General features: G+C 60.0%; 34 protein-coding genes, 2 tRNA genes and 1 pseudogene. 9 read left to right on the top strand and 28 right to left on the bottom strand.

The window, feature by feature from the left end; translation table 11 throughout:
• Window positions 1-80: 80 nt before the first annotated feature.
• Window positions 81-530: a hypothetical protein gene (locus Q0687_RS22485; protein ID WP_298881494.1), complete on the bottom strand. Its 450-nt coding sequence runs from the start codon at window positions 528-530 to the stop codon at window positions 81-83.
• A 270-nt stretch (window positions 531-800) separates the two neighbouring features.
• Here Q0687_RS22485 and Q0687_RS22480 point away from each other — a divergent pair, with 270 nt between their 5' ends.
• Both Q0687_RS22480 and Q0687_RS22475 read left to right on the top strand, forming a co-directional pair.
• A complete protein-coding gene (locus Q0687_RS22480) occupies window positions 801-1,277 on the top strand; it encodes a hypothetical protein (protein WP_298881491.1) in 477 nt (158 codons plus the stop codon).
• 41 nt (window positions 1,278-1,318) lie between these two features.
• The gene (locus Q0687_RS22475; protein ID WP_298881487.1) at window positions 1,319-1,825 is read left to right on the top strand and encodes a hypothetical protein; all 507 of its coding nucleotides are present in this window, start codon (window positions 1,319-1,321) and stop codon (window positions 1,823-1,825) included.
• 61 nt (window positions 1,826-1,886) lie between these two features.
• Here the strand turns inward: Q0687_RS22475 and rlmB are convergent, their stop codons facing one another.
• On the bottom strand, window positions 1,887-2,717 hold the full coding sequence (gene rlmB, locus Q0687_RS22470; protein WP_298881485.1) for a 23S rRNA (guanosine(2251)-2'-O)-methyltransferase RlmB: 831 nt from the start codon (window positions 2,715-2,717) through the stop codon (window positions 1,887-1,889).
• A 207-nt stretch (window positions 2,718-2,924) separates the two neighbouring features.
• Here rlmB and Q0687_RS22465 point away from each other — a divergent pair.
• A tRNA-Tyr gene (locus Q0687_RS22465) sits at window positions 2,925-3,010 on the top strand.
• A 119-nt stretch (window positions 3,011-3,129) separates the two neighbouring features.
• On the opposite strand, the pseudogene Q0687_RS22460 reads toward Q0687_RS22465, so the two are convergent.
• A pseudogene (locus tag Q0687_RS22460) lies at window positions 3,130-3,435 on the bottom strand (GNAT family N-acetyltransferase); the annotation flags it as partial.
• A gap of 107 nt (window positions 3,436-3,542) precedes the next feature.
• Between Q0687_RS22460 and Q0687_RS22455 the strand changes: the two are divergent.
• On the top strand, window positions 3,543-4,325 hold the full coding sequence (locus Q0687_RS22455; protein ID WP_298881484.1) for an efflux RND transporter periplasmic adaptor subunit: 783 nt from the start codon (window positions 3,543-3,545) through the stop codon (window positions 4,323-4,325).
• Between the two features lie 68 nt (window positions 4,326-4,393).
• Here the strand turns inward: Q0687_RS22455 and ppk2 are convergent, their stop codons facing one another.
• From ppk2 to Q0687_RS22430, 5 genes are all read right to left on the bottom strand, one after another.
• Window positions 4,394-5,527, bottom strand: coding sequence for a polyphosphate kinase 2 (gene ppk2 / locus Q0687_RS22450; RefSeq protein WP_298881481.1), 1,134 nt, complete (start codon window positions 5,525-5,527; stop codon window positions 4,394-4,396).
• A gap of 95 nt (window positions 5,528-5,622) precedes the next feature.
• Window positions 5,623-6,654, bottom strand: coding sequence for an LLM class flavin-dependent oxidoreductase (locus tag Q0687_RS22445; protein ID WP_298881477.1), 1,032 nt, complete (start codon window positions 6,652-6,654; stop codon window positions 5,623-5,625).
• Window positions 6,655-6,749: 95 nt separating this feature from the next.
• Window positions 6,750-7,730 (bottom strand): NADPH:quinone oxidoreductase family protein, encoded by a 981-nt coding sequence (locus Q0687_RS22440; RefSeq protein ID WP_298881474.1) that lies wholly within the window; start codon window positions 7,728-7,730, stop codon window positions 6,750-6,752.
• Between the two features lie 56 nt (window positions 7,731-7,786).
• Window positions 7,787-9,844: an ATP-dependent helicase gene (locus Q0687_RS22435; protein WP_298881471.1), complete on the bottom strand. Its 2,058-nt coding sequence runs from the start codon at window positions 9,842-9,844 to the stop codon at window positions 7,787-7,789.
• 155 nt (window positions 9,845-9,999) lie between these two features.
• Complete coding sequence (locus tag Q0687_RS22430; protein ID WP_298881468.1) at window positions 10,000-10,386, bottom strand: YciI family protein; 387 nt, start codon at window positions 10,384-10,386, stop codon at window positions 10,000-10,002.
• Window positions 10,387-10,592: 206 nt separating this feature from the next.
• On the opposite strand from Q0687_RS22430, the gene Q0687_RS22425 reads away from it, so the two are divergent.
• Window positions 10,593-10,772 carry a hypothetical protein gene (locus Q0687_RS22425; protein WP_298881465.1) on the top strand — a complete coding sequence of 60 codons (180 nt, stop codon included), beginning with the start codon at window positions 10,593-10,595 and terminating at the stop codon, window positions 10,770-10,772.
• Window positions 10,773-10,794: 22 nt separating this feature from the next.
• Here Q0687_RS22425 and Q0687_RS22420 read toward each other — a convergent pair whose 3' ends face one another.
• Window positions 10,795-11,508, bottom strand: a complete 714-nt coding sequence (locus Q0687_RS22420; RefSeq protein WP_298881462.1) for a transporter substrate-binding domain-containing protein — start codon at window positions 11,506-11,508, stop codon at window positions 10,795-10,797.
• Window positions 11,509-11,840: 332 nt separating this feature from the next.
• On the opposite strand from Q0687_RS22420, the gene Q0687_RS22415 reads away from it, so the two are divergent.
• Together Q0687_RS22415 and Q0687_RS22410 are read left to right on the top strand one after the other, a co-directional pair.
• Entirely contained in the window at window positions 11,841-14,243 is a 2,403-nt protein-coding gene (locus Q0687_RS22415; RefSeq protein ID WP_298881459.1) for an ATP-binding protein, read from the top strand.
• Between the two features lie 354 nt (window positions 14,244-14,597).
• Window positions 14,598-14,671 (top strand) — tRNA-Gly (locus Q0687_RS22410).
• A 751-nt stretch (window positions 14,672-15,422) separates the two neighbouring features.
• On the opposite strand, the gene Q0687_RS22405 is transcribed toward Q0687_RS22410, so the two are convergent.
• From Q0687_RS22405 to Q0687_RS22385, 5 genes are all read right to left on the bottom strand, one after another.
• The gene (locus tag Q0687_RS22405; RefSeq protein ID WP_298881457.1) at window positions 15,423-16,259 is read right to left on the bottom strand and encodes an RES domain-containing protein; all 837 of its coding nucleotides are present in this window, start codon (window positions 16,257-16,259) and stop codon (window positions 15,423-15,425) included.
• A gap of 104 nt (window positions 16,260-16,363) precedes the next feature.
• Complete coding sequence (locus Q0687_RS22400) at window positions 16,364-16,528, bottom strand: hypothetical protein (RefSeq protein WP_298881454.1); 165 nt, start codon at window positions 16,526-16,528, stop codon at window positions 16,364-16,366.
• 2 nt (window positions 16,529-16,530) lie between these two features.
• Window positions 16,531-20,592 carry a helix-turn-helix domain-containing protein gene (locus tag Q0687_RS22395; protein WP_298881452.1) on the bottom strand — a complete coding sequence of 1,354 codons (4,062 nt, stop codon included), beginning with the start codon at window positions 20,590-20,592 and terminating at the stop codon, window positions 16,531-16,533.
• An 835-nt stretch (window positions 20,593-21,427) separates the two neighbouring features.
• Window positions 21,428-21,967, bottom strand: coding sequence for a hypothetical protein (locus Q0687_RS22390; protein WP_298881450.1), 540 nt, complete (start codon window positions 21,965-21,967; stop codon window positions 21,428-21,430).
• A 404-nt stretch (window positions 21,968-22,371) separates the two neighbouring features.
• Entirely contained in the window at window positions 22,372-23,187 is an 816-nt protein-coding gene (locus Q0687_RS22385) for a hypothetical protein (RefSeq protein WP_298881448.1), read from the bottom strand.
• A gap of 569 nt (window positions 23,188-23,756) precedes the next feature.
• On the opposite strand from Q0687_RS22385, the gene Q0687_RS22380 reads away from it, so the two are divergent.
• A complete protein-coding gene (locus Q0687_RS22380) occupies window positions 23,757-24,434 on the top strand; it encodes a hypothetical protein (RefSeq protein ID WP_298881446.1) in 678 nt (225 codons plus the stop codon).
• Between the two features lie 402 nt (window positions 24,435-24,836).
• On the opposite strand, the gene Q0687_RS22375 is transcribed toward Q0687_RS22380, so the two are convergent.
• From Q0687_RS22375 to Q0687_RS22315, 13 genes are all read right to left on the bottom strand, one after another.
• Window positions 24,837-25,556, bottom strand: a complete 720-nt coding sequence (locus Q0687_RS22375; RefSeq protein ID WP_298881444.1) for an NAD(P)H-dependent oxidoreductase — start codon at window positions 25,554-25,556, stop codon at window positions 24,837-24,839.
• Window positions 25,557-25,600: 44 nt separating this feature from the next.
• On the bottom strand, window positions 25,601-26,146 hold the full coding sequence (locus tag Q0687_RS22370; RefSeq protein WP_298881441.1) for a peroxidase-related enzyme: 546 nt from the start codon (window positions 26,144-26,146) through the stop codon (window positions 25,601-25,603).
• Window positions 26,147-26,180: 34 nt separating this feature from the next.
• Window positions 26,181-26,924: a nitroreductase family protein gene (locus tag Q0687_RS22365; protein ID WP_298881438.1), complete on the bottom strand. Its 744-nt coding sequence runs from the start codon at window positions 26,922-26,924 to the stop codon at window positions 26,181-26,183.
• Window positions 26,925-27,053: 129 nt separating this feature from the next.
• Window positions 27,054-28,010, bottom strand: coding sequence for an AraC family transcriptional regulator (locus tag Q0687_RS22360; protein ID WP_298881435.1), 957 nt, complete (start codon window positions 28,008-28,010; stop codon window positions 27,054-27,056).
• Between the two features lie 73 nt (window positions 28,011-28,083).
• Window positions 28,084-28,548 carry a hypothetical protein gene (locus tag Q0687_RS22355; protein WP_298881432.1) on the bottom strand — a complete coding sequence of 155 codons (465 nt, stop codon included), beginning with the start codon at window positions 28,546-28,548 and terminating at the stop codon, window positions 28,084-28,086.
• Window positions 28,549-28,989: 441 nt separating this feature from the next.
• The gene (locus Q0687_RS22350; protein WP_298881429.1) at window positions 28,990-29,616 is read right to left on the bottom strand and encodes a molecular chaperone TorD family protein; all 627 of its coding nucleotides are present in this window, start codon (window positions 29,614-29,616) and stop codon (window positions 28,990-28,992) included.
• 67 nt (window positions 29,617-29,683) lie between these two features.
• Window positions 29,684-30,298 carry a DUF3306 domain-containing protein gene (locus tag Q0687_RS22345; protein ID WP_298881426.1) on the bottom strand — a complete coding sequence of 205 codons (615 nt, stop codon included), beginning with the start codon at window positions 30,296-30,298 and terminating at the stop codon, window positions 29,684-29,686.
• The gene (locus Q0687_RS22340; RefSeq protein ID WP_298881423.1) at window positions 30,295-30,768 is read right to left on the bottom strand and encodes a DUF3305 domain-containing protein; all 474 of its coding nucleotides are present in this window, start codon (window positions 30,766-30,768) and stop codon (window positions 30,295-30,297) included. Before Q0687_RS22340 ends, Q0687_RS22345 begins: the two co-directional genes overlap by 4 nt.
• Before the next feature lie 11 nt (window positions 30,769-30,779).
• On the bottom strand, window positions 30,780-32,777 hold the full coding sequence (locus Q0687_RS22335; protein ID WP_298881499.1) for a 4Fe-4S dicluster domain-containing protein: 1,998 nt from the start codon (window positions 32,775-32,777) through the stop codon (window positions 30,780-30,782).
• Window positions 32,778-32,917: 140 nt separating this feature from the next.
• Window positions 32,918-33,910, bottom strand: coding sequence for a formate dehydrogenase subunit gamma (locus tag Q0687_RS22330; protein ID WP_298881420.1), 993 nt, complete (start codon window positions 33,908-33,910; stop codon window positions 32,918-32,920).
• Window positions 33,911-33,965: 55 nt separating this feature from the next.
• Window positions 33,966-34,568, bottom strand: coding sequence for a formate dehydrogenase FDH3 subunit beta (fdh3B, locus tag Q0687_RS22325; RefSeq protein WP_298881418.1), 603 nt, complete (start codon window positions 34,566-34,568; stop codon window positions 33,966-33,968).
• Between the two features lie 11 nt (window positions 34,569-34,579).
• Window positions 34,580-37,522, bottom strand: coding sequence for a molybdopterin-dependent oxidoreductase (locus Q0687_RS22320; protein WP_298881498.1), 2,943 nt, complete (start codon window positions 37,520-37,522; stop codon window positions 34,580-34,582).
• Window positions 37,523-37,540: 18 nt separating this feature from the next.
• Window positions 37,541-37,750: a formate dehydrogenase gene (locus tag Q0687_RS22315; RefSeq protein ID WP_298881417.1), complete on the bottom strand. Its 210-nt coding sequence runs from the start codon at window positions 37,748-37,750 to the stop codon at window positions 37,541-37,543.
• Between the two features lie 543 nt (window positions 37,751-38,293).
• Here Q0687_RS22315 and Q0687_RS22310 point away from each other — a divergent pair.
• Entirely contained in the window at window positions 38,294-38,839 is a 546-nt protein-coding gene (locus Q0687_RS22310; protein ID WP_298881497.1) for a carboxymuconolactone decarboxylase family protein, read from the top strand.
• A gap of 70 nt (window positions 38,840-38,909) precedes the next feature.
• On the opposite strand, the gene Q0687_RS22305 is transcribed toward Q0687_RS22310, so the two are convergent.
• Window positions 38,910-39,053 carry a hypothetical protein gene (locus Q0687_RS22305; RefSeq protein WP_298881415.1) on the bottom strand — a complete coding sequence of 48 codons (144 nt, stop codon included), beginning with the start codon at window positions 39,051-39,053 and terminating at the stop codon, window positions 38,910-38,912.
• Window positions 39,054-41,043: the final 1,990 nt, after the last annotated feature.

The raw sequence follows: 41,043 nt of genomic DNA, 5'->3' as shown, positions 1-41,043 counted from the left end.
TTGCCGGTGAACGCGGTGACCCGCAGCCAGCTACACCACGCGACGGGGCACGATCCCGCCTGTCCGCTGCCTCATCAGGATTACTGGCAGATATGCCGACGGCCGTCTTCGCCCTTGAACCAGGTGCCGGGCGTGCAGACGAAGCCGTTGCGCTGGGCATAGGTGCGGTTGTCCCAACCGCGATTGTCCCAGCCACGGTTGTCGTAGGCGTAGCTGTTGTCCATGGCACGGAACGGGGCGGTTGCGATCGCGCCCGCCGTGCCGATCGCGGCGCCCGCGACATCGCCTGCGACGTCGGTCGGCCAGAACCCGGTGTGAGTCCTGTTCCAGTCGTTATTCCAGTCGCCATTGCTCTGTCGGTAACTCACCCGGTGATGACGATATCCGTGGCGTCCGAGATTCTGGCAGGAAGGATCGGTGGATGGCATCGCGCAGCGCTCGGGATTGGTTATGACCGACTGCGCCATCGCGGAGCCGGTCATCATGGTCGCTGCAATCGCCGTCGCGCCGAGGAGTTTTGTGATTGTCATGAGTGGTCTCCCTTCGAATTGACGGGGAGCTAATTGTCGTGCCGCGACGGTCGTTCCGCGGGACAGGCCAATTTTCCACAACCTGCGGTCAAACGGGCGTGAGCGAATGGAACAAGGGCGGCTGCCGTTAACATTTCGCTAGTAGCCGTCGCGGCATTTGAGCGGCGCGAGATCCTTACGCGTTAGGCTTACCTGAATTTGGTCAGCTGTCCTTAACCCTCTCTGCGTCGCGATCGGATAGTTTGCGGGCCGGATCACCGGGGTTCTTCCATGCGCGCATCCGCGCTCGCGATCTTTCTGATCGGACTGCCCGCGACGGCCTTTGCCGGCGGCGGCTTCGATATCGTCGTGCCCGGCCGTCCCGGCGTGCCCATCATCATCAACAATATCGATGCGTCCTACGCCGTGGTCGAAGGTGTCTGGGGCCTCGGCAAGAACGTCCAGGTGCAGCCCACGATCTATGGCGGGACATACGTCCCCGAACGGCAGCCCTCCGATGTCGGCCATTATTATCCGAGCCTGGGCTTGCAGCCCGGCTATGGCCGCCTCGAGGTCGAGCCGCCCACGAACCGCAAATTGCCGAAGCCGGCGGAGACCTACCATCAGAGCTGGGGCGCATCGTCCGCGCTGCTGCCGCCGCAAATGGATGTGCCGGTCAACCCGCCACCGGTGATCCTGGCGCCAGAGATCAACGACCATCCGCGGCCACGGCCGCGTACAGGACTGCCCGGCAAGCCGCCGGGTTAAGAAACGTCAGACAACAAGACGGAAATCAACAGGAGAGAGTAATGCGTCAGATGATTTCGGGACTGGTCGCGGCGGCTGCCGTGATGTTTGTGGGGGCTGCGCCCGCCATGGCCTGCGGCTTCAACCCGTGCCAGCCGGTCGCTCCGGTCTATTCCGGCTGCAACACCGGTTGTGGTGGCTATGGCTACGGTGCCGGCTACGGCTATGGCTATGAGCGTCTCGCCGAGCCGACCTCGCAGTACTACTACGTCAACCAGGGCCCGACCTACACCGGCCCGGGCGCCTTCGCGCCGACCCCGACCTATCAGGAAGACGCGGTCGTCGCGCCCGCCAATTACGGCTACGGCTATGGCTATCGCGCTGCTGCCGTCGCGCCGTACGCCTATCATCACCGCCCGTACTATCGTCCGTATCGCTACGGCTACGGCCCGCGCTACGGCTATCTGCCGCGCACCCATTACGGCTATGGCCCGCGCTACGGCTATGCCCATCGCTACGCGCCGGCGCCGTATTACGGCGGCCGTCGCGTGCTGCGCCGCTATTACTGATCTCTGATCGGTTGAGTTGACGAGACGCCGGTCCGCGTGATGCGGGCCGGCGTTTTGCTGTTTAGCGCTTCATCAGCCCAAGTCGGCTCGCGCCGACGTAAAGCGAGAGCACCGCAGCATTCGAGACGTTGAGGCTCTTGATCTCGCCGGGCATGTCGAGCCGCGCCACAACACTGCAGGTCTCGCGCGTCAATTGCCGCAGACCCTTGCCTTCGGCACCCAGCACCAGCGCGAGCGGCTCGCGCAACGTGACGTCGGAAAGGTCCTCGCTGCCTTCGCTGTCGAGGCCGACGGTCTGGAAGCCAAGATCGTTCAGCTCGTTCAGTGCGCGGGCGAGGTTTTGCACTGATATCATCGGCACCAGCTCCAGCGCGCCGGAGGCGGCCTTGGCGAGCACGCCCGTCGCTTCCGGACTGTGGCGTGCGGTGGTCACGATCGCCTTCACCGCGAACGCCGCGGCCGAGCGCAGGATGGCGCCGACATTGTGCGGATCGGTGATCTGGTCGAGCACCAGCACCATGCCTTCCTGCTTCAAGGTCTCGATGTCGGGCGAGGGCAGGGGATCGGCCTCGGCGAGCAGGCCCTGATGGACGGCGTCCGGCGAGAGCAGGCGGTCGATCTCCTGCGGACGGACGATCTCGGGCGCAATCGGGATTGCGATGTTTTCCTCCTGCAGGCGCCGTGCGGCGTTCTCGGTCAGCGTCAGCTTGCGGATCCGCCGCTGCGGATTGGCGAGCGCCATGGTGACGGTGTGCCAGCCATAGAGGATGACGGGGCCGTCGGGATGCGAATCGCGCTCGCGCCAGGCCGGCCGGCCAGCCGATTTACCTGTTCTGTTGAAGGGCTTAGCCCCGCCGCGGGGGCCCCTCGGGGCGAATTTTTTGTCCTTCATGGGCTCGCTTGTGTCACGGGTGCCCGATTATGGCAATTTGGGCGCCTTGGAGGGCGATTTTAGCTGTTCGCCTCGGTTGACTTTGCCCCACCGCTTCGCCCATAAACGCGCCCGGTCGCGCCCCCATCCGGGCTGTTGCGGCCTTCACGTTCCATGGCCGTCTTCGGTCCGCCGGCAAGGTCCGGCCCGATTGTGCTGCCGTCGAGCGGGGGAGTGTCCCGAGTGGCAAAGGGAGCTGACTGTAAATCAGCCGCCTCATGGCTTCGCAGGTTCGAGTCCTGCCTCCCCCACCAGCCTTCGCTCGCTTCGCGAGCTACGGCTCGGCGAGCCAGCCAAGATCTTGATCGCGCGAAGCTAGCGAAGGCTGCCACGCCGTAGCCCGGAAGGGCGTAGGCGGGCTTGTGTAACCGACTCATTCCGTTGTTTGTTGTGATCCGTCGACGTTCCATGCGAGCTCGGTGTGGAGCGAAGGCACCCCCACGGGCGTGAAGCCGAGACGCAGATACAGCCGCAGCGCCGCTTCGTTGCCGGATGCGACCTTGAGGCGGAGCTCGCGCCTGGTCTGGCGCGCTTCCTTCATGACGGACTGCATGATCGCCGTGCTGATCCCGCGCCCGCGCAGCTCGGGCACGATCGCCCAATCGACGATCGCGATATGAGGGCCGGCACGATCGGTGACCAGCCGTCCGATCGCACATCCTTCGCGTTCGATGATGTCGAAGCGGGCGCCGGAAGACCAGCGTCAATTGAGCAGGGGCGATGCCGGCGCATGAGCAGAGAGACGGGGCAGATCGAGCAGCTGGCCTGTCCGCGCGCCCCCGCGGCGTGAAGCGCCGCTTCGCCCGGCTCGCAGCACTGGTAGTCTTCCTCGGCGTTTCAGCAACTGATGCGCGCGCCCAAGTTCTGCCGGGCGGGCCCGACGCCGCTCTGCCGGATTCGGGGCAGGAAATCCGCGCCCAGCTCACGCCTCGCCAATACACCACGCTATCGAGCGAGATGGCGGCGCGGATCGATCGCATCGCGACCCGGGTCGGCGAGCGCTTCAGGAAGGGCGATGTTCTGGTTGCCTTTGACTGTGCCCTTCAGAAGGCGCAACTGGCACATGCCCAGGCCGTGTTGACCCAGGCCGAGAAAACCTTCGTCATCAACCAGCGCCTGATGCAGCTGAAGTCAACCGGTCAGCTCGAGCTTGATGTCGCGGCCGCGGAGGTCGAGAAGGCCAAGGCCGATCGGTCCGCCGCCGAGGCTGCGGTGGCCAAGTGCACCATCATCGCACCCTTCGACGGCATCGTCGTGGACCAGAAGGCGCGCGAATTCCAATACACCAATGCCGGTCAACCTCTGCTCGACATCCTCGATGACCACGGCCTCGAGGTCGAGCTGATCGCGCCCTCGCGCTGGCTCGCCTGGCTCAAGCCCGGCATGGCTTTCAAGGTCGACATCCACGAGACCGAGAAATCCTATGCCGCTCGGGTGACGCGGCTGAGCGGTCGGGTCGATCCGGTCAGCCAGACCATCAAGGTGATCGGCGAGATCACGCAGGCCGCGCCCGAGCTGATGGCCGGTATGAGCGGCCGTGCGGTGATCACGCCACCGAGCGGGCAATGAGGCGCCGAAAATCACTTTGCCGGTACATACGCAAGTGGTCGCGGTCGGTCGATATCGGTGTCTAGATCCTATCGCGCGTGCTCTTCGCGCTCGTGGATTACGTTGGCGCGCCCAACCAATAGATCGTCGACCATGCCGATGCGCTTGGTATCCTTGCCGGCATAGGGCATCGCATGGAGCACGTAACGCATGGCATTGAGCCGAGCGCGCTTCTTGTCGTCGGACTTGATGACGATCCAGGGGCAGTCCGCCGTATCGGTATGGAAGAACATGCCTTCCTTCGCCCGTGTGTACTCGTCCCACTTGTCGAGCGAAGCAAGGTCGATCGGTGACAGCTTCCACTGCTTCAGCGGATGGCCCTCGCGTTCCTTAAACCGCCGTCGCTGCTCCTCACGGCTCACCGAGAACCAGAACTTGATGAGGTGCAGGCCGCTGCGGACGAGGTTGCGCTCGAATTCCGGGACTTGGCGAAGAAACTCATCGTACTCCGAAGGCGAGCAGAAGCTCATGACGCGTTCGACTCCGGCGCGATTGTACCAGCTGCGGTCGAACAGCACGATCTCGCCGGCGGTTGGAAGGTGTTGTACGTAGCGCTGGAAATACCACTGGCCGCGCTCGACGTCGCTCGGCTTTTCCAGCGCCACGACCCGGGCGCCGCGTGGATTGAGATGCTCCATGAAGCGCTTGATGGCGCCGCCTTTGCCGGCGGCATCGCGGCCCTCGAACAGCAGGACGAGGCGTTGCCGGGTTTCTTTCATCCAGTTTTGAAGCTTCAGCAGCTCGGTCTGAAGAACGAACTTCTGCTCTTCATAGTCGCGCCGAAACATCCGTGACTTATAGGGATAGCCGCCGAAGCGCCAATCGTCGGCGAGTTCGTCGCTGGTGGTCCGCTTGGCGCGTTTGGCTTGCTTGCCGATCAGAAGTGCCTGCAGGCGTTTTGCATCGTCCGGCGCAGCGCCCGTGAGAATGGCCTGCACCGGCTCGCTATCCGGTGCGAAGCCCGGCGGACCCTTCAGAACGCTGTCGAGCGCGGCCATCTCGGCCTGTAACGCGCCCGCGGACGATTGCTCAGCGAAGGAGCGTTCGACCGGCGTGAGCCTGATCGGCTGCGTTCGGGCAGCTGTTGATCTTGCTCGTCTGGCTGGTTTCGCGTCGTTTTCTCGAGTTTTAGCCTGCTTCGACTTCCGGGAAACAGATGCCATTCGCCTGCCTGTTCTGACATACGCGGGAATCCGCTTCTACCCGAGAATCACCTGCATTCGGCTTGACGTGGATCAAACGGCGCCATGAAGGGAGATCAGCCCAGCATCTCCCTGACCATCGGCACCACCTTGCGCCCGTACAGCTCGATGCTCTTCATCAGCTTCTCGTGCGGCAGCGGACCCGCCGAATATTTCAGCTGAAACCGCGCAATGCCGAGCGCCTTGGCCGTCTTCGCAATCTTGCGCGCCACCGTTTCCGGTGAGCCGACATAGAGCGAGCCGTGCTCGGCCTCGCGGCCGAATTCGTCGCGGCCCATCGGCGGCCAGCCGCGCTCACGGCCGATGCGGTCGCGCATCGCCTTGTAGTCGGGCCAGAGTTCTTCGCGCGCCTGCTCGTCCGTTTCCGCGACATAGCCAGGCGAATGCACGCCGATCGGCTGCGCAGGCCGGCCGAACTCCTTGAAGGCCCGGTGATAGAGATCGACGTAAGGCGCAAAGCGCTCGGGATCGCCGCCGATGATGGCGAGCATCAGGGGCAGATCGTAATGCGCGGCGCGCACCACCGATTGCGGACTGCCGCCGACGCCGATCCAGGTCTTGAGCTGGCCGTTCTCGACTGGCGGATAGACCAGCTGCTCCTTCAGGGAGGAGCGCAGCTTTCCCTGCCACGTCACCGGCTTCTGCGACAGCAACGCGGCAAACAGGTCGAGCTTCTCTTCGAACAGCTCTTCGTATTGGCGCAGGTCGAAGCCGAACAGCGGAAAGGACTCGGTGAACGAGCCGCGGCCGAGGATGACCTCGGCGCGTCCGTTCGAAAGTGCATCAAGCGTCGCAAAGCGCTGGAATACGCGGATGGGATCGTCCGAGCCCAGCACCGTCACGGCTGAGCCGAGATGGATGCGTTTGGTGCGCGAGGCGACGGCGGCGAGCACGGTTTCGGGCGATGAGATCGCGAAATCGGCGCGATGGTGTTCGCCGAGGCCGATGAAGTCGAGGCCGAGTTCGTCGGCCAACACCGCCTCGTCGACGACGTTGAGGATCACCTGTGCATGGGGGAGCATGGCGCCTGCGGCATCCTTGGTGACGTCGCCAAAGGTATCCAGTCCGAATTCGAGCGGTGCGATCATCGATAAGTCTCTATGGGGAGGATCGGCCAGAATTAATGGACCGCAGCCAAGCCACAAGACGGCTTTCGGAAATGCTCGGTTTCCGTTTGTGCGCCTTATTTCGAAATGCGTACGACCATCTTGCCGAGCGCGGCGCGCGTTTGCATCGTCTTGAAGGCTTCGCGAAAGTCTTCGAGGGCGAAGACGCAGCCGACCGCGGGCTCCAGCTTGCCTTCGGCGAGCCAGTCGATCAGCTCCGCCATCAGGCGCTTCTGAACATCGGGCTCGCGTGTAGGGATCTGCGCGAGGTCGACACCGAGCAGGGCGCCGCCTTTCAGCAGCGGCAGATTGAACGGCAGTGCAGGGATCGCGCCGCTGGCAAAGCCGACCACGAGATGGCGTCCGCGCCAGGCGATCGAGCGAAAGGCCTGCACCGAGATGTCGCCGCCGACGGGGTCGAAGATCACGTCGGCACCATGTCCGTTCGTCAATTCCTTGAGCCTGTCGCGCCAGTTAGCCTGCGTGTAGTCGATGACCGCGTCGGCACCATGCGCCATCGCGAATTCGCGCTTCGCCGGCGTTGATGCGGCTGCGATCACACGGGCGCCGAGCAGCTTGCCGATCTGGGTGGCCGCGGTCCCGGTGCCGCCGGCCGCGCCCAGCACGAGAAGCTGCTCGCCTGCAGTGATCATGGCGCGTGCGCTGAGCGCATAGAGCGCGGTCAAATAATTGGCCCGAAACGATGCCGCGACCTCGGCGGCGACGCTATCAGGCAGAGGGTGGAGCGCCTCAGGCTTGACGACGATCTCCTCGGCAAGCGCGCCCGACCGTGTCATGCCCATGACACGCATGCCGGGCTGAAAGCCTCCCGGCTTGCCTGGGGCCTCCTCGACGACGCCGGCGAATTCAGTTCCTGGGATGAAGGGCAGGGGATCCTTGGTCTGGTAGCGTCCCTCGATCTTCAGGCCGTCGACAAAGCCGATGCCCGCCGCTTCCACGCGGATGCGCACCTGCCCGGGCTCGATGCGCGGAGACGGAACATCTTTCAGCTCGATCTGATCGATGGGGGCGTATTGCGCGACGACGACGGCTTTCATCCCAGACCTCTGTTGCTCCAGCCATCCTGGCAGGTCTCGAGACTACCCTCTTGCGTCTACCGCCACATCCCCCGCATCCGCGCGCCGATGTCGATCTTCGGCCCTTGCGCCGCCGTGCGCGCCGCGCCTGCGGCGGCCTTCGGCCAGGCGGCGCGCTCGAACAGGTAGACCAGCTGCTCCGGGATGAAGCGGGTGCGCGAGGCATAGACGTGGCGATCGCCCTTGGCGGCCTGGCCGTGCACGAAGAAGCGCTGCGGCACGACGAGGTGCAGATCGTCCTTGGCTCGCGTCATCGCGACATAGAGCAGGCGGCGTTCCTCCTCGAGCTCGGCCGAGGTGCCGGAGCCGAGATCGGAGGGCATGCAGCCGTCGACGACGTTGAGCACGAACACCGATTTCCATTCTTGGCCCTTCGCTGAATGGATCGTGGAGAGGATCAGATAGTCCTCGTCGCGGAGCGGAGGTCCTGACTTGTCGCTGGTCGCGTCGGGCGGATCGAGCGTGAGCTCGGTTAGGAATTTTTCGCGTGAGGCATAGCCGCTCGCGATCTGCTCGAGCTGCATCAGATCGGCGCGGCGTGTCTCGGAATCCTCATGGATGCGATCGAGATGCGGCTCGTACCACAGGCGCACGCGTTCGAGATCCACGGGCCATTCCGAATAGCGCAAGTTTCCGACCGTACGGACAAAGTTGGTCCAGTCGGCGCCGGTGCGTGGCGGCACCGGCAACTGACCGAGCACGTGCAGCGGGTTGGGGCTCTCCGCCATCTGGTCGAGCACGCGCTGAGCGGTGGCGGGACCGATCCCCGGCAACAGATGGAGAATGCGAAAACCGGCGACGCGATCGCGCGGGTTCTCGGCAAAGCGCAGCAGTGCCAGCACGTCCTTCACATGCGCGGCGTCGAGGAATTTCAGCCCGCCGAATTTCACAAACGGGATGTTGCGGCGGGTGAGCTCGATTTCCAGCGGGCCGGAATGCGAGGAGGTGCGGAACAGCACCGCCTGGTGCTTGAGCAGCGCGCCTTGCTCGCGATTGGCCAGCACCTGCTCGACGATATACCGCGCCTGGTTGGCCTCGTCATGGACGGTGACGAGCTGCGGCTTTTGCGCGGAGGCGCGGTCGGTCCAGAGATTCTTGGTGAAGCGTTCGCGGGCGAGGCCGATGACGCCATTCGCCGCCGCCAGAACCGGTTGTGTCGAGCGGTAATTGCGGTCGAGCGTGATCATTTCCGCCCGCGGCGAGAAGCTCTGCGGAAAGTCTAGGATGTTGCGCACGGTGGCGGCGCGGAACGAGTAGATCGACTGCGCATCGTCGCCGACCACGGTGAGCCCGCGTCCATCGGGCTTCAATGCCAGCAGGATCGAGGATTGCAGGCGGTTGGTGTCCTGATATTCGTCGACCAGCACATGGTCGAAGCGGCCGCCGATCTCGTCCGCGATCAGGGCGTCGCTCATCATCTGCGACCAGTAGAGCAGCAGGTCGTCGTAATCGAGCACGTGCTGCGCCTGCTTGGCCTCGACGTAAGCTGCAAACAGCCCCTTCAGCTCGGCGGCCCAGCCCGCGCACCAGGGATAGTGCTGGCCGAGCACCTTCTCGATCTCCATCTCGGCATTGACGCAGCGCGAGTAGATCGACAGACACGTGCCCTTGGCCGGGAAACGGGTCTCGGTCTTCGACAAGCCGCGCTCGTGCCGGATCAGGTTCATCAGGTCGGCGGAGTCCTCGCGGTCGTGGATGGTGAAGGCGGGATCGACGCCGATGCGCTCGGCATATTCGCGCAGGAGCCGCGCGCCGATGCCATGGAACGTGCCGGCCCAGGTCAGTGCGTCGCGCATGATCGCGGCATTGTTCTCGCCCAGCACTTTTCGGGCGATGCGTTCGACGCGTCCGGCCATCTCGGCGGCGGCGCGGCGCGAGAATGTCATCAGCAGGATGCGGCGCGGATCGGCGCCGGCGACGATCAGGTGCGCAACGCGATGGGCGAGGGTGTTGGTCTTGCCGGAACCGGCGCCGGCAATGACGAGCAGGGGCGCGCCCGCGGTCGCGCCATCGGCCACGCCATGCTCTACGGCGCGGCGCTGCTCCGCATTGAGCGTGTCCAGATAGCTTGCCACGAATCGCCCCGATGAAGCGGTCAGAATCAACGATCCCCGGCCGAACCGCAATGCAGCTAGACGTGGGTGGCCTGAGGATTTAGGGGAAAGCGCCTGGGCTCCGCCGCGGCATGGAGAGGGTGACGGCCAGCAAGGCATGACGGCGCGGCTGTCCGTCATCCCTCGGTCGTCGTCGCACCGAACCCGTCGGCCGGCACGTAAAGCTTGACCGGTCGGATTTCGTAGACCGCACTCGGGTTGACCTCGCGCAGCTTCCGCGCCGCCGCGATCGCCTCTTCGTCCGTGTCGTAGTTGACGAGGTGGAAGCCGAGAAGCTGCTCCTTGGTCTCTGCAAACGGGCCATCCAGCACGATGCCGGCGCCTGGGCCGCGCAAGGTGCGGGCCTTTCTTGTGTCATCCAGACGGGCAGCCGGCCCAAGATGTCCGCTGGCCCTCAAGGGTGCCTGCACCTCGATGACCTTGGCCACGACAGCGGCGTCCTCTTGCGGGGTCAACGCCAGAAGCTGGTCTTCCACGTGATAGGCCAGGATCGCGTAAAGCATTGTTACCTCGTTTGTTTTTGGTCGCGCGGCCGGAAAGATGTCTGATGCCGTCGATGCCGGCAATGGGCAGTTGCGCAAAATATTGCATCACGGCGATGCCGGCGAAACCATTCTGAAACCCGATTGCGGCCCGGCGGCGTGAACGCCGGGCCAGAGCGGGGCGACTGATGGCCACCAAGAGCAACCAAGGACTATCGGAGGCGGCCATGTCGACCATCAAGATCATCTGCGACGCGCGGCGGGCAGGGAAGTCGGAGCCGGCTGATCTGCATGACCAGCCAGGCCATCACCGCTACTACGGCAGTTCGGTCGAGAATGGCGGCGAGCGCATCGTCGAAACGCGCCGCGGCAAGCGCTCGTCGGTGCTCGCCATCTTCGGATTCTGAAACGCACGCCGAGGCGGCTTTGTCAGGGCATGCTCAGCACCTGCTTGACGAGGGCCTCGCGCAGCCCCGCCAACTCGCCGCTGGCCTCCATCTGCGCGATGACCTGTCCAACCTTCGGCACGAGGTCGCGGTGGCTCTCGTGCAGGTAGTGGAAGATGCGGATGCGCTCGAGTGGCGGCGAGAGCGGATAGATTCTGGCTTGCAAGTTGAGCTTGCGGACTTCGACCAGCCCGCTGAAGAGATCGGTGACCATCACGTCGAAACGATCAGCGTCGAGCATCTGGATCATGTTCTCGATGTCGGTGGCCGCCGTGACGCGGTCCATGCCGCGCGTGCCGGCTTCGGACGAGCCGACGCCGCGGACGATGCCGATGCGGTAGTCCCTGATCGAATTCCAGCCGTTCACGTCGAAATGGAGTTTGGTGGTGAACACCGCCGGCTCGATGTAGTTGATCGACGGCGTCACCTGCAGCAGCGTCGGGTATTCGCGCGACAGCGTTCCGATGCGCTGGATTTCGCCGTCGACCTCGCCCCCGCTTGACAGTGCAAGCGCCCGCTTGCCGGGAACGTCCACGAATTCGAGCTTGATGTTCAGCTTGGCATAGACGGCGCGCAGAATTTCGCCGCCGACATATTGATCCGGAATGTTGGCGATCCGCGCCAGCCGGATCACCGACTGCGCCTGGCAGGAGCCGGCTGTAAACAGCGACAGGCAGACGACGATGATCCGCCACATGAGCGCTTCCCGGTCGTTCCTTGCTACCTTGAGTTCTGATGCGAGCGCAATCTACCGGAGATGGCGGTTGCGCGGAGCCACAACGCTTGCCGCTGCCGCCACGCAGGCGAATCCCTGATATGATTAATGTCATTCTAGCACGCAAAGTGATAGTTTGTGCGAACATCCTGCTGCTGGGCGCAAGATATGACCCCACCGACCTCAGATCGCCCAAGGGCCGACAGGATTGCTGCGCGCGTCGCGCGCTGAGGGAGAATCAAAGCCGTCGAATCGCGTGCGGCTGCGACAGGCAGGCCGAAGAGGACTGTCGCCATTTTTCCGGGACGGGGTGCATGGGCAACGCTGGTGACGAGAGTTCAGATCGTAGCCGCGCTGTCGCGCCGGCGGCGACCAAGCCGGATTTGAGCGGCATCGGACCTGTGTTCACGTCCCCGATGCTCACGACCTTGTTGTCGCGGACGTTCAACTGGTCGCGCAGTGGTATCGGGCCACGCCTGCTTGCGGCCGTGCTCCTGTTCTCCTCACTCGTGACGCTGACCCTGACCGCGCTCCAACTCTATCTGGACTACGATCGCGAAGTCGGCATGATCGAGACGAGGCTCGAGGAAGTTGGTCGCAGCACGACGGGCAGCCTCGGCGAGAGCCTGTGGAGTCTCGACCAGAACCAGCTCAAGCTTCAGCTCGAGGGAATCCTGCGGCTGCCCGGCCTGCGTGCCGCCGAGGTCCGCGAGATCGCCGATCGCCCCAATCCTATCAGTGTCGTCGTCGGCGAACGAGGTCGCCGCTCGGTCGTGACGCGGGACTATCCCCTGACCTACACCATTCAAGGGACAGCGCGCCCGATCGGCGTGCTTCATGTCGAGGCGACGCTCAACGACGTCTATCGGCAATTGCTGAACCGGGCCCTCGTCATCCTGGCAAGTCAGGCGGCAAAGACGTTCCTCGTCTCGCTGTTCATCATCTACATGTTCCACGTTCTGGTGACGCGACACCTGGTCGCCATTGCCGAGTTCGTCGGCAAGTACAGCCTGGCGCGGCCGCCTCCGCCATTGCATCTGGATCGCAGGCCTCCTTCCGAACCTGACGAGCTGGACAAGGTGATCGACGCGTTCAAGACCATGTGCACGAACCTCGAGCATGCCTATGGCGAGCTGCGCGAGGCCAATGCGAATCTCGATCGTGATCTAAAGATCCGCCGACGCGCCGAAGAGGATGCCCGCGCGAGCGAGCAGCGTTTTCGCGACTATGCCGAGACCGCCTCCGACTGGTTCTGGGAAACCGGACCGGATCACGTCTTTACCTACATCTCGGATCGGGCCGGTGCTTTCGGCATGGACCGCGACGCCCTGATCGGCAAGCGACGGCCGGATGCCGCCTTCGATCAAAACGCCGAAACGCAGAAATGGCGCGACCACATGGCGACGCTGGATCGCCACGAGCCGTTCCGGAAGTTCGAATATCGCGGCCGCGATGGCGCCGGGCGTCTGCATTATTTCAGCGTCAACGGCCAGCCGGTGTTTGGCGACGACGGGCGTTTCCTGGGCTATCGCGGCTCCTCCACCGATCTCACCTCGCAGCACGAGACCGAGGAGCGGCTTCGCCAGTCACAGAAGATGGATGCGATCGGTCAGCTCACGGGCGGCGTCGCACACGACTTCAACAACGTGCTGACCGTCATCACCGGGACCATCGAAATCATCCAGGAGGGGCTCGCGGACAAGCCCGAGCTCGCATCGATCGCCGGGCTGATCGACGATGCGGCTTCGCGCGGCGCAGAGATCACCTCGCAGCTCCTGACCTTCGCCCGGCGCCAGCCGCTGGAGCCGCGCGAGATCGATGTCAATGCGCTCGTCGCCGAGACGGCAAAGCTGTTGCGGCCGATCCTCGGCGAGCATGTCGAGATCGTGACGCGTCTGACTGACGATGCGTGGCCCGCCATGGCGGATCCGTCGCAGCTATCGTCGGCGATCGTCAATCTCGCGGTCAACGCACGCGATGCGATGCCTGAAGGCGGCAGGCTCACGCTCGAGACCGCAAGCCGGGAGCTCGACGGTGCCGATATTGGCGACTGCGTAGCCGGATCCTACGTCATGCTCGCGGTGACCGACACCGGTCACGGCATTCCTGCCGAGATTCGCGATCGCGTGTTCGAGCCGTTCTTCACCACCAAGGGGGTCGGTCGTGGCACCGGACTTGGGCTGAGCATGGTCTACGGCTTTGCCAAGCAGACCGGTGGGACCGTCGCGATCGAGAGCGAGGAGGGGCGCGGCACGGTGGTGAGTTTGTTCCTGCCGCGATCGGCCGGCAATGCGACGGCGGCGACCGGGCCGGTGCCGGCAGCTGCGTTGGCGCGTGGACACGAGACCATCCTCGTGGTCGAGGACGATCCGCTGGTGCAAGGCTACGTCATCGCCCAGCTCGGAAGCCTCGGCTATCGCACGCTGACGGCCAGCGATGGCGCGAGCGCGCTGGCGTTGGTCGACCGGGGAGCGAGCTTTGATCTGCTGTTTACCGACATCATCATGCCGGGCGGCATGAACGGGCGGGAATTGGCGGACGCGGTCCTGCTGCGTCGGCCGGATGTGCGCGTGCTCTACACCTCCGGCTATACCGACAACACGATCGTTCACGAGGGGCAGCTCGATCCAGGCGTGGCGCTGCTCCGCAAGCCGTACAGGAAAGCTGACCTGTCGCGGAAGATCCGGGAAGTGCTCGGGGGCAAGAGGACGCTCTAGGCTAGGCGACGCGCGATTGCCGGCGAAATCGTTCGACCAAAGAAAAGGCGCGGCGGGGAAAACCCCGTCGCGCCCGATTTCTTGCTCGCTGGTCCAGGGCTGAGAGCGCCCCGATGCCAAGCCCTAGCTAGAGCCTAGCGGGCGATCCCAGCGAGGTGACAGCGCTTGGTAAAAGACACTGGATCACCTCCTTTCGTTGATTACGGAAGTCTTCAATATAGGCCGGAAGGCCGTACCTGTTAAGGGGGGCGGAGGTGCGGAGCCGGCCCCTGTGCGCAAGGGGGGGAAAGCCGGCAAAAAGCGGTCGTGGGGGCAGTTGAGACCGCCGCCCGGCCGTGTTAGGGAGCCCCTGTCGCGGGTGTAGCTCAATGGTAGAGCAGCAGCCTTCCAAGCTGAATACGAGGGTTCGATTCCCTTCACCCGCTCCAGAGCACTTTCGTTATTAGAAACAGGCATTTGCGGGCTCGTGGTACGCTGATTGAGCCGGTCCTTCTCGATTTTCATACAACCCCCATACAACCGAGCTCCAATCGGCCCATCCATCGCTATCGAATCCTTGGTGCAGCGATGACTATTCATCGGCAGTCGAATGCTTGGGCGAGCCGGGAAACGCGCGGCTTGGGTGCCCGCTACGCGCCGGAATCACGGCCGGCTCTGCCCCGATCGGATCAGTGCATTTTCCGACACTGGGATGTTCGATCATGGCGACGGTGAGAGCAGGCGCGCCGCTTATGATGCGAGGCTGATCGTACGGGCGCGTATGGTCGATCCACGCGGCAGAAGCGAAAAATGCAGTGGGTTGAACTGAAGATTGCCGTTCGGCTTGGATGGCGCCGCGATGTCCAAGATCAAAAAGCCGGCCTCACGAGGTTCAGCCAGGCTATCCGGTCCGATCAGTCGGCTTGATGCGGCGAGCTTTCGCGGAGCGGTCGGTGTAGCGGAAATAGAAAAGGTGTCACGTCACGACTGATAAGGTTTTGAGAGATTTCTTATCAGTTTTGAGCTGGAGGATCTCGAGGCATGCATACTGTTCTTCATATGCAAGCTGCCGGTGCCGCTAGTGCGATGATTGAGTATCTTGTAAAACAGAAGCCAGTAATTCGTATGCACCGCCTATGAACAGACGGGTTCTGGAGTGAACGGCGGCCGCAATTCCGCTCGCTCGTTCTCGGCTAGCCTTTAATCACTCCATCGCAGCTTGCCATCGGTGAATATCCCGTCCACCCAAGTGGCCTCTCGAAGTTTATACATGCCGCACGCAAGATGTTGGGCTTGAACGTGACGGACGGCCACCAGGCACCAATTCTTCCAGAAATCGTCCACCTTCACCACGAAGCAAAGTGCTCCGGCGTGTTGACGACTGCTGTACGCGATCGTCGACACCTGCGGGTTCTTTTCAAACACGCACAAGGCCACGTGGGACGAGATCTCATAGTCATCATGCGAGGTGAGACATTCGTGCAAGAATGCATCTGTGATAATGAGCGACTTTGCTTCGTTTGGATCGCACGCGTTCAACTTTGAGCTTACCACTTCGGAATAATCTCCCGAGAGGAAGCCCCGGCCGGTGCGCTGAACTTGCATGAGCTCGCCTATGGGCGCGATGCGCATGGTGCGGCCTTGCTGGATCGAGAACTCGGAGATAACAGCCGGGTCGTCCGTTACGTGCGTTTCCAGAAGTGCCGTATCGATACGATCCGCGACATAGAGAACCTGAAATCCGGCCGGGTTCGCTCGGCCAAGTGCAGCGGGAACATCTTTGCGCCAAATCAATCCGTCCACGTGGTCGGGACGCTCATCCGCACGAAGCTTTCTGGCACGCCTAAAACGCCAGCCGGGTCCCCATTCGAGGTTAAGCGTCGGATGGACATCGACAAGTCTGGAGATGATCGCCTTTTTGCCCGAAACGCCGCAATTGGGATAGCTCCGGATCAGAGCAACTAGCTCATCAAGGGGCAGCGGCGGGAACCGTTGAGTGATGCTCGGGGGCACAGGCGGCGGTTTGGCTTCAGACATGGGTAGGCTGTTGCCTTATCTTTTGGAGGGTAATGAACTTGAAGCGCGATATGACCGCGGCAGATCGGGTCTCGTGATTTGGAGTGAGGTGGAGAGCAGGCGCACTAGCGACGTTTCTTGCGCGCTTCGGGATGTCCCTGCCAAAGCTTTGCCACTGCAACCGACGCCGCGACGGCGATGATGGTAGTGCAGATGAGCGCGACGACGAGGACAGCCACCCAAACGGATTGCGAACTTTGAGCAACGACCGTGAGCTCGAAGCGCTCCATCGCTAATCCTCGAATTCTTCGCGCTCGCGCAAGGAACGAGCGATCTCGCCTTGCGCGTGCTTGAGAAGGCCATCGTAAAGTTCATATGCAGGCGAAAATTTTGACAGCGTCGCCAAAACTTGCTCGCAGCTCTCCTTAGTTTCAATATCCCGCGCGAATGGCTCGCCCGCCGTGCCCTGCCGAATGCCGCCAACAGACGATGAAAACAGTGCCGAGCCGACATACTTGAGGGTCTCGGCCCCAACGCGCTGTGCTCTGGTCATCAATTCGAGTACGAAGTCCTTGTGTGTGAAGACAAAGGTGTGCGGGGCTTCTTCGATAAGATTGGAGATAATCTTGAAGCCGGCTTCGTCCGCCGTTTCTGACCATCGCGCGAGAAATGAGACGACCTCTTCATCGAATTCGCCAAAAGCGGCCTCGAACAGCTCACGGGCGCGATAATTGAATAGAACACGCTGGTCCTTATCGTATTGGGCGTTGCTTATCCATTGCACCGTCTTGGCGAGCAGCGCGCCATAGTTGGGTGCCTCGCGAAACTTGAGCGGGACATGAACATAAGGGCCATGGTTCGTCGGTCGATAGTTCCAGGTGTTGGAAGATACGGCTTTTTCAATTCGCGCGATCAGGAAATCCAGCGTTAAATCCGGGAAGCTCTTGGAAGTGTTGGACAGAAATACTTCAGTCCAATGCCCATCAAGCTTGGGAATGTCCATGAGCTTGTCGAAGAGCAACCTCACGTCTGTCTCGCTGAGAAGATGGAAGGGCAGCTCCTCACCAAAGACAAAGAGGCAGAGAAGTTCATCTGCGAGCCGTGGGGAGGCGCCGATGTTCGTCAGGCGGGCGAGCCGCAGCGCTTCTTCGGCGTTCGCTCGTGAGAGCGAGCGCAGCGCATGGATGCCGGAGTAAGCGGTCCACTCGTTCTCGGACGACACAAGTTGTTCAAGCGCCTGGGCCTCTTCAGGGCCATAAGGCCGATCGCCGAAGTTTATGACCGAGAGTGCCCTGCCGACGCACGCATGCAACTCGGGGCTGGGACACCCCAACATCTGCTGCATCGCGCTTCGCCCCGCGCCAACGTCTCCAAGCCACAATGTCTGCAGAGCGTCGCCCGCAAAGCGCGCGGTGGGGGATGCAGAATTCTTAAGGGCATCTGCGATGGTTGCTTCAGGCATTGTCGGCGCTGCTCTTAACAGCGTGCTATATAGAACGTGAGGGGAGGCCGACTCGTTGGGATTTGCAGCCCGAATGTGTTCCAGTTGCTCAGCGATGAAGCGCCTGAGATCCTCTTCAGCGGGAAACTTCGCGATGAGCTCGGCAGCAAGCGACTTGAGATATTTGTCCCACTCGGCCTCGTGAGTTTTCGGGTTGAAGCGCCGAAACTCCATACCGTATCCATCGCTTAAGGTTGCGAAGACGCGATAATCCAGCGACGCTGTCAGGAGTTTCTTCAGCTTCTTAGCCGGCTTGGCGGTCGCTGTATTGCTGTACTGGTCATGCCATGAGATCGCTTTAACAAGGCCCACCAGGACGAGGGGGTCATACGCATGCGAACGTGCGGATTTCTCAATCTCCTCAATGGTCTCGCAAAAGATCCTAGTCCACTCGTCGTAAAGTGATTTATCGACCTTGGCATTGAACATGCCTCTCGGATAATGCAGCGCGTGACCGAGCGCCTCCGCAGCCCGTGTGGCGACGCGAATATTTGGGCTTCCTAAAAGAGCGATCGTAGTCGTGACTGCTCGCTTTCTGAGGGAGGCCACCGCCTTGGCGGCCACCGTGAACGGCTTGAAAGTGACCGTATGATTTTTGCTTTCGGTCGTGTGACCCTCGGTCTGAAAAATCGCCTTCAGAACATCGAAGGGAGTGTAGTGGGCGTTCCATGCCGTCGGGTCGTCCGCGAGCTGCAAAGCGAATTCGACAATCTTCTCATTGAAGATGAGCGGCTTGTTCGGAGCGACTTCGCAAAGCTCTGCCAACGTGCGGATCGGGTGATTGGGGTGCGAGTGCAGTTCGCGCTTGTCATCCTTTCCCAGTTCCCAAAGCGCTGAACACGCGCGCTCAACATATGAGAGGTTGAAAGCCGCGTGCTTGAATAATGTGGAGAGCTGAGACGTGAACTCGCCCCGCCTGATCAGGGCTTCCCCAAACTCAATTGCACGAAGCGGCTGATAGTAAGCAACCCCCTCAACCGCGCGAATATGCGGGTCCTGGTAATCCGAACGCGGTTTGAGTTTGCGCCAGACGCCGTTCAGAAGATCGCTGTTGCTTGCGTCACCGTTAGAGAGCCGCCAGTCCAGCTTTCCCAGATTGAGAAGCAGATTATCGGCAAGCCGGTCTCCCGCGAGATCAAAGGCGGTCTCGGCATACCCGGTGGATTGACGGTCAGCGCCGACACAGGCGGCCTCGGTCACATAATCGGCAAGGATATCGGGAGACAAGCGATACCTTGCGCCGCGCTTAAACAACACACCGGCATCTATCAGTAGCTTGAAAAGCCTGCTGGCATCGTGTGGCGCAATGCCTTCGAGATCTTGAATGACCTTGAGCAACTGCGGATCATCAAGATAGAAGGGCTGGAAAAGAGAGATGACGCTGAGAAGCTTCTTAATTGGCTCGCCATCAGACTTCTGTCCTAACTCGCCGGCGATAACGTTCTCAAACCTGCCGAAGAGGGTCGAACGGAATTTTTCCTCGTTCTTGGCAAGGTCAAAATGCTTCTTGTCTCTCGCAACAATCTGCGCGCCGACCACCGTAGCCAGAGGGCAGTCGTAGGTAAGGTTTGCGATGTCTTTTGCGGCCTCTGGCGGTCCCTTTTCCTTCTTCAAGACCTGCTTAGCAAGCTCCTCGGCTTCGCTCTTGGACAGGGAAACCAGCTTGACCTCTCGCGCGGTCTCGATGAGCGAGTAGTTGCTCGCCTGGGCCTTGAGATGATCGAGCCCGTAAGGCCTTGACGCTAGAACAAGCTTGGCGTTACTGGTTGCCGCCGCGTGTTGAAACAAGATAGGCAGGTCATTGCGGTCGTGGGCATCGTCAACAACGAGGAGCGAGGGCCTCTCGCCAAGCTCTTCCAGACTGCGCTTTTTTGCTTCGGCTGTTCGGGCGAGAAATCTTACACGTGTTGCCTTATGTGAGGCTTCGTAGCTCTCGATGGCGTCCTTCAATAGGCGCGACTTGCCGCTTCCAGCCGATCCGACCAGGAAGATAATTCGAGCGTTGTTATCCTTAAGGTGGTCGGCAAGCTCTCGGAGTGGTTCGGCCCGTCCCACCAGCTTCCAAGTGTGGTTGAACAGGGCTGCCTCGCTCTGAAACGCGGCAAAGAACTCGTCAGTCGTTTCCCAGGCACCTTCCTCCGTGACCCCGAGAAGTTCAAAGCGCCGCCCTGTAAAGAAGATGTCTACGAGGGCAAGCTGATCCACCTTATCTAAGGCGCGGATTTTCAGAGACAGGTCATCCTTGTCCCACAGCTCCCAGCCTTTGTGCATAGCCAAGGCCTCCCGCGTCTGCGGGCTGGCCACGCGACTTAGCACGAGCACCTTTTTGTTGGCCTTGATCGTATGCTTGGCAACTGCGGCATGGACCTTCTGGGGGCCGAACTCCTCGGTGCGCTTGCACTGGAAAGAGTATTTGGTCCCGTCTGGAAGGGTCATCAGCACATCGGTGCCGTCCTGCGTGTGACCCCGGCCACCTGCAAGGTGGATCTCCGCATCGGGATGCATCCGCTGCACGAGGTAAGCGCACAGGCGCTCAAACGTTTCCGGGGAGAGGGCGTCGACAGGAAACGGTTTGTCAAAGCTCGCAACGACGGTCGGCAGCGAGTACCTGGCAGCTTCCAAGAGCTCACCGGGTTTGACACCTAAGGCCGTTGCGATTTGAGCAATTTGGTTTTCGCGCGGACGCGAAAGCCCTGCTTCCCAGCGGCTCACGGTCTGCTGTGTTGCCTCGAGCATGTTGGCGAAATCCGCCTGCCGCTCGATGCGGGCGGCGACCCGTAGCCGCGCGAGGAGTTGCCCGAACTTCTCGTATCTGGCGGGCCGCTTTGTCGTGCGCTTCTTTTGCGTATTCATTCTAATACACATAAGATACGTTTGAGAAAAAGTAAATGGGAGCGTCGGTGACGCTGATTAAGATATTGCGATCGCATGATTATTTCCGGCGGCCTCGGTGGGGCACCTGCCCTCTAGGCCGGGCTGGCGGCGTTTGATTCGCAGTCAGCCGCTGACGCGCGGCCAGGTACCGCCGGCCTGTATGTCGGGATGGCGCGGTTCGCAATCTGACACGCCGTACTCGTCGCGAAGCCGATCAATTGCCAGAAGTCCTTTCCGTCCCAACTCCTCGCTGGGCCCGCCAAGGAGGCCATACAGCTCTTTGCGAAGCTCTATCAGAGGCTGGGGATGAAGCTCGTAGGCGCCAGACCAATTGCTCGACGGCTGCCGCTGTGTCGCGGCTTCCCGTATCGTGGGCTAGCACGCTATAAAATGTTTGCCTTCGTTGTGCGTAGGCGCGGACAATTGAAACAACTATGTCGGGTCCGCCAACTTCCGCGAGAGCTAACTCCAAAAGGCGTGTCACTCGGATCATTAAGATAGCGCGCTTTCGCTTCGGCTAGGACAGTGGGGGACCCCTGCAGTTGGCTCGCCACCTTGAGCACAATATCTCGCCTATCTATACCGCCTCGGGCCTTTCCAAACGTTCCCTGCAAGTAAAGCGCCAACAAAGGCCTCGTCTTGGGTATTCGCAATACGTTGCTCGAATACCCGAAGCTCATCATAGAGGGTGCGATGCGTAGAGTATGATTGACCGACGAGCGCGTTGTGCTTCTTGCTTGTTATGTCCAGAAGGGTTGCCACTTCGCCCGTATCGCACAAGGCGGCCGCCACCAAAGACGATCTATCCGTACTATCAGCAGTCGCAATGGCTAGAAACAGCCGGATCTGGTCGCGGTGGTACCTCATTTAGATGTTCGTCTATCTGGAGCGGAAGCTGTTTCCCGGTTTTGAGCCAAGTTCGGCAAGCGTTTGCGATTGCAGCGGGATATTTCTGGCGAATTTCGTAAAGTAGGTGTGGGGAGCGGTCGTCCTTGCGGCCAAATTCAAGCGCTTCTAATGCCGTTTGGACTTCGGAAGGTGGCCCGTCGTTTTGAATAAGAGAGAAGAGGTGCGCGATATCATCGGTCGATTCGGCATCCATCTCCTCACGTTCAGCCTTAAGCCGCTCGCGGATGGCCGGGTCCACAATTTCGCGATCGTAACCGTCCTTTGCAAGCTTTCGCCAAACGGTCGGGCCCGACGTTTGAAGCAAATCGACTAGCAGAACGTCGGCCCTCCTAAAGGCCAGCCCCTCAGCGACTGCCCCTCGAACGGAATCGCTTGCATCAAGTTTTGCCAAGCTTGCTGCGAGTTCAATTGTTTGGATGTCCCCTCGAAAGGCAAATTCTGACATTACCCTCGATCGAATATTTTCGTCCGCCTCGGCAAACCGTCGGTCTACATTAGCTCCCAAGACACCTGGGCGAATTCGGCGTACCGCGCTGAGAGCGCGGAGGCTAACTTGATCATCGGAGCTTAGCCGATGCGCATCCCGATGCTTCGAGCAGACCGCTTAAAACGTTCTGGTCGCAGGTTCGAGTTTTGCTGGGCCCACCAAGAGGATCAATAGTTACTTCGTTCTCGTTGCGTGCGGCGCGACCGCCGCACCACAAACCGCACTAGACACGCCCGTTTTTCGTTCGTGCGCGAGTTCACGCACCGCAACTAGCTCGATGGAGCGAAAGCCGACACACCGACTTGGGTGATATTGAATGTAACTGTCGCCGCTCGTCGGTTCTCCAAGCGGCTACCGTATGATCAATCGATCGTCCGTGGTAAGACGCGGCTAAACAGCCTGAATATCTCGGCGACTTTTGTGTTCAATGCGATGAATTCTCGCCGCCCGGCGTCATATGAGCCCTGGAGGCGAGGGCTGTTCCGCGCGATTATAATCTCGGATAGATACTCGCAAATCCTGGCGGCGGAGACGTACAGGGTCAGCACGTTCGTGATCATGCTATCTGAAATCGGCTTGCTACGACCAGCGGGTCTCAAGCCGTGGAGGATCTCGTGCCTATTGCCTATGTATTCGAGAGATCGCTGCAGCCGCAGATATGCCCGTCGTTCCTCGCGAGATGACGTAGCCTTTATTTCCTTCACATCGGTATATGCCAGGTCGAGGAACACAAGTTGGATCAAGAGGAATGCATCAGTCTTGGAAAGTATCTCGATGATATGAGCTGGCGTGCTCTTCGTGATGTGATTCAGAACAATAAAACGAGCTTCGCGAAATTTCACCACGGTCCTAGCTGACGCTTCGTAGACTTTTTGACGGAACATCTCCTCGATTTCAGGAAAGATGATGCGGAGTATGAACTTAGGGGGGCATTTTCCAATAAGCGGAGCCAGATGTGCGAGGAAAGAAGCCGATGAATGAAGGCCACGCTCCTCCAAGTAGTCTCGCAACCTCACTGCATATACGTCAGGCGGCACGTCTGCATCTTTGACGAGAACTTCATGCGGAATCAGGTGTCTTCGGAGAAATTCATGTCGAATGCGGTTGATCGCGTGCAGAAGGGCTCCATTCTCTCTTATGCTTGCTTGCAGGTCGAACTCGATTTTTGGATCGGTCATATGGACAATCCCGCATTAAAGCGAACTCGCCGTTTTATCTGGTCACACAGACCGGTTGCAACAGAACTCGCCTAGCAGGCTGTTGAAGAACTCAGCCGCGTTCGCAAACGAAGGCTGAATCGTCGCCATTGTGGATGTAGAAGTGGCCGACGAGCCTGCCCGCAGTGCCGATCATAGCCCATCCGCGACCACAGGCAGGGTCATTCTCGTCGTGCCCTTCCCATGAGAATCCTTTCGAGCGGAAGGTCGTGCAAGCGCTGATGCATGTAATGAAATTCCCCAGGAACCAGGATTTGGCGTGAGTCGCGAGCTGATTTCAAGCGGCGGAGCTGTCCGACATTCTACCGCTCGGGCAGCGGTGACTGGCGCATGGATCCGTGGTCAGCGGCAGCGAATCGAGTTTGGGATGTGTCGCGGCACCGACGGCATAACAAGAAGCTCAATGCGCAGTCGCATCAGGCGCAGCGGTGGGTAGTGTCGGCCTGCGCTACAAGGTTCGAGCATTTCCTTATTGGCTATACTAAAGGTGTAGCCGTTAGCGCCTGCTCGTTCAACGGAAGATGGCAAGAATGTCTTATCCGGAAAAGCACCCGTACAACTCAGAAACCATCCCTGCTAACGTCCGGTTGCTAATTGTCGGCACGGCTCCGCCGCCCAGGTTCTCCAATGCCCAATGCGAAGGCGTCCGAGCACACAAACTCGATTTCAAGTTTTTCTATGGCTCTGGCCATAACAACATGTGGCTCTGGCTAAACAAAATTGCCGCGGACCAGGGAAGGGTGCTGCCGAATGACGAAGCGAGTGCACAAGAGTTTGGCGAAGCGGCACGGGACTATCTTAGGCGTAGTCGTCTGTGGATGAAGGATGTCTTGCAAACCTACCGGAGGAAAATCGGCCGCGAATGCAGTTCGGCCGACGACGACATCATCGAGCCTTTACCTGGCGAGTGTGTAAATTTTGCTGAGGTCTTGGTGCAGCACCCGACAATAGAGGCTTTGGCCTTCACGAGCGATAGAGCGCTTGAATGGTCGCTTATGGCAATGGGGCAGTCAGCTCGCCTCCGTGCTTACCGCGAACGTCGACGCAATGATCGTACGATCGACCGGACCCAGCCGTTTGACCGGATGAAGATTGGTGGTCGAGAGATCAAGTTCTTCTCGCTGCCGTCTCCCAGCGGTCGAGCGGTCTCGAGTTGTGAAGCGATTGATATTTATAGGACTGTACTTTTTGGACGAACTGATGGCTAAAGTCGGCTGAGCCGCGGCGTTGCCTGTGCCGTCGGAAAGAATGATGATCGCGGGGCTGGCCATCGGACGCGCCTCATTGAAAAGAACTGAACCAATGCTATAACCCTAACAGCCGTGCGTACAGGTGCAACCAAGGATAGTTTGTATAAAGATTTGCGTGCGTCGCAATACCGACGGTGCATTCGCGGGGTCGAACTGGGTGCAACGTAGCTCAGCCGAGTGAGCAGGATACCGGAAGGCGCGCTACAGCTTTAGTGAATGATGATCGTGTCGACGGGGCGTCGCCTGCCCAAGTCGGCGGCAGCGATCGCCGACAAATCAGAACCGCCCGATGACGGCGCCGTATCGGCAGGTAAAATCATTGAAGGACCTCGTGCTCTTAGTCCGGCGGAGGCCGGAGGGTTATGATGTGCGCGTGCCAATAGGCGCGCTCTTGAATACTGCTGCTGCGACCGTCCCAAGAGCAGGAGGGCATCGCGAGAGCGCTGCAGGACGATCGAGGACGCCTCGAAGCTCGCCCATCACCGTAAGGTCGATGGCCGCAAGTGCGTTGTCCCTCGCTGATGTGGCCTTGTCCCCGTCAAGAAACGCGGTGCCCTGTACCGGGAGGAATTGCAGGGTTTTGAGCCCGACGGAGTTCAGCGCCAGCGTCAGGTACGGCGTGAGGAAATCGGGCTGATTGGCTCGCTCGCCAGAAAAGACGGCACCGGAAGCGACTCCGATGAAAACCGGACGATCCCGGAGCATTCCCACCTTTCCGGAGCGGGTCGACTTCATCGTGCGACCGACGCGCAGAATTTGATCGATCCAGGACTTGAGGACCGAGGGAATGGTGAAGTTGTGCATGGGAGTTCCGATGACAATCATATTGGCCTCCTCAACTTCCTGAATAAGCGCTTCGGAAACGTCCAGAGCACCCTTCAGCGGAGCCGCCAACGTGGCCAGCGAAGTCAGCGTGTCCGCGTAATCCGCCACAGCGTGAGGCAAGGGTTCAGTCCCTAAATCACGCCGAGTGATGCTCGCCCCGGGCGCAACCTCGAGAAGCTTTTCGACGATCGCCGCCGAAAGCTGGCGGCTGTGCGAATCCTGACGCGGACTGCAATCAATATGGAGGATGTTCATGCGATCGATTCCAATTGCTTCGTGAGGTTGCGACCGGACCAAGCTCAGATCGAGCCAGCCGGCGCGACGGCCGGAAAGTCCTTTTCGTGATCAAAAACGTTGTTGAAGAAGTTCGTCAGCGTGTACATGGCCACCAATGCTACGATCTCGATGATGTTCGCGTCGGTGTAGCCAACCTCCCGGACCGCTTTCAGATCGGCATCACTGACGTGCCCGCGCGTCTCGATTACTTTGCGTGCGAACTGGACGGCGGCGTCCCGCTTCGGGTCGTTGGCATGGCCCTTTCGGGCAAGAATGATGTCATCGGCCGATAGCTTCGCCATGTGTTCGGCTGTGAAGCTGTGAACTGCCAGACAATAGTTGCAACCATTCACCTCGGAGACCGCGAGTCCGATACTGTCGCGTGTCTTCACGTCGAGCGCTTTACTCATGGAGCCGAGCAGGGTGGCCCAGGAGTTGAATGCGATTGGGCTCTGCGCGAAGGCTGCCATCATATTTGGGGTGAACCCGATGTTCTTGGTGAATGCATCAAGGGTCGATTTCGATTCAACCGGCACCTGTTCTTGCTTCAGAGCAACAGTTCTTGCCATCGTAATCTCCATAAGTTCTTGAGTTGGTTTGGAATTATGCAAAGTCGAGCACGTCAGCCACCGGCATGCGTGGCTTCTGCGGCCAGTTGCCTGCTCGCTCAGGCCCGACGGTCAGAAGCATGACCGGCACTTCGTCTCCGGCCAGACCGAACTCGCGGTGCACGGCTTCGGCGTCGAAGCCGATCATCGGCGTCGAACCCCAGCCCAAAGAGCGAGCCGCGTAGATGATCGCCGCTGCGCCGAATGTCGCGGAGCGTACCGCCTCATCGCGCTGCCGCTGGGGCTGATCGTCATACAGTCCGCGCGCAGGGATTTCCCAATCCGGCACTAGGTGCGCCGGCATAATTCCGGCTTCCACGACAGACGCCAGACGATCGGGAACGGTGCTGGCATCGGCCAATTGCCCGATGATGATAAAGGTAACGGCAGCGTCGAGGATCGCGGGCTGTTTCCAGGCAATCGGATGGAGCCGAGCCTTGGCCTCGGGCGTACGGACGGCGATGAACCGCCAGTTCTGCAGGTGGAAGGATGTCGGCGCGGACGTGCCGATCCGCACCAACTCGCGGATCTGATCGTCGCGCAGAGTGGCGGTAGGGTCGTAGTACTTGGCGGCACTGCGGCTTAGAATGGTTTCAATGACGACGTTCGTCGGCACCGGCTGGGCGGGCGAATGGGAAGGTTGGGATCCGGGAGTATTTCCGCCCGTCTTGGGCTGCGGGAAGATCTCAGCGATTGCGCTGGTCGCGGGTTCGGCGGCGATCGTGGCGATGCAGTTCATTAGGTGGCTCCTTCATCAAGTGATTACGGAGCCCAATTTACGGTTGGTCATGAAAACTTCGAGACTGGATCAGCTCAATACGATGCGCGAAAGGATCAAACTGGCGCGCGTCCGACGCAAGCCGTAGGTCTACTCACCCTTGTGTGCCACTCGGCGCCATTCCCCCGGTGTCATCCCCATTCTCTCGGCAAATACACGCCGGAATGCCGAAACGGATTGATACCCAACTGCCTCGGCGACAGCCTCGGTGCTAATGGCAGGTTTTTTCAACTCGTTGGAGGCCAGGCTCATGCGGAGATCGGTCAACAGGTCGAGGGCGGAGCAACCTAGCCTGTCTTGAAAGTGCCTCATGAACGTAGCGCGCGACATGCCGCACATCTCCGCCAATTCGGGCAGTTTCCAAGACCGCGCTGGATCGGCAAACATCGCCGCAATGGCTGGAGCCAGTCGCGGGTGACCGGCGAGGGCCAAGAGGCCTTCGGGCGCTTTCTCGGCTTCGCTCGCCGAGCGCAATACCAGGGTGAAAAGGGCTGAAGAAAGTGCGTCGAGAATAGCACGTCCTCCCGCTCTATCACCGGCGGACTCCATTCGCATGAGCTTCACCAAGCTGGCCAGTTGGTTGGAAGCGGAGCCGGTCCCGTCTTCTCCATTGCTGTTCATAGCCCGTGCGACCAGTTCCGCGGGCATGTAGTTGCGGATCAGCCGATCATGGGGTGGTGCGATGAAAAATCGCCCACACATCAGATCCAGTTGCTCGCCCTGCCCATCGTTTTGGCTTAACATCCATCCGGCGGAGCCTACGCTTTCGTGCGTACGTACTGGCGTCTGCCCACTACCGTCGTGCAGCACATGCGCCGCACCATGAGGCAGTAGCACGATATCCCCGCTCACCAGCTCCCGCGCCATTCTCGTCTCCGGATTCTCTAAAATGGCCCGGCCCTTGACTATGACGTGGTAAGGGATCTCGTTCGCCGCTGCCGGGCCCCAGGTGACACGCCACGGCGCACCATAGGCGCAGCGGACCTCGAGCTGGCCGGTGATGTGGATCAGTTGCAGGAGACGGCTAAGCCAATCGATTTGGGACATAAGATCTCGCTACCTTGGCCGGATCGCGTAGTCTATCGGAAGGAAGAAGCGCGGCGCTACGAGGACGGGCGCCTCAGGGAAATCGACGACAAACGCTGAAAAAGCTCTGCGAGTTTGCAGCGAATTGGGAAGAGCGCACCGATGCCAGCGGCGCCTCGCTCTGGCCGGGGCGGAAGGACACGCGCTCGGTAACGACCTCGCAGTCTTCAAAAGTGGGGTTGATGGTGAGCACGCGGCCATAGTAGTCGTGTTGGAGTGCAGGCACCGGGATTGCCTTGCCGTTAGGGCGGATATCCGCTTCCCGAACTACTTCGTGCGGGGGTGAAACTGGATCTTGTCCGTATCGCGCGGGGAGCCGTGATAATGATAGACCCAGCGCTTCCGGATCGCGCGTCGCTCGCCTGCCGTACGGTCGGGGCTCTTTCGGTGAATTGCGTGTATGACGGTATGACGCCACGGGTTCGGCGACGGGATTGGAGCGCAGTCTTGCGTTCACGACCGCCGTTTCAACGTCCAGCGCTTCAAGTTTTGCGGTCACTTCCGCAACCGGTAGCAATTAGACCGCCTGACTCACTGCGCTTCGAGCAGAGAAATTGATTGGGCGATTGCTTCCGCGGATATCATCGTGGCCAGCGGCCAGGCGCCGCGTTTACAGGCCGAACATATGACCGCACCGTCATCCCTTGTTCAACCAGAGAAAGATCTTGCAGCGCGGGCCGTTCCACAAATGAGTTAGAGCCCCAGTCGAACGCCGATTGACACCTTGGCCGGGTTAATCAGGGGTATGTTCGGTAGAGGCGGCCACATGGCCGAACTGACCGCAGTCTTAAACCCTTGCGCTCGGCTCCGCGAACGCGGCTGTAGCGGACTGTTGAATGTGCCCCAAAAGTATCGCGGCGGAGCCAGAAGCAATAGCAGCCAACACCAGACAAGCAAGGGCAAACGCGCGCATTTTCTATAACTCCAGGCTGCTTTGTCTCTAGGACGTGTAACGATAGAAGGTGGACGAGGGTCCGCGTTCGCGCGGGAGCTCAAATGCCTCGGTTTCGATCTCGATGAAGGTCCGCCCGAGCGTGCCGACAACTTGATAGAAGTCAGCGGATTTGGTCGCTTGGAGATCCGCGAAGAAGCGCCCAATCCATGGCGCAAGGTGCTCCTCAAAGAAGATTAGATCGGTGCCTGGAAGCGCTGAAATATCGCCACTCACCAAATTTGACATGATTTCGCAAAGGAAGCCGGCATGGTCCTCCGGTTCAGTCCAATCAGCCGACTTCATGATCCCAAGAAGCTGGAGTTTGTTACGAAGTCGAGCCAACGGACGACCGTACAGGGTGTCTGTCAGATAGTGCGAGGCATAGGGCAACAGTGCGTCCTCGTTCAGTCCGGAAAATAGATCAAAGTATTCGCGCGCGCCGCTTTCCTGACTGGACTGCCGAGCTGCCTCGGCCAATGCCGTATGCGCCTGGCCGATGGGGCTGGCATCACCGCGCAGATCAACCAAACCAGACAGGAGTTGCGCGTCGGGACTGCGCGAGAGTAGCGTAGCCAGCAGCGCGTATTCCCGCGCTCGCGCGGTATCGATCTCGCAAATGCCGCGTCTGGGCAAGGTTGTCTCCACCGCCGCATCCAATCCGCAAAAAACAGGTCGCCTAGATCTGATGAAACGGGACGGGTCAACGCGGCAATGCACTCCCATGCCGTCGGCTCCTCCCGCTCGTTTTCGCTGCAGGTGAGTTTCCGCTTTCTCCGGAAATCGATATTGCGAGCGGCACAACACCAGGACCAGCGAGAAGCGAATTGCTCCCTGCGATCTGTCCATCGAATGCCTGCTTTTCAGTGTTCAAAGACGGAGTCTCGGAGACGGCCATCAGATCCTCAAGTGTGTCTGGCAGCTGCTGGAGTCTGGTCGAGATCTGGGCAAGAACGTCAACGCCACGTTCCACGGGTGCCAGTGGGCCGAAGCCAGGGATGCCATTTGGATCGTTGAAATCCCACTGGTTCTCCGCAATCCCAATAAAATCCCGAATGGCGGGATCACTCGCCCAAGCCCTTCGCAGGGCCGCCCGGGTCAATTCCGCTGGCACACCAGCACGCAGGAATGCAACGAGGTCCGTATCCGCGGCAATTGATTCAATGGAAGGCAGGCTCGTCGGATCAAACGGCACTTCGCTCGCTGTCGATCCAGGCAGGGGATCGGAGCCGGCCAAATCTGCGTCGGCTCGCTCGGCGGCTTTCGCAGCCTGCTTCAACCGCGCCCAGCGCAGCAGTGGCCTATCCCGTTCACTCACCGAACACTCCCTTTTGCGGGTCGAGTTTGGTCGCGTCTTCGTTTGACAAAGGGACGTTCAACGTGATGGTCGGCGACAAACCGGTTGACGATTTCAGCGACGAATGACGGCATCGGAACAGCTTCGACCAGGTTGCTGCCCGCATCGTTAAAGGCTTCGCCCTCGGCCGGGTCAGCGGTAACGGCGAGCAATTCGTACGGTGGGTCCAATGCGGTCGGACGCATGTTGACCCATATGCTCGGCGTGCCAGAGGCGAGATTGTCGCGATAGTTGGTGGTCTCGGTGCGGTGCAATTCGACGACCGCCGCACCGGCGTAGAACAATGCCTTCTCGTCGTCGTCGCCGAGCCGCGTCCAGGCAGTGGCCGCGAGTCTTCCGGTAAACACAAGGACCGGACGCCAGAGAACGTCGGCCCAGACGCTCTTCGCCTTGCGTCGCTCGACCACGACTCCGACCGGGATGCGCATCATTGTAGTCGATATCAACTCGCACCTCCTCGATCTCGATCGACAGGTGATTGCGCTTCCTGTTCGCGGAGGTAGTCGTTCGTCGTACGAACGGTTGGCGCAGTTACACCGTACGATTCAAAGCTCTCTTCAGCGACGAAGGCAACACGGCAATCCCCGCACATCTTGATGGCATCGAGTCTTCGCGGCGAGCCGGCGTACATCCAGTGCTTGCCATCGAGTTTGGCCACTATCCGCTCGATGCTGCTCCTGACGCCGAATGGCTTGCCGCACCGGATGCAGCAAAACGGCTCTTCTTCCTTGATAACAAGGGAAGGCATCTTCGCGGCGTTGAAATTGATTCGCGGCACCAGCTTGATGACATGCTCCGGACATGTGGCCTGGCACAGGCCGCATTGCACACAGGCATCCTCGACAAATCGCAGCACAGGCCGTTCGGGGTCGTCACGCAAGGCGCTTGTCGGGCATGCCGAAACACAGGACAGGCACAGCGTGCAACCCGCGGCTTCGATTTCGACGGCACCCACGGGTGCTCCGGCAGGCAAGGCAACGATATCGGCCGGAGCCGGGGCCATACGGTGCAGTGCGAAAAACGCCTGACGCAGCACGTCCCGCTTTGTTCCGATCGCGAGAAAGCTCGCTGGCTGGGGCGCCGCCGGGAGAGACGGGATCTCGCGAAGCATGTCGAGCAGAACGTCCGGGTCATCTGTTTCGATCGTCGCGACCCGGCTCGCGCCGAATCCAAGCCCGGCGAGGGTCATATCTGCGAGGACCATTGTCCGCGTTAATCCCGAGACGTCATGGCACGGTTTTGCCCGCAACAGGAACCGCACCGCTGATGCACCGTAGGCGAAAGCGGACGCGATCATTTCCAGTCCGATCTGCGTCGTCTCGTTCACCGCGAACGGCAGCACATTGGCCGGCAGCCCATCGCCGAACCGCGACAACGCGTTGATCAGCGGTGAGCCGTGCGCCTCATCATGTACGAGTATAATGGCCCGCTCGCCGCCGGCCTGCCGATAAGCAATCATCATCGCGCGCAGCCGACGGACAAGCGCGTCCTCCGACGGAAGCGCATACGATGCCGCGCCCGTCGGGCAGGCGGCAGCGCATTGGCCGCAGCCCGCGCAAATGTCTGCGTCGATTGCCACGTGGTCTCCCGACGGCGTGATCGCCCCCGCCGGACAGAGATTGAGACACCGTGTACAGCCGGTTCGTTGTGAACGCGAGTGTGCGCACAGCCTGGCTTCGAAATTGATGTAGCGGGGCTTCTCAAAGCTGCCGACAAGATCGCGCGCCCTCAGCGCGGCTTGCAGTACGGCCGCTCGATTGCCGGGATCCGCGCGCAAATAGCCTTCGCGAAGGTCGGCTGCCGCAAACAGCGGAGTGCCACCGGTCAAATCAAGGATGATATCGCAAGTCGAGCGGGTATTATTGCGAGAGGGGGCAAAGGTCATTGTTCGGCGCCAGGATGGCGCGGCCTCCGCGAAATCGTCGACCATGAGCTGGAATGCGCCAAAATGTCCCTTGGCGCTCGTGACCTTGCCTTTGGCCACCGGAAAGAGGGGGCTGCGCGTTGGAGCAATAGCTCCCGGCGGCTCGACCAGCACCGTGACGTCGAGATGATCCTTCAACAGATTTCCGGCCTCGATCGCCGCCTCGTCGCGACCGTAGATGAGAATGACGCCATCGCTTTTCAGCTCGACTAACGGTGCTACCGGCACCGGTTCGGCTGCCAGTGCCAGCAGTGCCGCCATCTTCGGGCCGGCGGCGTCCGCCTCGCTGGACCAGCCAGCGCTCTCGCGGATATTTGCAAACTGTATCGAGCTCTTTCGGTCGAGTTCCGCAGCAATATCGGTGAACAATCTCGCCTGCTGTGTACATCCAACGGTCAGCGGACGGTCCTCAGATGCGACCTCCTTGAAGCGATCTATCTCTGCACTGCAGAGCCGCGTTGTCGACGTCGTGCCGTGGTGGCAGCCGCGGCGGATGGCAGCCGCGTCGAGCGGCATCGTGTTCTCGCAGGAGCAGATCAGGAGGTGCCGGACGCGATCCTCAGAGGTCACCATGACTTGCATCCTCGTTGATTGCCTGGCGGCAACGGCGGGAACTCGAGAAGTGATTTGGTCAACTCGAATGCCATCCCCCGCACTCACTCGGCTGGGGCGCCGCGGTTTGTCTCTCTTCCTAGGCCCTCGGCGAGCCAGTGATCATGATGTTCGCGCGCCCAATTGAGATCGACCTCACCCGTTCCCATCGCTTCGAACGCGCCTTCCATCCCGAGCGTGCCGATATAGATGTGGGCCAAAATCAGCGCGATGAACAGAACAGCGATGACCGCGTGAGCCACCTGCGCAAGCTGTATGTCAGCAACGTTGGTGCGGTAAAATGGAAAGAGCAACATGAAACCGGACACTGAGAGGGCGAGGCCGGCTGTAACGGACAGCCAATACACCATCTTCTCGCCGAGATTGAACCGTCCCGCGGGCGCGTGCCTAGATTCGGTGAAGCCGCCGCCCTGCTTGACCCACTCGACATCAACCCTTGCCGGCAGATTGTCACGAAAGAAGATCACCATGATCAGGACCAGCCCGATCATGAAAGCGAAGCTGGTGAAATTATGCAGGTATTTGGCGATCTGGGAGACATCGGAGAAGATCTCCGGGCCTACGATCGGCATCAGCAAGATCTTGCCAAAGGTAATGTTCAAGCCCGTCAAACCTAGAATGACGAAGGAAGCCGCAGTCAGCCAATGTGAAAAGCGTTCAAACGCCCTGAACCGGAGAACTTTCTGTCCGGAACGACCCGCCGCAATGCGAATGCGGCCCAGGATCAGATAAGCAAGCGCCAGTAGCGCACCCATTCCCAAGATCACGATCGCGCCCCCCCAATGCAGCAGGACTTCATGGAAATACTCCCATGTTCGTCCCGCGGGCTGCATCAGCACGCTGGCTTTGACATCGGGAATATCGATGCGGCCCTCAACACGAGGCGCCTGTTCGAGCAATGTGCGCTGGTTGACGACACTGGCATCCGGGTTTGGAGCACCGTCCGGCCCGAGCTTTTGGCCGCATACAGGCGCAGCGACAATGCCGAGCATCAACAGGACGAACGTTACGAGGCGAATGCGTGCGAACAACGACATGACAATAACCTTGTTAGTCCTCGCGTTTCTCGCGTGGGTCGCATTGATCGATCGTTCAGGTCTTGACATCCTCGTGATAGGCTGTCTCCCAGCCCCAAGCACCTGAGCCGTATCCGCGCTTGTTGACACGCTCTTCATAGAGTTGCGCGATGATATCGCCGTCTCCGGCCAGCAGCGATTTTGTCGAGCACATTTCGGCGCAAAGCGGCAATTTGCCTTCACCAAACCGGTTCGATCCGTATTTCTTGTACTCTTCGGGGCTGCCAGGTGACTCAGACCCTCCGCCGCCGGCGCAGTACGTGCACTTGTCCATTTTTCCACGCGTGCCGAAATTACCGACCTGCGGATACTGCGGAGCGCCGAATGGGCAGGCATAGAAGCAGTAACCGCAACCGATACATTGGTCCTTGTTGTGGAGGACAATGCCATCGTCAGTCGGGTAGATGCATTGCACCGGACACACCGTCGCACAGGGGGCGTCGGTGCAATGCATGCATGCCATCGATACCGAACGCTCCCCGGGCTTGCCATCATTAATAGTGACCACCCGTCGACGATTGATGCCCCAGGGGACTTCATTCTCGCTCTTGCAGGCGGTGACGCAGGCATTGCAATCGATGCATCGATCCGCGTCACACAGAAATTTCATGCGTGCCATCGAGTTTCCTTTCAAGCGGCGATGATCTGGCAAAGGGTGGCCTTCGGCTCCTGCATCCCCGTCGCAGGATCGTATCCATAGGTAGTCAGCGTATTGACGCTCTCTCCGAGCACGATCGGGTCAGCGCCCTTCGGATATTTGGCGCGCAGGTCGGCACCCTCGAACCAGCCAGCGAAATGAAAGGGCATCCAGGCAACGCCCTTGCCGACGCGTTCGGTCACCAGCGCTTTCATCCGGGCGCGCGAGCCATTCTCGGCGCCAGTTACCCATACCCAGCCGCCGTCCTTGATGGCGCGCTCTGCTGCATCCGCCGGATTTATCTCGACGTACATGTGCTGCTTCAATTCGGCGAGCCATTTGTTGGAGCGGGTTTCCTCGCCGCCGCCCTCGTATTCTACCAGCCGACCGGAGCTCAGGATCAGTGGAAACTGCTTCGAGATGCCACGATCCACGGCGGCCTTCTGCACGGAAAATCCGATGTTCGGCACGCGGAACTGCTTGGCGTCAGGCAACGTCGGGTAATCTGCGACGAGATCCGGTCGAGGCGTGTAGATTGGCTCCCGATGCACCGGAACGGGATCGGGAAGATTCCAGGCGATCATGCGTGCCTTACCGTTGCCATAAGGCGAGCAGCCATGCTCGATCGCCACGCGCTGGATTCCGCCGGAAAGATCGATCGACCACGACACCGCATCCGGCTTGGTGGGATTGATGCGCCGGATCACTTCCATTTCCTGGGGTGTCAGGTCCTTGTCCCAACCGAGCTTCTTCAGCACACCGAGCGTGAACTCCGGATATCCGTCCTTGATTTCGGAGCCGGCGGAATAAGAGCCTTCGGCAAGCAGGTTGTCGTGCTCCTCCCGTTCGACCTCCAACCCGTTCTCGATCACCTTGCGCTTGGCGATCCGCTCGACGCCAAATCGGGCGCGGAATGTGCCGCCGCCATCTTTGACCGGAAGGCTGGTGTCGTAGAGGATCGCCGTTCCCGGATGCCTGAACTCCGGTGTTCCCCAGCATGGCCAGGGCAATCCGTAATAGTCCCCTCCAACTTCCGGGTCATCCTTTGGTGCGCGCATTGTCACCAGGTCGAACTTCGCCTGGTTTCGCATGTGCGCTTTGAGTCGCTCCGGAGACTGTCCGCAGTAGCCCGTCGACCATCCGCCACGGTTGATCTCCCGCAAGATATCCTCCGCTGAGACCGCCCCATGTTCGACTTTGATGTTCTTGAACATCAAGTCCGCAAAGCCGAACTTGCGCGCGAACATGTACATCGTGTCGTAATCGTTCTTCGATTCGAAAACCGGCTCGACGAATTTCTCGCCCCACTGCAGCGAACGATTTGATGCCGTGCGCGAGCCATCCATTTCAAAGCTAGTGCAGGCGGGAAGGAGATAGGTACCGTTCGTTCGTTCCGACAACACCGACCACGCAGTAGGATAGGGATCGCACACCACCAAGAGCTCGAGCTTTTCCATCCCGCGCACCGCTTCCGGCATCCTGGTGATCGTGTTGACGCCATGTCCCATGACGAACATGGCTTGCACGGAGTTGGGCTGACTGATCTGATCCTTCGGGAGCAAGGTCGCGTCGAACCAGCGCGTGCTTGGAATACCCGGTGTTTCCATCAGCAGTTTGTTGGGAAAACGGGATTCCATCCAGTTATAATCGACTTCCCACACCCGGCACCAATGGCGCCAGGCTTCTTCGGTTAGACCATAGTAGAGCGGCAGCGACGTGACATCGAGGCCCAGATCGGTCGCGCCCTGCACATTGGTGTGACCCCGAAAGATATTGGCGCCCGTGCCTGGCTGACCGACGTTGCCCGTGACAAGCAGTAGAATACAGCTTGCGCGGACGTTGGCGGTTCCGGTCGTGAACTGCGTCTGCCCCATTGCCCAGATCAGTGTTGCAGGCTTCTCCTTGGCGAACAGCTCGGCGATGCGTCTGACCTGCGCCTCGGGCAGTCCGGTGACTCGTTCGACTTCTCTTGGATTCCACTTCGCAGCCTGTTCGCGGATCTCGTCGACGCCGTAAACCCGCTGACTCAGGAATTCCTTGTCCTCCCAGCCGTTCTCGAAAATATGCCACAGCATCCCATAGATCGTGGCGATGTGCGTCCCAGGCCGAACCCTAACATATTCGGTCGCATGCGCGGCCGTCCGCGTCAGCCGCGGGTCCACCACGATCATATTGGCGCGGTTGAGCTCCTTGCCCTCCAGTATGTGTTGCAAGGAAACCGGATGCGCCTCGGCGGGATTCCCGCCCATCAACAAAATCGTCTTGGAGTTGCGGATATCGTTGTAACTGTTCGTCATTGCGCCATAGCCCCAGGTATTGGCTACGCCGGTGACGGTGGTGGAGTGGCAAATACGGGCCTGATGATCGGAATTGTTGGTTCCCCAAAAAGCCGCTAACTTGCGGTTAAGATAAGCGGCCTCGTTGGTGAACTTGGCTGAACCAAGCCAATAGACGGAATCGGGCCCAGACTTCTGTCTGATCTCAAGTAGCTTGTCGCCAATCTCGTTGACGGCCGTTTCCCAGGAGATGCGGATCCACTGGCCACCGACGAGCTTCACGGGATAACGCAGGCGGCGCTCGCTCAAGACGTCGTCGCGGACTGCGGCTCCCTTGCAGCAATGCGAGCCACGATTGATTGGACTGTCATAGTCTGGCTCCTGCCCGATCCAGACGCCGTTCGAGACCTTGGCGATCACCGAGCATCCGACCGAACAGTGCGTACAGACGTTTTTTCGCGTTACAACGGTTGCGCCCCGCGCGGGCGGCGGACCGGCCTGCGCCTTGCGTATGCCGTCGAGCGGAAGGGAACCGAGTGCGGCCAATGCTCCAACAGCGAGGCCTGATCGCTTGAGGAAATCACGACGCTGCAGTTCCACGCTTGATATTGACGTGTCGCCATCAAGCCTACTTTCAGAACGTTCTTCTGACTTCTTCATCAACACAGCGTCGTTCCCTCATCGGTCAGGATAGCTATTGACGCGATAGAAGTTACGGACCTCCGGTGAGTCTCCCTGATAACGAGACCGTCGCTTGTTTTTGAGATCAACGGGGTGCGCCAAAGCCTCTTTCGATAGTGGAGACCCGATCAACGCCAAGCCGGTGCCGGCGAGGGCGTAACGAAACAGGTCGCGCCGAATGATCGTTCCCTTGAGATAATCTTTCATCGAGCACGTTTCCGACGAAAATCTCGCTGCCACGCATAACCTCATTGAGATCGCGCGCTGGATAGCGGCTCGGCGCAATCGCTTCAATCGACGTCAAGGCGACCGCCCGTTCGGCCAGCCCGTTGGACCTTAGGATCGGATGCAGTAGGCGAAACTGGAAATTCCCTTTAGACATACATTCGATAATTCATGGGTATCATCGTCCAAGGCGCTGTGCGTGCGGTAAGCGTCTTTGACGAAGCGTCACCGCAGGTTTGCCGGTGCAGTCATAACCCGCACGAATAACTCAAAGATACCGAGGACGACTACCGACGTCGCCATGCCAACACTTCGTCGACAACATCCCTGTATTCGGGGCTGTCGACATGCTCAGCCGATAACCTGCTGTCATCGATTGCATGATGAAGAAGCATGATCGCCGCGGCGCGGCGCGAGCTAGTCTTCGAGACTGTTCATTGGCCACTACTGACCGAGACGGTCGGCGTCACGGCCTACATTGTCTCCAACCCGAATAATCGTTTGCGGTCTACAGCAGAGGATCAAATGCCCCGTATTGTCATTCCGAAGCGCGAGGAGGCCCCCGCTGAATCCAAGCCGATCCTCGACAACGTCGACAAGGTGCTGGGCTTCGTGCCCAACCTGCATCGCCTCATGTCCATCAGCCCTAACGCGCTCTCCGGTTGGGCTAACCTGATGAAATCGCTTTCAAAGACGTTGGACGTCAAGACGAGAGACGGAATCGCGCTGGCGGTGTCGGAGGCGGACGGGTGTGACTACTGCCTGGCCGCGCACAGCTTTACCGCGGGCAACCTGGCCAAAATCTCGGCGGATGAAATCGAGCTGAACAGGGAGGGCCGCTCGAGCGACACTAAGCGCCAGGCTGCGATCGCCTTCGCGAAAGCGCTCATCGAGACGCGGGGCAAAGTTTCCGACGCCCAGTTTGCGGCGGTCAGGGACGCGGGATGGACAGACGCCAACATCGTCGAGATGATAGCACTGACTGCCCAGTTCCTGTTGACCAACTTCATGAACAATGCGGCGCAGACCCCGATCGATTTTCCCGAGGTCAATCCTGCCAAGGCAACCTAGCGCGACGTGCCCTCCTTAAAGAGGGGAGGACTAAGGAAGCCATTGTCTCGACGATCTCTGCGACTTGGTGTTAGACAAACGTAGCGAAGATGCCAGACCGACCGAGTTCGGGCGAGATGACGAAGTCGTAGAAGGCAGCCGCGACGTGTCGATCGGCATCACGTCGCTCGAACGGTGCGGAGAACATCGCCTCTATCAGCGCGGCCAGACTCATAAGGTTTGTCGCCAAACCTTATGAGTTGTCGTTTGGGCAAGCACGATCCAATCAGCAAGCACCCGGACGAGCTTTCTGAATGCTGTACGGACAAACGGAGCATCGAGCGGTCGCGATCACTGCGAAGGAATTTCAGCCAGATATTATGGTTCTTGCGCCACCGGCTGAAGGGATGCTTTAGCCTCCCCAGTTCTTGTAGGGACTATCCACCAGAGGATCCGGCTGGTCGTGGAAGTAGACCGGTGAACGAGGCCCGGCGTGCGCACCATAGGGCCCCGGCATAGGCACCATATGGAACCGGGCTCATGATCACGACGGGATAATCGGGACGAGTAACGGGGTGTTTACGGTGTTGGTAGTGGTCCGTCGCGGCATTTGCCGAGGAACACAGGGCAATGAGAAAGCCTAAGCTCAAAAAGGGACGCATCGGATCACCTCCAAGGAACACGGGTGTTGACTTAAGGAGCGGCCCCGCACGCACAAGCGGCACGAACTTTCACGAGCCGCCGCATCACGCGGGTTTTTCGTGCCCATAACCTGATAAGAAACCATGTCTAATCAAATCGACTTTGCCAGGTTTCTAACCGCAACGCTTACCGCCGCTTCCACGAAACTAGTTGCAGAGGGCCCGCAAGACCGACACGGCTGGCCGGCCATTAAATCGCAGACGACAATCTGTCCGAAAGGCATTGGGCTCGCATCGATACCGTGTCCGATCCGCTCGCTCCGAAATTGCAGCTCGCGTCACGCGAGGCTCCGAGTGCGAGCTGACCATGCGACCCTTTCTTAGCTCGCCGCTCGTAATCATCGGCAAGGATCTTAAGGTGACTAGCGATCGCTGAGTCGGTCATGGTTTGGGCTGCGCGGAGCCAAGTCCATGCTGTCTCTAAATATGCCTTGCCTCGTTGTGAGATCTGGACCATCACGAGGCCCTCGCGCGGTTCTCTGGCAGCTGGTTGAAGGTGATCTGGAACCAACCCACCCAATTCCGATCACTTTCCCTGCGAGCTCTGAAACGATCGACGCACTTCTTGGAACAAAGAGGTGTTCGCCACGAGTAGTGCCGCACGAGACCAAACTTGCCATCACAAACTGCGCATCGCGCGGCACTGCAGGATCTAAGACTTTCGGACCAGTTGGGCATTGTAGTCTCCTCTGGGCTTTATCGCAGCTGTTCGTCGATCATCCTTTTTTCACGATCGCACTTCATGAGGCCATGCGCTTTTCCAATGTATGCATGCTAGGACGGTTGCGATGACCAACTCAATTGAACGTTTAGTCGTCGCGTCATCTGAATGGTGTTACATAACGATACGAAGGTTTAAGGCATTCCCCCTTAATGCCGACCACTTCCGTATTGAGTTTTGGCTGTGCGCAAACGGACGAAACCAACCTTGGCCGACAATCGTTCCGGCCGCGCGTTTCAGCGAACGCATTGACCACATGGACCAAGTTGTCGTCGCTTACCTAATCCTCCAGCCATCCGGCAAGAGCGATACGGATGGAACGCTTTGCTGAAGCGGCAGACTAGATCCCGGCTGCCCCCGAATTAGGAAATCGGAGAAGGGTCCACGTATCCAAAGATCCAAATTGTCACTTGGGGATCACCACAGCTTAGTCACTGCCACCAGATCTGAGTGCGGATTGTCTAAATGTTTCTGTAGGCGTCCTGCCCAATTTGCAAAATCGCGACTTTCTTCGCTCTCTTATTTGGTTCGGCATCCGGTCGGCGAAGTCCCCACCGACTCGCGCGAGGACGAGCTGGTCTACGTGGTGCGGGGGCAGCTAATAGCGCGGTCGGCGATGCCCGCATCGAGGTGGGGACGGCTGTCCAGACGGATGCTGTCCTGGGAGCCTGAGCGCATCATCTACGCTCGCCGTCGTTGGCACGACGCAACAGCGCCGCTGAGCTGCGCAGCTGCGCAGCGCATTTAGGTAAGCGCTAAGCCGGCACCCTCGGTTCGACGTTAGATTAGATGTGCGAAGAAGC

This window comes from uncultured Bradyrhizobium sp., from assembly GCF_936928535.1.
In the GTDB taxonomy this organism is placed as follows: domain Bacteria; phylum Pseudomonadota; class Alphaproteobacteria; order Rhizobiales; family Xanthobacteraceae; genus Bradyrhizobium.
The sequence above is the reverse complement of the archived record's forward strand: the minus strand, read 5'-3'. Positions and strand labels throughout refer to the sequence as shown.

Bases quoted from the DNA above. Each gene is read 5' to 3' on its own strand.
- Q0687_RS22485 (WP_298881494.1), bottom strand. From the start codon at position 530: ATGACAATCACAAAACTCCTCGGCGCGACGGCGATTGCAGCGACCATG.
- Q0687_RS22480 (WP_298881491.1), top strand. From the start codon at position 801: ATGCGCGCATCCGCGCTCGCGATCTTTCTGATCGGACTGCCCGCGACG.
- Q0687_RS22475 (WP_298881487.1), top strand. From the start codon at position 1,319: ATGCGTCAGATGATTTCGGGACTGGTCGCGGCGGCTGCCGTGATGTTT.
- rlmB (WP_298881485.1), bottom strand. From the start codon at position 2,717: ATGAAGGACAAAAAATTCGCCCCGAGGGGCCCCCGCGGCGGGGCTAAG.
- ppk2 (WP_298881481.1), bottom strand. From the start codon at position 5,527: ATGGCATCTGTTTCCCGGAAGTCGAAGCAGGCTAAAACTCGAGAAAAC.
- Q0687_RS22445 (WP_298881477.1), bottom strand. From the start codon at position 6,654: ATGATCGCACCGCTCGAATTCGGACTGGATACCTTTGGCGACGTCACC.
- Q0687_RS22440 (WP_298881474.1), bottom strand. From the start codon at position 7,730: ATGAAAGCCGTCGTCGTCGCGCAATACGCCCCCATCGATCAGATCGAG.
- Q0687_RS22430 (WP_298881468.1), bottom strand. From the start codon at position 10,386: ATGCTTTACGCGATCCTGGCCTATCACGTGGAAGACCAGCTTCTGGCG.
- Q0687_RS22425 (WP_298881465.1), top strand. From the start codon at position 10,593: ATGTCGACCATCAAGATCATCTGCGACGCGCGGCGGGCAGGGAAGTCG.
- Q0687_RS22420 (WP_298881462.1), bottom strand. From the start codon at position 11,508: ATGTGGCGGATCATCGTCGTCTGCCTGTCGCTGTTTACAGCCGGCTCC.
- Q0687_RS22415 (WP_298881459.1), top strand. From the start codon at position 11,841: ATGGGCAACGCTGGTGACGAGAGTTCAGATCGTAGCCGCGCTGTCGCG.
- Q0687_RS22405 (WP_298881457.1), bottom strand. From the start codon at position 16,259: ATGTCTGAAGCCAAACCGCCGCCTGTGCCCCCGAGCATCACTCAACGG.
- Q0687_RS22400 (WP_298881454.1), bottom strand. From the start codon at position 16,528: ATGGAGCGCTTCGAGCTCACGGTCGTTGCTCAAAGTTCGCAATCCGTT.
- Q0687_RS22395 (WP_298881452.1), bottom strand. From the start codon at position 20,592: ATGAATACGCAAAAGAAGCGCACGACAAAGCGGCCCGCCAGATACGAG.
- Q0687_RS22390 (WP_298881450.1), bottom strand. From the start codon at position 21,967: ATGTCAGAATTTGCCTTTCGAGGGGACATCCAAACAATTGAACTCGCA.
- Q0687_RS22385 (WP_298881448.1), bottom strand. From the start codon at position 23,187: ATGACCGATCCAAAAATCGAGTTCGACCTGCAAGCAAGCATAAGAGAG.
- Q0687_RS22380 (WP_298881446.1), top strand. From the start codon at position 23,757: ATGTCTTATCCGGAAAAGCACCCGTACAACTCAGAAACCATCCCTGCT.
- Q0687_RS22375 (WP_298881444.1), bottom strand. From the start codon at position 25,556: ATGAACATCCTCCATATTGATTGCAGTCCGCGTCAGGATTCGCACAGC.
- Q0687_RS22370 (WP_298881441.1), bottom strand. From the start codon at position 26,146: ATGGCAAGAACTGTTGCTCTGAAGCAAGAACAGGTGCCGGTTGAATCG.
- Q0687_RS22365 (WP_298881438.1), bottom strand. From the start codon at position 26,924: ATGAACTGCATCGCCACGATCGCCGCCGAACCCGCGACCAGCGCAATC.
- Q0687_RS22360 (WP_298881435.1), bottom strand. From the start codon at position 28,010: ATGTCCCAAATCGATTGGCTTAGCCGTCTCCTGCAACTGATCCACATC.
- Q0687_RS22340 (WP_298881423.1), bottom strand. From the start codon at position 30,768: ATGATGCGCATCCCGGTCGGAGTCGTGGTCGAGCGACGCAAGGCGAAG.
- Q0687_RS22335 (WP_298881499.1), bottom strand. From the start codon at position 32,777: ATGCCGCTCGACGCGGCTGCCATCCGCCGCGGCTGCCACCACGGCACG.
- Q0687_RS22330 (WP_298881420.1), bottom strand. From the start codon at position 33,910: ATGTCGTTGTTCGCACGCATTCGCCTCGTAACGTTCGTCCTGTTGATG.
- fdh3B (WP_298881418.1), bottom strand. From the start codon at position 34,568: ATGGCACGCATGAAATTTCTGTGTGACGCGGATCGATGCATCGATTGC.
- Q0687_RS22320 (WP_298881498.1), bottom strand. From the start codon at position 37,522: ATGAAGAAGTCAGAAGAACGTTCTGAAAGTAGGCTTGATGGCGACACG.
- Q0687_RS22315 (WP_298881417.1), bottom strand. From the start codon at position 37,750: ATGAAAGATTATCTCAAGGGAACGATCATTCGGCGCGACCTGTTTCGT.
- Q0687_RS22310 (WP_298881497.1), top strand. From the start codon at position 38,294: ATGCCCCGTATTGTCATTCCGAAGCGCGAGGAGGCCCCCGCTGAATCC.
- Q0687_RS22305 (WP_298881415.1), bottom strand. From the start codon at position 39,053: ATGAGTCTGGCCGCGCTGATAGAGGCGATGTTCTCCGCACCGTTCGAG.